At 67.6% G+C, this 56124-nt stretch carries 57 protein-coding genes and 1 pseudogene (1 of these 58 only partly in view); 26 read left to right on the top strand and 32 right to left on the bottom strand.

The window, feature by feature from the left end:
• Positions 1-79: the beginning of an SACE_7040 family transcriptional regulator gene (locus ACQR3U_RS18815; RefSeq protein ID WP_019290585.1), read on the bottom strand. 581 nt of this gene lie to the left of the window's left edge; the window shows 79 of its 660 coding nt (coding positions 1-79); its start codon is at positions 77-79; the stop codon falls past the left edge of the window.
• An 89-nt stretch (positions 80-168) separates the two neighbouring features.
• On the opposite strand from ACQR3U_RS18815, the gene ACQR3U_RS18810 reads away from it, so the two are divergent.
• The 5 genes from ACQR3U_RS18810 to ACQR3U_RS18790 are packed head-to-tail and all read left to right on the top strand — an operon-like array spanning position 169 to position 6272.
• A complete protein-coding gene (locus tag ACQR3U_RS18810) occupies positions 169-1788 on the top strand; it encodes a carboxyl transferase domain-containing protein (protein ID WP_019290586.1) in 1620 nt (539 codons plus the stop codon).
• A gap of 8 nt (positions 1789-1796) precedes the next feature.
• A complete protein-coding gene (locus ACQR3U_RS18805) occupies positions 1797-3800 on the top strand; it encodes an acetyl-CoA carboxylase biotin carboxylase subunit (protein ID WP_230811125.1) in 2004 nt (667 codons plus the stop codon).
• Entirely contained in the window at positions 3800-4963 is a 1164-nt protein-coding gene (locus ACQR3U_RS18800) for an acyl-CoA dehydrogenase family protein (RefSeq protein WP_024102433.1), read from the top strand. The genes ACQR3U_RS18805 and ACQR3U_RS18800 overlap by 1 nt, the downstream gene beginning before the upstream one ends.
• Positions 4960-5454: a MaoC family dehydratase gene (locus tag ACQR3U_RS18795; protein WP_019290589.1), complete on the top strand. Its 495-nt coding sequence runs from the start codon at positions 4960-4962 to the stop codon at positions 5452-5454. The genes ACQR3U_RS18800 and ACQR3U_RS18795 overlap by 4 nt, the downstream gene beginning before the upstream one ends.
• The gene (locus ACQR3U_RS18790; RefSeq protein WP_064060045.1) at positions 5451-6272 is read left to right on the top strand and encodes an HpcH/HpaI aldolase/citrate lyase family protein; all 822 of its coding nucleotides are present in this window, start codon (positions 5451-5453) and stop codon (positions 6270-6272) included. Before ACQR3U_RS18795 ends, ACQR3U_RS18790 begins: the two co-directional genes overlap by 4 nt.
• A 7-nt stretch (positions 6273-6279) precedes the next feature.
• Here ACQR3U_RS18790 and ACQR3U_RS18785 read toward each other — a convergent pair whose 3' ends face one another.
• Entirely contained in the window at positions 6280-7053 is a 774-nt protein-coding gene (locus ACQR3U_RS18785) for an IclR family transcriptional regulator (protein ID WP_094979712.1), read from the bottom strand.
• Positions 7054-7255: 202 nt separating this feature from the next.
• Between ACQR3U_RS18785 and ACQR3U_RS18780 the strand changes: the two genes are divergently transcribed.
• Both ACQR3U_RS18780 and ACQR3U_RS18775 read left to right on the top strand, forming a co-directional pair.
• On the top strand, positions 7256-8017 hold the full coding sequence (locus ACQR3U_RS18780) for a CoA transferase subunit A (RefSeq protein WP_071935901.1): 762 nt from the start codon (positions 7256-7258) through the stop codon (positions 8015-8017).
• Between the two features lie 3 nt (positions 8018-8020).
• Positions 8021-8674, top strand: a complete 654-nt coding sequence (locus ACQR3U_RS18775) for a CoA transferase subunit B (RefSeq protein WP_037217389.1) — start codon at positions 8021-8023, stop codon at positions 8672-8674.
• On the opposite strand, the gene ACQR3U_RS18770 is transcribed toward ACQR3U_RS18775, so the two are convergent.
• Positions 8661-9197 carry a DUF1992 domain-containing protein gene (locus ACQR3U_RS18770; RefSeq protein ID WP_024102428.1) on the bottom strand — a complete coding sequence of 179 codons (537 nt, stop codon included), beginning with the start codon at positions 9195-9197 and terminating at the stop codon, positions 8661-8663. The genes ACQR3U_RS18775 and ACQR3U_RS18770 overlap by 14 nt on opposite strands.
• Before the next feature lie 138 nt (positions 9198-9335).
• Between ACQR3U_RS18770 and ACQR3U_RS18765 the strand changes: the two genes are divergently transcribed.
• The 4 genes from ACQR3U_RS18765 to dmpG all read left to right on the top strand — a co-directional run bounded on the left by ACQR3U_RS18765 (position 9336) and on the right by dmpG (position 13009).
• Entirely contained in the window at positions 9336-10091 is a 756-nt protein-coding gene (locus ACQR3U_RS18765) for an IclR family transcriptional regulator (RefSeq protein ID WP_033097576.1), read from the top strand.
• 91 nt (positions 10092-10182) lie between these two features.
• Positions 10183-11028 (top strand): 2-keto-4-pentenoate hydratase, encoded by an 846-nt coding sequence (locus ACQR3U_RS18760; protein ID WP_230811126.1) that lies wholly within the window; start codon positions 10183-10185, stop codon positions 11026-11028.
• Entirely contained in the window at positions 11025-11957 is a 933-nt protein-coding gene (locus ACQR3U_RS18755) for an acetaldehyde dehydrogenase (acetylating) (protein WP_230811127.1), read from the top strand. The genes ACQR3U_RS18760 and ACQR3U_RS18755 overlap by 4 nt, the downstream gene beginning before the upstream one ends.
• Positions 11954-13009 carry a 4-hydroxy-2-oxovalerate aldolase gene (gene dmpG / locus ACQR3U_RS18750; protein ID WP_064060042.1) on the top strand — a complete coding sequence of 352 codons (1056 nt, stop codon included), beginning with the start codon at positions 11954-11956 and terminating at the stop codon, positions 13007-13009. Before ACQR3U_RS18755 ends, dmpG begins: the two co-directional genes overlap by 4 nt.
• Before the next feature lie 19 nt (positions 13010-13028).
• Here the strand turns inward: dmpG and ACQR3U_RS18745 are convergent, their stop codons facing one another.
• The 9 genes from ACQR3U_RS18745 to ACQR3U_RS18705 form a co-directional block, all read right to left on the bottom strand.
• On the bottom strand, positions 13029-13319 hold the full coding sequence (locus tag ACQR3U_RS18745) for a GNAT family N-acetyltransferase (RefSeq protein ID WP_024102424.1): 291 nt from the start codon (positions 13317-13319) through the stop codon (positions 13029-13031).
• Between the two features lie 111 nt (positions 13320-13430).
• Positions 13431-13907, bottom strand: coding sequence for a bacterioferritin (gene bfr, locus ACQR3U_RS18740; RefSeq protein WP_016693088.1), 477 nt, complete (start codon positions 13905-13907; stop codon positions 13431-13433).
• Between the two features lie 48 nt (positions 13908-13955).
• Positions 13956-14153 (bottom strand): (2Fe-2S)-binding protein, encoded by a 198-nt coding sequence (locus ACQR3U_RS18735; protein WP_230811128.1) that lies wholly within the window; start codon positions 14151-14153, stop codon positions 13956-13958.
• Positions 14154-14304: 151 nt separating this feature from the next.
• Positions 14305-15054, bottom strand: coding sequence for an AIM24 family protein (locus ACQR3U_RS18730; RefSeq protein WP_016693090.1), 750 nt, complete (start codon positions 15052-15054; stop codon positions 14305-14307).
• Positions 15051-15755, bottom strand: coding sequence for an AIM24 family protein (locus tag ACQR3U_RS18725; RefSeq protein WP_019290601.1), 705 nt, complete (start codon positions 15753-15755; stop codon positions 15051-15053). Before ACQR3U_RS18725 ends, ACQR3U_RS18730 begins: the two co-directional genes overlap by 4 nt.
• 6 nt (positions 15756-15761) lie before the next feature.
• Positions 15762-16382 carry an AIM24 family protein gene (locus ACQR3U_RS18720; protein WP_220666284.1) on the bottom strand — a complete coding sequence of 207 codons (621 nt, stop codon included), beginning with the start codon at positions 16380-16382 and terminating at the stop codon, positions 15762-15764.
• Between the two features lie 83 nt (positions 16383-16465).
• On the bottom strand, positions 16466-17623 hold the full coding sequence (locus tag ACQR3U_RS18715) for an acyl-CoA dehydrogenase family protein (RefSeq protein WP_230811129.1): 1158 nt from the start codon (positions 17621-17623) through the stop codon (positions 16466-16468).
• Between the two features lie 42 nt (positions 17624-17665).
• Positions 17666-18859: an acyl-CoA dehydrogenase family protein gene (locus ACQR3U_RS18710; RefSeq protein WP_230811130.1), complete on the bottom strand. Its 1194-nt coding sequence runs from the start codon at positions 18857-18859 to the stop codon at positions 17666-17668.
• On the bottom strand, positions 18856-20100 hold the full coding sequence (locus ACQR3U_RS18705; RefSeq protein ID WP_033097526.1) for a CoA transferase: 1245 nt from the start codon (positions 20098-20100) through the stop codon (positions 18856-18858). Before ACQR3U_RS18705 ends, ACQR3U_RS18710 begins: the two co-directional genes overlap by 4 nt.
• 304 nt (positions 20101-20404) lie before the next feature.
• On the opposite strand from ACQR3U_RS18705, the gene ACQR3U_RS18700 reads away from it, so the two are divergent.
• From ACQR3U_RS18700 to ACQR3U_RS18685, 4 genes are all read left to right on the top strand, one after another.
• Positions 20405-21751, top strand: a complete 1347-nt coding sequence (locus ACQR3U_RS18700; protein ID WP_230811131.1) for an MFS transporter — start codon at positions 20405-20407, stop codon at positions 21749-21751.
• 166 nt (positions 21752-21917) lie between these two features.
• Positions 21918-23048: a thiolase family protein gene (locus ACQR3U_RS18695; protein WP_006550733.1), complete on the top strand. Its 1131-nt coding sequence runs from the start codon at positions 21918-21920 to the stop codon at positions 23046-23048.
• Between the two features lie 40 nt (positions 23049-23088).
• Positions 23089-23853, top strand: coding sequence for an SDR family NAD(P)-dependent oxidoreductase (locus tag ACQR3U_RS18690; RefSeq protein WP_006550732.1), 765 nt, complete (start codon positions 23089-23091; stop codon positions 23851-23853).
• Positions 23854-23867: 14 nt separating this feature from the next.
• Positions 23868-25523 carry an AMP-binding protein gene (locus ACQR3U_RS18685; RefSeq protein WP_230811132.1) on the top strand — a complete coding sequence of 552 codons (1656 nt, stop codon included), beginning with the start codon at positions 23868-23870 and terminating at the stop codon, positions 25521-25523.
• Between the two features lie 126 nt (positions 25524-25649).
• On the opposite strand, the gene ACQR3U_RS18680 is transcribed toward ACQR3U_RS18685, so the two are convergent.
• Positions 25650-26834 carry an acyl-CoA dehydrogenase family protein gene (locus ACQR3U_RS18680; RefSeq protein WP_230811133.1) on the bottom strand — a complete coding sequence of 395 codons (1185 nt, stop codon included), beginning with the start codon at positions 26832-26834 and terminating at the stop codon, positions 25650-25652.
• Between the two features lie 166 nt (positions 26835-27000).
• On the opposite strand from ACQR3U_RS18680, the gene fabG reads away from it, so the two are divergent.
• From fabG to ACQR3U_RS18665, 3 genes are all read left to right on the top strand, one after another.
• The gene (gene fabG / locus ACQR3U_RS18675) at positions 27001-27741 is read left to right on the top strand and encodes a 3-oxoacyl-ACP reductase FabG (protein ID WP_230811134.1); all 741 of its coding nucleotides are present in this window, start codon (positions 27001-27003) and stop codon (positions 27739-27741) included.
• A 40-nt stretch (positions 27742-27781) separates the two neighbouring features.
• On the top strand, positions 27782-28993 hold the full coding sequence (locus ACQR3U_RS18670; RefSeq protein WP_006550728.1) for an acetyl-CoA C-acetyltransferase: 1212 nt from the start codon (positions 27782-27784) through the stop codon (positions 28991-28993).
• A gap of 173 nt (positions 28994-29166) precedes the next feature.
• Positions 29167-30027 (top strand): endonuclease domain-containing protein, encoded by an 861-nt coding sequence (locus ACQR3U_RS18665; RefSeq protein WP_230811135.1) that lies wholly within the window; start codon positions 29167-29169, stop codon positions 30025-30027.
• A 77-nt stretch (positions 30028-30104) separates the two neighbouring features.
• Here the strand turns inward: ACQR3U_RS18665 and ACQR3U_RS18660 are convergent, their stop codons facing one another.
• The 9 genes from ACQR3U_RS18660 to ACQR3U_RS18620 form a co-directional block, all read right to left on the bottom strand.
• Positions 30105-31205: a class I SAM-dependent methyltransferase gene (locus tag ACQR3U_RS18660; protein ID WP_230811136.1), complete on the bottom strand. Its 1101-nt coding sequence runs from the start codon at positions 31203-31205 to the stop codon at positions 30105-30107.
• A 56-nt stretch (positions 31206-31261) separates the two neighbouring features.
• Entirely contained in the window at positions 31262-32173 is a 912-nt protein-coding gene (locus ACQR3U_RS18655) for a LysR family transcriptional regulator (protein ID WP_064060036.1), read from the bottom strand.
• Between the two features lie 4 nt (positions 32174-32177).
• On the bottom strand, positions 32178-33047 hold the full coding sequence (locus tag ACQR3U_RS18650) for a LysR family transcriptional regulator (RefSeq protein WP_006550724.1): 870 nt from the start codon (positions 33045-33047) through the stop codon (positions 32178-32180).
• Between the two features lie 44 nt (positions 33048-33091).
• Positions 33092-33886 (bottom strand): enoyl-CoA hydratase/isomerase family protein, encoded by a 795-nt coding sequence (locus ACQR3U_RS18645; protein WP_019290613.1) that lies wholly within the window; start codon positions 33884-33886, stop codon positions 33092-33094.
• Positions 33887-33888: 2 nt separating this feature from the next.
• Positions 33889-34650, bottom strand: coding sequence for a crotonase/enoyl-CoA hydratase family protein (locus ACQR3U_RS18640; protein WP_230811137.1), 762 nt, complete (start codon positions 34648-34650; stop codon positions 33889-33891).
• A 1-nt stretch (position 34651) separates the two neighbouring features.
• Positions 34652-35716 (bottom strand): MBL fold metallo-hydrolase, encoded by a 1065-nt coding sequence (locus ACQR3U_RS18635; RefSeq protein WP_230811138.1) that lies wholly within the window; start codon positions 35714-35716, stop codon positions 34652-34654.
• Complete coding sequence (locus ACQR3U_RS18630; protein WP_230811139.1) at positions 35713-37278, bottom strand: long-chain-fatty-acid--CoA ligase; 1566 nt, start codon at positions 37276-37278, stop codon at positions 35713-35715. The genes ACQR3U_RS18635 and ACQR3U_RS18630 overlap by 4 nt, the downstream gene beginning before the upstream one ends.
• Before the next feature lie 198 nt (positions 37279-37476).
• Positions 37477-37800: a putative quinol monooxygenase gene (locus ACQR3U_RS18625; protein ID WP_006550720.1), complete on the bottom strand. Its 324-nt coding sequence runs from the start codon at positions 37798-37800 to the stop codon at positions 37477-37479.
• A 125-nt stretch (positions 37801-37925) separates the two neighbouring features.
• On the bottom strand, positions 37926-39053 hold the full coding sequence (locus ACQR3U_RS18620) for a DUF418 domain-containing protein (protein WP_372477701.1): 1128 nt from the start codon (positions 39051-39053) through the stop codon (positions 37926-37928).
• Positions 39054-39225: 172 nt separating this feature from the next.
• On the opposite strand from ACQR3U_RS18620, the gene ACQR3U_RS18615 reads away from it, so the two are divergent.
• Positions 39226-39750 (top strand): pyridoxamine 5'-phosphate oxidase family protein, encoded by a 525-nt coding sequence (locus ACQR3U_RS18615; RefSeq protein WP_033097520.1) that lies wholly within the window; start codon positions 39226-39228, stop codon positions 39748-39750.
• Between the two features lie 21 nt (positions 39751-39771).
• On the opposite strand, the gene ACQR3U_RS18610 is transcribed toward ACQR3U_RS18615, so the two are convergent.
• From ACQR3U_RS18610 to ACQR3U_RS18580, 7 genes are all read right to left on the bottom strand, one after another.
• Positions 39772-41259 (bottom strand): TerD family protein, encoded by a 1488-nt coding sequence (locus ACQR3U_RS18610; RefSeq protein WP_230811140.1) that lies wholly within the window; start codon positions 41257-41259, stop codon positions 39772-39774.
• Between the two features lie 3 nt (positions 41260-41262).
• Complete coding sequence (locus ACQR3U_RS18605) at positions 41263-42480, bottom strand: TerD family protein (protein ID WP_230811141.1); 1218 nt, start codon at positions 42478-42480, stop codon at positions 41263-41265.
• Positions 42481-42522: 42 nt separating this feature from the next.
• Positions 42523-43299: an HAD family hydrolase gene (locus ACQR3U_RS18600; RefSeq protein WP_230811149.1), complete on the bottom strand. Its 777-nt coding sequence runs from the start codon at positions 43297-43299 to the stop codon at positions 42523-42525.
• 65 nt (positions 43300-43364) lie between these two features.
• Positions 43365-44471, bottom strand: coding sequence for a cysteine protease StiP family protein (locus ACQR3U_RS18595; protein ID WP_006550714.1), 1107 nt, complete (start codon positions 44469-44471; stop codon positions 43365-43367).
• A complete protein-coding gene (locus ACQR3U_RS18590; protein WP_230811142.1) occupies positions 44468-45763 on the bottom strand; it encodes a phosphoribosyltransferase family protein in 1296 nt (431 codons plus the stop codon). Before ACQR3U_RS18590 ends, ACQR3U_RS18595 begins: the two co-directional genes overlap by 4 nt.
• Positions 45760-46917, bottom strand: a complete 1158-nt coding sequence (locus ACQR3U_RS18585) for an HpcH/HpaI aldolase/citrate lyase family protein (protein ID WP_006550712.1) — start codon at positions 46915-46917, stop codon at positions 45760-45762. The genes ACQR3U_RS18590 and ACQR3U_RS18585 overlap by 4 nt, the downstream gene beginning before the upstream one ends.
• Before the next feature lie 29 nt (positions 46918-46946).
• A complete protein-coding gene (locus ACQR3U_RS18580; RefSeq protein ID WP_230811150.1) occupies positions 46947-48068 on the bottom strand; it encodes a hypothetical protein in 1122 nt (373 codons plus the stop codon).
• Positions 48069-48360: 292 nt separating this feature from the next.
• Between ACQR3U_RS18580 and ACQR3U_RS18575 the strand changes: the two genes are divergently transcribed.
• The 3 genes from ACQR3U_RS18575 to ACQR3U_RS18565 all read left to right on the top strand — a co-directional run bounded on the left by ACQR3U_RS18575 (position 48361) and on the right by ACQR3U_RS18565 (position 50928).
• Positions 48361-48936, top strand: coding sequence for a TerD family protein (locus ACQR3U_RS18575; protein ID WP_006550710.1), 576 nt, complete (start codon positions 48361-48363; stop codon positions 48934-48936).
• Positions 48937-49040: 104 nt separating this feature from the next.
• Positions 49041-50147, top strand: a complete 1107-nt coding sequence (locus tag ACQR3U_RS18570; RefSeq protein ID WP_033097514.1) for a DUF475 domain-containing protein — start codon at positions 49041-49043, stop codon at positions 50145-50147.
• A gap of 121 nt (positions 50148-50268) precedes the next feature.
• Positions 50269-50928: a TerD family protein gene (locus ACQR3U_RS18565; RefSeq protein ID WP_006550708.1), complete on the top strand. Its 660-nt coding sequence runs from the start codon at positions 50269-50271 to the stop codon at positions 50926-50928.
• Positions 50929-51084: 156 nt separating this feature from the next.
• Here the strand turns inward: ACQR3U_RS18565 and ACQR3U_RS18560 are convergent.
• Together ACQR3U_RS18560 and ACQR3U_RS18555 are read right to left on the bottom strand one after the other, a co-directional pair.
• Positions 51085-51222 (bottom strand): annotated as a pseudogene (locus ACQR3U_RS18560) (nitroreductase/quinone reductase family protein); the annotation flags it as partial.
• A gap of 80 nt (positions 51223-51302) precedes the next feature.
• Positions 51303-52127, bottom strand: coding sequence for a helix-turn-helix transcriptional regulator (locus tag ACQR3U_RS18555; protein WP_230811143.1), 825 nt, complete (start codon positions 52125-52127; stop codon positions 51303-51305).
• 141 nt (positions 52128-52268) lie between these two features.
• On the opposite strand from ACQR3U_RS18555, the gene ACQR3U_RS18550 reads away from it, so the two are divergent.
• Genes ACQR3U_RS18550 through ACQR3U_RS18535 form a run of 4 tightly spaced genes read left to right on the top strand, consistent with a single transcriptional unit; the run spans position 52269 to position 54704 of the window.
• Positions 52269-53000, top strand: coding sequence for an Atu4866 domain-containing protein (locus tag ACQR3U_RS18550; RefSeq protein ID WP_230811144.1), 732 nt, complete (start codon positions 52269-52271; stop codon positions 52998-53000).
• Between the two features lie 22 nt (positions 53001-53022).
• Positions 53023-53577: an amidohydrolase family protein gene (locus ACQR3U_RS18545; protein WP_230811145.1), complete on the top strand. Its 555-nt coding sequence runs from the start codon at positions 53023-53025 to the stop codon at positions 53575-53577.
• A gap of 21 nt (positions 53578-53598) precedes the next feature.
• Positions 53599-54423 (top strand): amidohydrolase family protein, encoded by an 825-nt coding sequence (locus tag ACQR3U_RS18540; protein ID WP_230811146.1) that lies wholly within the window; start codon positions 53599-53601, stop codon positions 54421-54423.
• Between the two features lie 23 nt (positions 54424-54446).
• The gene (locus ACQR3U_RS18535) at positions 54447-54704 is read left to right on the top strand and encodes an Atu4866 domain-containing protein (protein WP_200359006.1); all 258 of its coding nucleotides are present in this window, start codon (positions 54447-54449) and stop codon (positions 54702-54704) included.
• A 21-nt stretch (positions 54705-54725) separates the two neighbouring features.
• Here ACQR3U_RS18535 and ACQR3U_RS18530 read toward each other — a convergent pair whose 3' ends face one another.
• Positions 54726-55460 carry a nucleotidyltransferase domain-containing protein gene (locus ACQR3U_RS18530; protein WP_230811147.1) on the bottom strand — a complete coding sequence of 245 codons (735 nt, stop codon included), beginning with the start codon at positions 55458-55460 and terminating at the stop codon, positions 54726-54728.
• Between the last annotated feature and the right edge of the window lie 664 nt (positions 55461-56124).

Below are 56124 nucleotides of genomic sequence, written 5' to 3'. Positions count from 1 at the left end.
GTCGGCGTTCCGCCTTGGCGAGGCTACGCCGCGTCGGGCGTCCCGATGCGGTCGAGACGTCGATCGCGGACTCGGTCATGAAAATCTCCGCTCGGTGTGGTCTGGACAACTCGGTTAATCATAACTAACCTAGATTTCAGTTAATGGCGATTAGTCGATCTACCGAGGATGGTGTCCGTGACAACCGCTGAGACGGCCTCGACAACCAGCCGCGACCAGCACGAACAGCTGGTCGGAGAGCTCCGAGACAAGCTCGCTGCCGCAGCCCTGGGTGGCAGCGAGAAAGCCCGGGAGCGGCATGTCGCCCGCGGCAAGCTGCTTCCCCGCGACCGCGTGGACGAACTGCTCGACACGGGCAGCCCGTTCCTCGAACTGTCGCCCCTCGCCGCCGACGGCATGTACGACGACGAGTGCCCCGGCGCCGGCATGATCGCCGGCATCGGCCGCGTCGCCGGCCGCGAGTGCGTGATCGTCGCGAACGACGCCACCGTCAAGGGGGGCACCTACTATCCGATCACGGTCAAGAAGCACCTGCGGGCGCAGGAAGTCGCGCTGCAGAACAACCTGCCGTGCCTGTACCTCGTCGACTCCGGTGGCGCCTTCCTGCCGCGGCAGGACGAGGTCTTCCCCGACCGCGAGCACTTCGGCCGCATCTTCTACAACCAGGCCACCATGAGCGCCAAGGGGATTCCGCAGATCGCCGCGGTCATGGGCTCGTGCACCGCCGGCGGCGCCTACGTCCCCGCGATGAGCGACGAGGCCGTCATCGTCCGCAACCAGGGCACCATCTTCCTCGGTGGCCCGCCGCTGGTGAAGGCCGCGACCGGCGAGGTCGTCACCGCCGAAGAGCTCGGCGGCGGCGACCTGCACTCGAAGGTCTCCGGCGTCACCGACCACCTGGCCGAGGACGACCGCGACGCGCTGCGCATCGTGCGAGACATCGTCTCCACCTTCGGTCCGCGCAACCCGCGTCCGTGGGACGTCGAACCCACCGTCGAACCCGAGGCCGACCCCACCGAGCTGTACGACGTGGTGCCCACCGACTCGCGCATCCCCTACGACGTGCACGAGGTCATCGACCGTGTGGTCGACGGCGCCGGCGGTGACGGCCATGGATCCAGCAGCTTCCACGAGTTCAAGGCCGAATACGGCAAGACTCTCGTCACCGGCTTCGCACGCATCCACGGCCACCCGGTCGGCATCATCGCGAACAACGGCGTTCTCTTCGGCGAATCCGCCGTCAAGGGAGCGCATTTCATCGAACTGTGCGACAAGCGCTCGATCCCGCTGGTGTTCCTGCAGAACATCTCCGGCTTCATGGTCGGCCGCGACTACGAGGCCGGCGGCATCGCCAAGCACGGCGCGAAGATGGTCACCGCGGTCGCGTGCGCGCGGGTGCCGAAGCTGACCGTCGTCATCGGCGGCTCGTACGGCGCCGGCAACTACTCGATGTGCGGTCGCGCGTATTCGCCTCGCTTCCTGTGGATGTGGCCCAACGCCCGCATCTCCGTCATGGGCGGCGAGCAGGCCGCCTCGGTGCTGGCCACGGTGCGCTCCGACCAGCTCGACGCCTCGGGCAATCCCTGGACGGCCGAGCAGGAGGAGGAGTTCAAGGCTCCGATCCGCGCCCAGTACGAGGAACAGGGCAATCCCTACTACTCGACCGCGCGCCTGTGGGACGACGGCATCATCGATCCCGCAGACACCAGAAAAGTTCTCGGACTGGCACTGTCGGTGTGCGCCAACGCCCCGCTCGAGCCGGTCTCCTACGGCGTCTTCCGGATGTGAGTGCACCCATGACTGATACGACTCGGATCGACACGGTGTTGGTCGCCAACCGCGGTGAGATCGCGGTGCGCGTCATCCGCACCCTGAAGGCGATGGGCATCCGCTCGGTCGCCGTGTTCAGCGAGGCCGACCGCGACGCCCGGCACGTGCAGGAGGCCGACACCGCGGTGCTGCTCGGACCCGCCGCGGCGCGCGAGAGCTACCTGGTGATCGACAAGGTCATCGACGCGGCGCTCGCCACCGGTGCACAGGGCATCCATCCCGGCTACGGATTCCTTTCGGAGAACTCGGCTTTCGCCGCCGCGTGCGCCACTGCCGGTATCGCCTTCCTCGGCCCGTCCGCCCACGCCATCGAGACCATGGGCGACAAGATCACCGCCAAGGCCGCGGTGTCGGAGTTCGGCGTTCCCGTCGTGCCCGGCATCTCCCGGCCCGGACTGAGCGACGACGAACTGATCGCGGGCGCCGAGGAAGTCGGCTATCCCGTGCTCGTCAAGCCGTCCGCCGGCGGTGGCGGCAAGGGCATGCGCCTCGTCGAGGACCCGAAGGATCTGCCCGCCGCGCTCGAATCCGGCCGTCGCGAAGCGGCGTCGGCGTTCGGCGACGACACCCTCTTCCTCGAGCGGTTCGTGCAGCGCCCCCGGCACATCGAGGTCCAGGTCCTCGCCGACGCGCACGGCAACGTCGTGCACCTCGGGGAGCGCGAGTGCAGCCTGCAGCGACGGCACCAGAAGGTCATCGAGGAAGCGCCCTCGCCGCTGCTCGACGAGGCCACCCGCGCCCGCATCGGTGAGGCCGCGTGCAACACCGCGCGCAGCGTCGACTACACCGGCGCCGGCACCGTCGAGTTCATCGTCTCCGCCGACAAGCCCGACGAGTTCTTCTTCATGGAGATGAACACCCGGCTGCAGGTCGAGCATCCGGTCACCGAGATGGTCACCGGCCTCGACCTCGTCGAGTGGCAGGTGCGCATCGCCGCGGGTGAGCCGCTCGGCTTCACCCAGGACGACATCACCCTCACCGGCCACGCGATCGAGGCCCGCGTCTACGCCGAGGATCCGGCCCGCGGCTTCCTCCCGACCGGCGGCGAGATCGCCGATGTCGTGGAACCTTCCGGCCCCGGCGTGCGCGTCGACTCCGGCATCCGCGCCGGCACCGTGGTCGGCAGCGACTACGACCCGATGCTCGCCAAGGTCATCGCCCACGCCGACGACCGCACCGGTGCGCTGCGTCGCCTCGATCGGGCGCTCGCACAGACCGCCGTGCTCGGCGTCGTCACCAACGTCGACTTCGTGCGGTTCCTGCTCGCCGACGACGACGTCGTGGCCGGTGCGCTCGACACCGGACTCCTCGACCGCCGGGTCGGCGACTACACCGCCCCCACGACCGCCGATTCCACGCTCGTCGCCGCGGCGATCCTGCGGTGGCTCGACCGCTGGGCGGGCGACACCACCGATCCGTGGGCGGTGCCCGACGGATGGCGCGTCGGTGCCCACCGGCCCGTCACGTCGCGGCTCACCTCCGGCGACCGCACCGCACATGTGCGCCTGACCGGAACTCCGGCGGCCGGTGTCGCCGAGGTCGAGGACGGCGAGACCTACCGGTTCAGCGCCGTGCTGCACGGCTCCGCTCTGGCGGTCGTGCTCGACGGCCGGCGTCACAGCTACCGCGTCGGCGAATCCGACGGTGCGGTCTGGCTTTCCGACGGTCACGGCAGCGTCGCCGTCCGCGAGGTGCGCGAGGCGTCGGTGCGCGGCGACGACGCCCACGCCGGCGACGCCGACATCACGAGCCCGATGCCCGGCGCCGTCATCGCGGTGTCCGTCGCCCCCGGCGACACCGTCACGGCCGGGCAGACGCTCGTCGTCGTCGAGGCCATGAAGATGGAACATTCGCTCACCGCCCCCATCGACGGCACCGTCGAACTGTTCGCGGCAGCCGGTGAGCAGGTCAAGGTCGATCAACTTCTCGTGCGAATCACCCCGCACGCCGACACGGAAGAGACAAAGTGATGACGGAATACCTGGCCACGGGCCAACTTCCCGACGAGTACGAGCAGCTTCGCAAGACGGTCGCCGACTTCGCCCGCACGGTGGTCGCGCCGGTCGCCGCCAAGCACGACGCCGAGCACTCGTTCCCCTACGAGGTCGTGCAGGGCATGGCCGAGATGGGCCTGTTCGGCCTGCCGTTCCCCGAGGAGTACGGCGGCATGGGCGGCGACTACTTCGCGCTGTGCCTCGCGCTCGAGGAACTCGGCAAGGTCGACCAGTCCGTCGCCATCACCCTCGAGGCCGGTGTCTCGCTCGGCGCGATGCCGATCTACCGCTTCGGCAACGAGAAGCAGAAGCAGGAGTGGCTGCCGCAGCTCGCGAGCGGCCGCAACCTCGCGGCCTTCGGGCTCACCGAACCGGGTGCGGGCAGCGACGCCGGAGGCACCAAGACCACCGCCAAGCTCGAGAACGGCGAGTGGATCATCAACGGCAACAAGCAGTTCATCACCAACTCCGGCACCGACATCACCTCGCTCGTGACCGTCACCGCCGTCACCGATGTGCGGGAGAACGGCAAGAAGGAGATCTCCACGATCCTCGTGCCGACCTCCACGCCGGGCTTCACCGCCGAACCCGCCTACAACAAGGTCGGCTGGAACGCCTCCGACACGCATCCGCTCACCTTCGCCGACGTGCGGGTGCCCGAGGAGAACCTCCTCGGCGAGCGGGGCCGCGGCTACGCCAACTTCCTGCGCATCCTCGACGAGGGCCGCATCGCCATCGCCGCGCTGTCGACCGGCGCCGCGCAGGGCTGCGTCGACGAATCGGTGAAGTACGCCAAGGAGCGCGAGGCGTTCGGCAGCCCGATCGGCAACAACCAGGCCATCGCCTTCAAGATCGCCCGCATGGAGGCACGTGCGCACGCCGCCCGCACCGCTTACTACGACGCCGCCGCCGCGATGCTCGCCGGTAAGCCGTTCAAGAAGCAGGCCGCGGTCGCCAAGCTCGTCGCGTCCGAGGCCGCGATGGACAACGCGCGCGACGCGACGCAGATCCACGGTGGCTACGGCTTCATGAACGAGTACGCCGTGGCGCGCCACTACCGCGACAGCAAGATCCTCGAGATCGGTGAGGGCACCACCGAGGTGCAGCTCATGCTCATCGGACGGGAGCTGGGACTGTGAGCGAGACCGACACCACCGTGGAGAAGCGGATCGTCCAGCGTGGCCTGTGGTTCGAGGAGTTCGAACTCGGCGCGATCTACGAGCACCGCCCCGGCCGGACGATCACCGAGGCCGACAACACGCTGTTCACGACGCAGACGATGAACACGCAGGCGCTACACCTCGACGCCGCATACGCTGCCGAGACGAGTTTCGGTGAGCGTCTGGTCAATTCGATGTTCACGCTCTCGACGCTCGTGGGACTGTCGGTCGCCCAGCTCACGCAGGGCACGATCGTCGCGAATCTCGGGTTCTCCGAGATCTCCTTCCCCAAGCCGTTGTTCCACGGCGACACGCTCTACGCCGAGACGAAGATCGTCGACAAGCGCGAGTCGAAGAGCCGGCCGGGGGAGGGCATCGTCACCCTCGAACACACCGGTCGCAACCAGCACGGCGATGTCGTCGCCGTCGCCGTGCGCAAGACCCTGGTCCAGAAGAGGCCCACGACATGACCTGGGAACTCCCCGGCCCCGCATGGCTTTTCTGTCCCGCCGATCGTCCGGAGCGCTACGCCAAGGCCGCCGAACGTTCCGACGTGGTGATCATCGACCTCGAGGATGCCGTCGCGCCGGCCGACAAGCCGGCGGCCCGTGAGGCGCTGATCGCCACTCCGCTCGACCCCGAACGCACCGTGGTGCGGGTCAACCCGGTGGGCACGGCCGACCACGAGGCCGATCTCGAGGCACTGCGCCGCACGTCGTACACGCGGGTCATGCTGCCCAAGTGCGAGAGCGGCGACGAGGTGCGCTCGCTCGCACCGCTCGAGGTGGTCGCGCTCATCGAGTCGCCCCTCGGGGTGCTCGCGGTGGAGGACATCGCCGTCGCCGAGAACACCCTCGGAATGATGTGGGGTGCCGAGGATCTCGTCGCCGGACTCGGTGGCAACGCGAGCCGTCACGCCGACGGGACGTACCGCGCGGTCGCGCAACACGCCCGGTCGGTGACCCTGCTCGCCGCGAAGGGGCACGCCCGCTGGGCGCTCGACTCGGTGTACCTGAACATCAAGGACACCGACGGCCTGTACGAGGAGGCGCTCGACGCCGTGGCGGTCGGATTCGACATCAAGGTGTCGATCCATCCGAGCCAGGTCGACGTCGTCCGCCGGGCGTACGCGCCCACCCCCGAGGAGGAGGCGTGGGCGCGGCGCGTTCTCGAGGCCGCCGAATCGGAACGCGGCGTCTTCGATTTCGAAGGGAAGATGGTCGACGCCCCGGTGCTGCGCCACGCCGAACGCGTGCTGCAGCGCGCGTCGGCCGCCGCCTCGGCATGACCGCGTGTCACCGGGGACGGTGACGCAACAACTGAGTGAGACGGTGGGCGCTGTCGAGCAGCGCCTCACCGAGTTCGGGCACACGATCGGGCCGGAACCGGCTCTCCACGCCGGTCAGACTCAACGCCCAGGTCGGGGCGCCGCGGTGATCGAACACCGCGGCGCCCATTCCCCAACTGCCCTCGACGATCAGCGCCGGATTGACGGCGTAGCCGGTCAGCCGTGTCGTCTCGATCCGTTTCTCCAGTGCGGGTCGCGCGTGGTCCGGTCCCCAATCCTGCGTGAGATCCACCCGCGACAGATACGCCTCGATCTCCTGATCGGGCATGTGCGCGAGGATCGCCAGCCCCGCCGACGCCACCCCGAGCGGGAACCGGATCCCGATGTGGAGCACGTGCGAACGCAGCGGGAAGCTGCCCTCCTCCATCGCCAGACAGACCGTCTCGTCGCCCCGCCGCGCGGAGAGGAAGGCGCTCTCGCCGGTCGCGCGCGCCAGATCGCGCAGCACGTCGCCCGCGAGATCGGTGATGTCGTAGCGCACGGAGGCGAGCGATCCCAGCAGGTAGAGCTCGGGTCCGAGGGCCCAGCGTCCCGACGCCGGATCCCGGTCGACGAGCCCCTCGTCGGCGAGCGAGCTGAGCAGCCGGTGCACCGTGGGCCGGGCGAGATCGGTGGTGCGGGCGACCTCCGAGGTCGTCACCCCTTCCGGTTCGTGCGACGAGACGGTGCGCAGCAGGGCGGCGATCCGCGCGACCAGTTGACCCCGTGCATCGGACGACATGCCTCGATTATACGGCCACTCAGTGAACGCATATAGCGTCTCTGTTCGATGAACGATCACTTTCAGAGAGATTCCGGCAGGTACTTGTGTTCGCCACCTGCAGACTCTTTAGTAGAAACCAAGCATGCGACTGCGTTCATCCAGTGGACGTGATTCGTCCAGCGGAGCCCGGCGGCTCCCCCGGAAACCCGAGAGGTGAGAGTTGGCAACGAAAGTGTTCGAGACGGCGGCGGAGGCCGTCGCCGACATCCGTGACGGTGCGACGCTCGCGGTGGGCGGATTCGGACTGTGCGGTATCCCCGACATCCTGATCCGGGCCATCGCCGACGCCGGGGCCACCGACCTCGAGGTGTTCTCCAACAACTGCGGTGTCGACGGCCACGGTCTCGGAATCCTGCTGGGCAGCAAGCGCATCCGCCGGGTCACCGCGTCGTATGTCGGGGAGAACAAGGAATTCGCCCGGCAGTACCTCTCGGGTGAGCTCGAGGTCGAGCTGACCCCGCAGGGCACCCTCGCCGAGAAGCTCCGCGCCGGTGGCGCAGGCATCCCCGCCTTCTTCACCCCCGCCGGCGTCGGCACGCCCATCTCGCAGGGCGGACTGCCGTGGAAGTACCACGCCGACGGTTCGGTCGCCGTGGCGTCGCCGGCGAAGGAGATCCGCGAGTTCCGCGGCAAGCGGTACGTGCTCGAGGAGTCCATCACCGCCGACTTCTCGCTCGTGCACGCCCTCAAGGGCGACACCGAGGGCAACCTGGTGTTCAACAAGGCCGCGATGAACTTCAACCCGCTCGCCGCGATGGCCGGCCGCGTGTGCATCGCCCAGGTCGAGGAACTCGTCGAGCCGGGCGAGATCGATCCGGGCGAGGTGCACCTGCCGGGAATCTTCGTGAACCGGGTCGTGCACACCGGTGTCCAGGACAAGCAGATCGAAAAGCGCACCGTCAGCGCCGCGAAGGGAGCGTAGAACATGACCACAGCTGTCGAGACACTAGGTTGGACGCGCACACAGATGGCCGCGCGCGCCGCGCAGGAACTCGCGCCGGGGGAGTACGTCAACCTCGGTATCGGCCTGCCGACCCTGATCCCCAACTACCTGCCCGAGGGTGTGCACGTCACCTTGCACAGTGAGAACGGCATCCTCGGCACCGGGCCGTACCCCACCGAGGACTCGGTCGATCCCGACCTGATCAACGCCGGCAAGGAGACCGTGACGGTCAACCCCGGCGCTGCCTTCTTCGACTCGGCGCTGAGCTTCGGCATGATCCGCGGCGGCCACATCGACACCGCCGTGCTCGGCGGCATGGAGGTCTCGGCCACCGGCGATCTGGCCAACTGGATGGTGCCCGGAAAGATGGTCAAGGGCATGGGCGGGGCGATGGACCTCGTCCACGGCGCCCGCACGGTCATCGTGCTCATGGAGCACACGGACAAGCAGGGCAACCCGAAGATCGTCTCGGAGTGCTCGCTGCCGCTCACCGGTGAGGGCGTGGTCCAGCGCATCATCACCAACCTCGCGGTGATCGACGTGACCGCCGACGGCCTCGTCCTGACCGAGTGTGCCCCCGGCGTCACCGAGGATCAGGTGCGCGCCGCGACCGGAGCACCGCTCACCCTTCCCTGACGACCGGCCGGTTCCGCCTGCGGAACCACCGGAAGATCCACCCCCTGCGCACGGCCCCGGCCTCGGACTCCGTTTCGAGCCGGGGTCGCGTCGAGTTCAGAGCCGTGCGGGCCTCCTCACGACGACGCGCCCGCTCGACGGTCCACACCTCCACCATCTCCTCGGCGTCGACCTTGTGGATCGGCACGGGCAGTCCGCTCGGGAACCGCAGGCAGTCGGCGATCCGCCGGTTGAGATCGGAGACGATCTCGCGCACCACCTTCTCGCTGGGAGCCGACCCGACCGTGCCGGGCAGCCGCTCGATCTCGCGCCGCAACTGCAATTCGGGCGGCAGCAGAGCCTCCGTTGAAAGACCTTCGCGCGCCAGATAACTCTTCACCCACCACAGCTCGTCGTCGCCGTGGTCGGGGATGGGTTTGCCGTAACCGGGCAGATCGTCGAAATCGCCCCGGTCCTGCGCCACGCGGATCTGCCGTTCGATCCACGTCTCGAACGTCAGATCCCACCGCTTGCGCTCGGTCACACATCCAGGATGCCAGGGGCGGGCACCGGGTCCGGGCGGCTGTGGGTCCCGACCGCCACACGGTGCTGGTGTCCTAACCTGAGCCACGTGGAAGGACAGCGCGAGTCGCCGGTGCATGCCCGCCCGCCGGGCGACGGGGTGGACACCAACACGGTGCTCGGCAAGGTCGTCACCGTGCTGTGGGCGTTCACCGCCGACGACCACGTCCTCACCCTCGCCGAACTGGGTCGACGCACCGGTCTGCCGAAGGGGACGCTGCACCGCGTCGTCGGCGACCTCGTCGCCGTCCGGTTGCTCGACAAGGACCCGGCCGGTTACCGCCTGAGCGGGCAGCTCTTCGAACTGGGCCTGCGCGCCTCCCTCGAGCGGGGCCTGGTCGAGGTCGCCATCCCGTTCATGGAGGACCTCTACGAGCGCACCCACGAGACCGTGCACCTCGGCGTCCCCGAGGGTGTCGAGGTCGTCTATGTCTCGAAGATCGGCGGACATCGCCCCGCGTCCACGCCGTCCCGGATCGGTGGGCGAATGCCCATGTACTGCACCGGGATCGGCAAGGCTCTTCTCGCGTTCTCCCCACCGGAGCTGCTGGCCGAGGTGGTCGAGGCCGGATTGGCGCGCAAGACTCCCCGCACCATCACGACCCCCGGGCGGCTCGGGGCGAATCTCGCGACCGTGCTCGAGCGCGGGGTGGCCTTCGAGTTCGAGGAGTCCGCGGTCGGCCTGGCCTGTGTCGCCGCCCCGATCCTCGACGCGGACGAGCGTCCCATCGCGGCGGTGAGCGTCACCGGTCCCGTCACCCGGTTCCGTCCGGAGAAGCACGAGGGAGCGGTGAAGGCCGCCGCCGCGGGTATCGCCGCCACCCACGCCCGCCGCGAGGCCATTCGCAACCTCTGAGCGCGCACGTTCCACTCACCGGAACGACCCCCTGTACGGGGGCGGACCTCGCCGCCACGATGGTCGTAATCCATCGAACGACGAGGACGTGATGACTACCAGCTCCAACACCACATCAGCGGCGGATCGCACCCGCATCGCCGGTGCGGCGGCCGACCGTCTCATCGAGGCCACACGCAGCTCCACACCGTGCGGTCCGGTCCGCGACCTGCTCGGGGAGACCGACATCGACCTGGCGTACGCGGTGCAGCAGCAGCTCACCGACCGCCGGCTCGCCGAAGGTGCCCGCATCGTCGGACGCAAGATCGGCCTGACCTCCCCGGCGGTGCAGCAGCAGCTCGGTGTCGACCGCCCCGACTTCGGTGTCCTCTTCGAGGACATGGACGTCACCGCTCTCGACGAGGTGCCCAGTGAGCGCCTGCTGCAGCCGAAGGCCGAGGCCGAGATCGCCTTCGTCCTCTCCGCCGACCTCGACTCGGACGATCTCGATCTCGCGACCGTCCGCGCCGCCGTCGGCCACGCGGTTGCCGCTCTCGAGATCGTCGACAGCCGCGTCGCCGGCTGGGACATCAAGATCACGGATACGGTCGCGGACAACGCATCCAGCGGCCTGTACGTGCTCGGTTCGCAGACGCTCACCCTCGACGAGTTCGAGCCGATCGACGCCATCATGCGGATGTACGTCGACGACGAGCTCGTCTCCGAGGGCAACGGCGCAGCCTGCCTCGGCGATCCGCTGAACGCCCTGCTGTGGCTCGCGCGCACGGCACGCGAGTTCGGGCAGCCCCTGCGCGCAGGGCAGGTCGTGCTGTCGGGGGCACTCGGCCCGATGGTTCCGGCGCCGCCCGGCGTCACGGTCCGCGCCGAGATCTCCTCGCTCGGCACCGTCACCGCGCGTTTCTCTTCCGAAAGCTCCACCGCACAGGAGAACTCATGACCACCAAGGTTGCCGTCATCGGGTCGGGCAACATCGGCACCGACCTGCTCATCAAGATCAAGCGACTGGCCGACGCCGAACTCGAAACCGTCGCCCTCGTCGGCATCGACCCCGAATCCGACGGCCTCGCACGGGCGAAGCGCCTCGGCATCGACGCCATCTCGACCGGTGTCGAAGGACTCGTCGAGCACCCGCGCTTCGACGAGATCGAGATCGTCTTCGACGCAACCTCGGCGAAGGCCCACGAGTACAACGAGAAGGTCCTGCGCCCGCACGGGAAGATGCTCATCGACCTGACGCCGGCCGCGATCGGCCCGTACACGGTGCCGCCGGTGAACCTCACCGAGCACCTCGACGCCCCGAACGTCAACATGGTCACCTGCGGTGGTCAGGCCACCATCCCGATCGTCGCGGCCATCTCGCAGGTCACCAAGGTGCACTGGGCCGAGATCGTCGCCTCGATCTCCTCGAAGTCGGCCGGCCCCGGTACCCGCGCCAACATCGACGAGTTCACCGAGACCACCTCGCAGGCCATCGAGAAGATCGGTGGCGCCACGCGTGGCAAGGCGATCATCATCCTCAATCCGGCCGAGCCGCCGATGATCATGCGCGACACCGTGCTTGCTCTCGTCGGTGAGGACCGCAAGGACGAGATCGTCGCGTCCGTCGAGGCGATGGTCGCGAAGGTCCAGGAATACGTGCCCGGTTACACCCTCAAGCAGGAGGTGCAGTTCACCGAGGTCACCGAGCCCGTGGAGACGCTCACCGACCACACCGGCCCTCTGTGGAAGGTCGCGGTGTTCCTCGAGGTCAAGGGTGCAGCGCACTACCTGCCCGAGTACGCGGGCAATCTCGACATCATGACCTCCGCGGCGCTGCAGGTCGCACGCGCCGTGGCGGCACGCACGAAGGATCAGGTGACGGCATGACCGCGGCAACGACGACGACTCGCGAATTCGCAAGCGACGGAACGGCTCTGTACATCCAGGACGTGACCCTGCGCGACGGCATGCACGCCATCCGCCACCGCATCACGCCACAGGACGTCGCGAAGATCGCCGGTGCGCTCGACCGTGCTGGTGTGGATGCCATCGAGGTCTCCCACGGCGACGGTCTCGCCGGTCACTCGCTGACCTACGGTCCCGGCAGCAACACCGACTGGGAGTGGCTCGAAGCCGCTGCCGGAGTGATCAATTCGGCCACGCTCACCACGCTGCTCCTGCCCGGTATCGGAACCGTCCACGAGCTGAAGCGTGCCTACGAGATCGGCGTGCGGTCGGTGCGCATCGCGACGCACTGCACCGAGGCCGACGTCTCCGCGCAGCACATCGCCGCGGCGAAGGAACTGGGCATGGACGTGTCCGGCTTCCTGATGATGTCGCACATGGCCCCGTCCGAGGAGCTCGCCCGCCAGGCGAAGCTCATGGAGTCCTACGGCGCCGACTGTGTCTACGTCACCGACTCCGGCGGACGCCTCACGATGGACGGTGTTCGCGAGCGTGTGCGTGCCTACCGTGAGGTCCTGAACGAGACCACGCAGATCGGCATCCACGCGCACCAGAACCTGTCGCTGTCGGTCGCCAACTCCGTGTGTGCCGTCGAGGAAGGCGTCATCCGCGTCGACGCGTCGCTGGCCGGACACGGTGCCGGTGCCGGCAACTGCCCGATCGAGCCCTTCGTCGCCGTCGCCGACCTGCTCGGCTGGAAGCACTCGTGCGATCTGTTCGGGCTGCAGGACGCCGCCGACGATCTCGTGCGCCCGCTGCAGGACCGTCCGGTGCAGGTCGACCGCGAGACCCTCACCCTCGGCTACGCCGGCGTGTACTCGAGCTTCCTGCGTCACGCCGAGACCGCCGCGAGCATCTACGGTCTCGACACCCGCGACATCCTCGTCGAGATCGGCCGTCGCGGCCTCGTCGGTGGGCAGGAGGACATGATCACCGACGTCGCACTCGACCTGCGCAACCGCGCGGGGAACTGACCAGCGCCCGCGTGCATGTCTAGTCGGTCAGATCCCGGTAGTCCGGGTGCTTCTCGATGAACTTGTCGACGTACGAGCAGATCGCGACGATGCGCTTGCCGCGTTCGCGGACGTCGTCGAGGGCGAAACCGACGAGCTTGCCTCCGAGTCCCTGACCGGAGTAACCCTTGTCGATCTCGGTGTGGTCGAAGACGAGGCGGCCGTCGTCGTCGGGGTGGTACTGGGTGTATCCGACGACGGCGTCGTCGTCCCGGACTTCGTACCTCTGTTTCTCGGCGTTGTGCACCACGGTCACGGACGAATCGCTCATGGTCTTCCTCTCACCGTCGACAAGCTGGTGTGTCCCACAGCCAAGCTGGTGTGTCCACAGCATAGAGAACGGGCCGCGGCGCAATGCCGCGGCCCGTTCTGCTGTGCCGGGTTATTCCGGCGGAGAGATGTGCTGGGCGAGGTACAGCGGTTCGCCGAGCTGCTCGATCAGATCGAGCTGGGTTTCGAGATAGTCGATGTGTTCTTCCTCGTCGGCGAGGATCTCCTCGAAGATGTTGGCCGAGGTGATGTCGCTGACCGAGCGCATGTACTCGGCTCCCTTCCGGAGCCGGTCGCGGGCCTCGATCTCCACCTGCAGGTCGGCCTCGAGCATCTCCTTGACGGTCTGACCCAGACGCAACGCCCCGAGGCGCTGGTAGTTGGGGAGTCCGTCGAGATAGAGGATCCGATCGGTGAGTCTCTCGGCGTGACGCATCTCGTCGAACGACTCGTCGCGAGTGTGCTTCGCGAGTTTCGCCCATCCGCGGTTGTCCTGCATCTTCGAATGCAGGAAGTACTGATTGATCGCGGTGAGCTCGGCGGTGAGTTGTTCGTTGAGCAACTCGATGACCTTCTTGTCGCCCTTCATGGCACCTCCCGGGGTGAACCATCAGGTTTACCGCCGGGTAGGGGCTGGCTACACGGCGGTCTCGAGTTCGATGGTCTCATTCCGCCGGCGGGCCTGCTGGATGATCGCGGAGATGTTCCGGACGCAGCTGCCACAATCGGTGCCGGCGCGGCACTTGGCGCTCACCTCGCGGGTACAGCGTGCTCCCGCAGCCACCTCTGCCTCGATGTGGTGGTGGGTAAGAGCGTGGCAACTGCAGACGATCATCAGAGCCACCTTTCTGCGACTGAGGGAACACTCACTTAGGTTGCCCAAACCTTACATCGGCTTAGGCTAGCCTAGCTTGTGATCGTCGTCACAAGAAGAGGGGGTCGGATCCGTGTTATGCCCAGGTCCATCCCAGGGTGTGATACTGCAGCTACTGCTGTTGCAGGTGTTGCGAGACCACCTGGTTGATCCGGTGCAGACCGGGCGAGGTGAGGCCTGGGATCTGATTCTCGATCGTGCGCACCAGCGACGAATCGTCGAGGACCTTCTCGCTCGACTGGATCAGGACGGTTCCGGCACCGGTGAAATCGAACTGCCGTTCCTCACCGGACTGCACACCGAAACGCCGCGCCCCGGCCGAGACGAATCCGGTGATCCACGATTCGTCGTAGTGATGGCTGGGGGACGGACAGTCGGCCCACCCGACGAGCGCCTCCGGGTCGACCCGCAGCGGCGGCTCGGCGAACATCACCGGCCCGTTCGACGACGCGAGGAAACGGCCCGTACCGATGAGGGTGAGGAAACCCGGGACGATCGACTGGTTGAGCGACAGGCCCGGTTCGAAGGCCAGCAGATTGGCCTGCCGGATCGTGAGGTTGCCGTCGTCGAGGTCGTACGAGTTGATGTCGTATCCGCGGTCGCCGATGATCAGCTTCCCGAAGCCTTCGGCCACGACGTAGTCGCCGAGATAGAGCGGAGCGGAGAATTGCTGGGCCACCATGTGCAGCAGGTGTCCTTGCAGCCCGTGGGTGAGTGCCGAGAACTGCACCTGACCGTAGTACGCGATCATCGCGCCCTTCGACAGGAACCAGGGCGTCTGCAGGTCGATGCAGTAGGCGTAGGGGTTGCCCGGCACGTTGTCGCTGCCGCCGAAGCTCGACGGGTTCAGAACGGTACTCACAGCTTCTCCTCCGATGCCTGCACGTAGACGATGCCCTGTCCGCTGCATTCGAGTTGCATGGCCTCCCCACCGGTGCGACCGACGTTCCGCCAGCTCATCGACGACTTCAGTTCGGTGCGGACCGGGCCGTAGGACGCCACGAACGCCTGCGGGTCGACGACCACGGGCGTCGGACCACCCACCTGAAGCTCGAACACGCCGCCGTGGGCGAGCAGCACCGCCGCGCCCTGGCCGATCAGCTGGGTGGTGAACATGCCGGTGCCGGTCATCGCTCCGGTGGCGGCGCCGCGCAGCGCCCCGAGCAGACCCCCGCCGCCACCGCCCCCACCGGAGGCGGCGGCCACCGAGACGACCGTGGACTGCAGACCGGTGGTGTGGGCGAGCAGGCGCGACGCTTCCGCCCGCAGCTCACCGCCCGCGGACATGTCGACGATGTGCGTCTCGAGACCGCGGAAGCCGTAGTGCACGACACCGTCGCCCTGCGCGAGCATCGTGGCCTCGTGCTCACCCTGCAGCATGCGTCCCGCCATACCGGCGAGACCACCGAGACCCGGAGCGCCCCCGACGCCACCGGGAACACCGTGGGGGGAGAACCGGACGTTGCCGGTGTAGAACAGCATCGCGCCGCGGCGGGCCACGACGGGACCGGACTGCCGCAGGTCGACGCGCACGACCTTGCCGTTGATCTTCGTGAAGCTCATCTGTTCCTACCGTTCCGCCGGCTGGATGGAGACCACGCCCACGCCGACCCACTCGAGGGAGAACGCCTCGCCGCTGCCCTGACCGATGGCCGAGCGCCACGACACGTCGGTGACGAACGACTGCGTGAGCTGCCCCTTCGCGCACACGAAGGCGTCGGGATCGACGACGAGGGGATGCTGCGGCGACACCTCGAGATGGATGAGCGGGCCCCCGGCGGAGAGCAGCGCGACCTGCCCGGTCCCCGTCACCGTCGTGGTGAACAGACCCTGGCCGCTCATGCCGCCGCGCAGACCCGCGAACGTCACGTTCGTGTTCAGATTCCCGCTCAGCGCCAGCAACTGCTCGGACTCGACCTGCAGCGTCTCGTTGTTCAGCTCCAGCACCGTGACGTCCTGCGCCTGGTGCGCGAAGTAGACGACGCCCGTGCCGCTGCACTCCATGAGCGAGAGCCCCTCACCCGTCGCGCGCTGCCGCAGCCCGGAGAGAACACCCTCGCCACCACCGAAACCGGCGGACTTGAAACCGACCTGGCCCTCGTACGCCACCATCGACCCCGACAGGGCCCGGACGGACGAATTGTTCAGGTGGGCTTCGATCACCCTCTTGGTCTTCACGACTAGCCGCATGGCGGGAAACGATAGTCGGAAACGACTTCGGTGGAGTGAACCCCCGGTAGCGGGGCCCACTCCACCGAAGAACTACAGAAGACCTACAGTCCCAGATCCTTGGCGATGATCGTCTTCATGACCTCGTTGGTGCCGCCGTAGATGCGGGTCACGCGGGTGTCGGCGTAGAGGCGGGCGATGGGGTACTCGGTGATGTAGCCGTAGCCGCCGTGCAGCTGCAGGCACTTGTCGATGATGCGGCCGGCGGCCTCCGTCGCGAACAGCTTCGCGCGGGCGGCGTCGGGCACCGTCAGTTCGTCGCGGTCGTTGAGCTCGATCGCGTTGTCGACCATGATCTGCATGGCCTGCAGTTCGGTCGAGCACTCGGCGAGCACGAACTTGGTGTTCTGGAAGGACGCGACCGGCTTGCCGAAGACCTTGCGGTCCTTGGTGTATGCGATGGCGTGCTGGATCGCCGCGGCCGCGGTGGCGGCAGCACCGAACGCGATGGTGAGACGCTCCTGCGCGAGGTTCTGCGTCAGGTACGAGAACGCCTCGCCCTCCTTGCCGAGCAGATCGGCGACCGGCACCTTCACGTCGTCGAACGACAGCTCGGCGGTGTCCGAGGTCTTGAGACCGATCTTGTGGAGCTTGCGTCCGACCGCGAAGCCCTCACTCTTGGTGTCCACCAACAGGATCGACAGGCCACCGCGACGGTCCTCGGGGTTGTACGGCGAGGTGCGGCCCACGACGAGAATGCGGTCGGCGAGAGCACCGCCGGTGATGAACGTCTTCGCGCCGTTGAGGACGTAGTGGCTGCCGTCCTCCGAGAGCTTCGCGGTGGTCGCGATGCTGGCGAGGTCGGAACCGGTGCCCGGCTCGGTCATCGCGATGGCGAACATCAGCTCACCCGAGGCGAACCCGGGGAGCCAGCGCTGCTTCTGCTCCTCGGTGGCGTTCTGCATGATGTACGGCAGGATCAGGTTCGAGTGCACCGACGACGAACCGAACGACACACCGGCCGCCGACGCCTCCTCGGCGAGGATCACGTTGAACTTCAGCGACGTCTCGCCGCCTCCGCCGTACTCCTCGGGAACCTGGATGCCGAGGAGCCCGAGTTCTCCCATGCGGCTGTAGAACTCGCGCGGAGGATGGCCGGTCTCTTCCCACTCGGGGTAGACGGGCACGACCTCCTTCGCGATGAAGTCGCGGACGGTCTGCCGGAACGCCTCGTGATCCTCGTTGTACAGCGTGCGCTTCACGCGTTGTCCTTCCAGGGATGGATGTGATTGTGGGGGAGCACCTTACAGTGCGTAGCTGCGCAGCACGCCCTTGCTGATGATCGTCTTCTGGATCTCACTGGTGCCCTCGCCGATGAGCAGGAAGGGAGCCTCGCGCATGAGGCGCTCGATCTCGTACTCCTTCGAATAGCCGTAGCCGCCGTGGATGCGAAAGCCGGCCTGGGTGACCTCGGAGCAGTACTCGCTGGTGAGGTACTTGGCCATACCGGCGGCGACGTCGTTGCGCTCACCCGAGTCCTTCAGACGCGCGGCGTTGACCATCATCAGGTGGGCGGCCTCGACCTTGGTGGCCATCTCCGCGAGGGAGAACGAGATCGCCTGGTGCTGGGCGATGGGCTTGCCGAAGGTGGTGCGCTGCTGGGCGTAGCGGGCGGCGAGCTCGAAGGCGCGGATCGCGACACCGCACGCGCGGGCCGAGACGTTGACACGGCCGACCTCGACACCGTCCATCATCTGGAAGAAGCCCTTGCCGGGCTCCCCACCGAGGATCGAATCGGCCGAGGCCTTGTAGTTGTCGAAGACGAGCTCGGTGGTGTCGATGCCCTTGTACCCCATCTTGTCGATCTTGCCGGGGATGGTGACACCCGGGACGACCTCACCGAAGCCGGCAGGCTTCTCGACCAGGAAGGTGGTCAGGTTCTTGTGGGGCTTGTCGGAGCCTTCCTCGGTCTTGACCAGCGCGGCGACGAGAGTGGAGCTACCACCGTTGGTCAGCCACATCTTCTGGCCGTTGATGACGTAGTTGCCGTCGGCGTCGCGCTTGGCCTTGGTGCGGATGGCGGCGACGTCGGAGCCGAGTGCGGGCTCGGACATCGAGAACGCGCCGCGGACCTCACCGGTGGCCATGCGGGGCAGGTAGTACTGATTCTGCTCTTCGGTGCCGTGCTGGCGGATCATGTACGCGACGATGAAGTGCGTGTTGATGACGCCGGAGACGCTCATCCAGCCGCGGGCGAGTTCCTCGACGCACAGCGCGTAGGTCAGCAGCGACTCGCCGAGCCCGCCGTACTCCTCGGGGATCATCAGCCCGAACAGGCCCATCTCGCGCATCTGGTCGACGATGGCCTGCGGGTAGGTGTCCGAGTGCTCGAGTTCCTGAGCGTTCGGGATGATCTCGCGATCGACGAAGGCGCGGACCGTGTCGAGGATCTCGGACTGGAATTCCGTCAGACCGAGGGTCTGGGCGAGGCGGGTCATGCGTGCTCTTTCTGGGAGATGCGGATGGTGCCGGATGCTGCGAGGGCGTCGATCTCGTCGTCGGTCAGCCCGAGATGTTCGGTGAGCACCTCGGCGGTGTCGTCGCCGTTGGCCGGCGCGGGGCGGACCTCGGGGTACCGGCCGTCGAAGGACATCGGGGTGCTCGGGGCGTGGTAGCTGCCGATGCGCGGCTGGTCGAGCTTGTGGAACATCGGGTTGTCGGTCACGCGCGGGTCGGCGGCGAGTTCGGCGAACGTGCGGTAGCGCTCGTGCAGGACCGAGGTGCCGCCCAGCGCCGTCTCGACCTCGTCGGCGGTGTGGCGCGAGAACCAGGCGCCGAACAGGCTGTTGAGCACGTGGCGGTGCTCGAACCGGGTGCCCTCGTCGCGGAAGTCGACGCCCAGGGCGGATTCGAGTGCGGCCACGGCCTCGGCGGTGCCGGTGAGCTCGGTGAGATCGCGGAAGTGGCGCGGCGTGAGCGCGACGAGCATGAAGCGTGCGCCGTCGCTGGTGGCGAAGTCGGCGCCGTAGGTGCCGTAGACGGAGTTGCCGACCTTCTCCCGGACGGGGCGGCCGAGCTGGGCCTCGGCGATGTAGCCGAGATTGCCGACGGTCGCGAACGCGACGTCCTCGAGCGGGAGAACGACTCTCGTTCCGGCGCCGGTGATCTCGCGACGGTAGACGGCCGAGGCAACCGACAGGGCCGCGTACAGGCCGCACGAGACGTCCCAGGCGGGCAGCACGTGGTTGACCGGAGTCGAGACGTTCTCGGCACCGGTGACCTGCGGGAAACCGGCGGCGGCGTTGACGGTGTAGTCGACGGCGCCGGTGCCGTCGGCGCGACCGAGGACCTGCACGTGGATCAGGTCGGGGCGGATCGCGGCGAGTTCGTCGTAGTCGAGCCACGAGCGACCGGCGGCGTTGGTGACCAGCACGCCGGCATCGATGATCAGGTCGCGGATCAGGTTCTGTGCCTCCGGGCTACGGAAATCCGCTGCGAGCGATCGCTTGCCCTTGTTCAGGCCGGCCCAGTAGATCGACTCGTTGCCGTCGGTGACCGGCCAGCGGCGGTAGTCGGCAGCGCCGCCGATCGGGTCGACCCGGATCACGTCGGCGCCGAGCGCGGCCAGGGTCATGCCGCACAGGGGTGCGGCCACGAAGCTGGACACCTCGACCACGCGCACTCCCGCGAGGGGTGCAGTGGACGAGGGCAGTTCGTCGGTGGAAGCGGTGGAGTTCATGCTGGGCTCGCTCGTCCTCGTCGCAGATTGTTTCGGGCACAGTCAGCATGCCCAGGTTCTGCCGCCCGGAACAGCACCGATCGGCTATCGCTCGGTTAGCGCAGACCAATACTCGATGCGGCCTGAATCCGCCGTGTGATGAGTCATAGGTTTCAGTGATCGATTCGTTCGCCTCCCGCTCTTTGCTTCAGGTGACATGGCTCACGTTCAATACATGCAGACGCCAGGCGTGACGTTCTTCCGACAGCGACATACCGATCGTTCGTAAGTCGGCCATCCCGCTCGAGTTCTGAAGGGACTCCCAGTGACCACAGGCGAAATCGCGCACGACAAGTCGGCAGCCGCCGGCGGGCCCGGTCGGCCGACGACCGGCTCGACACCTCTCGTGACCCCCGGCCGCGCATGGAGCATGACCGGCCTGGTCATCTTCCTCTACGTCGTCAACTACGCCGACAAGGCCGTCCTCGGCATCATCGCCCAGCCTCTGGCGCGTGAGCTCGGCATGAGCTCCTCCCAGATCGGCCTGGTCGGGTCGCTGTTCTTCGTCACATTCACCGTCGGCGGTTTCTTCGCCGGGCCGTTGAACAAGTACATGACCCTCCGCTGGGCCCTGCTGGCCCTCGGCCTGACCTGGTCCCTCGTCATGCTGCCGCTGGTCGTCAGTGCGAGTTTCGCGATGCTGGTCGTCACCCGCATGCTGCTCGGTCTCGCCGAAGGACCGAGCTCGGCGCTCATGCACACCGCCGCGTACTCGTGGCACCCGCCGGCCAAGCGTGGCCTGCCCGGCGCCTTCCTGGCCGGTTCCGCCTCGGTCGCCAAGATCGCCCTCGCTCCCGTCCTGACCCTCATCACCGTCGAATGGGGATGGCGTGCCGCGCTGATCTCGCTGTCGATCCTCGGTGCGATCTGGATGGGCTGCTGGCTCCTCGGCTGGAAGGAAGGCCCCTACACGACCCGGGCCGTCAAGGGCGCCGAGACCGCCGCTTCCGCCGCGCAGACCGAACCGTCCGTGCCGTGGCGCAAGATCTTCCTCACTCGCACCTTCATCAGCTGCGCGATCCTGATCATGGTCGTCTACGCGCTCACCACCGTCGTCCTGACCTGGTTGCCGTCCTACTTCGAGGTCGGTCTCGGCTACAGCGCTCTGCAGGCCGGCTCGATGTTCGCCCTGCCGTCCATCATCGGTCTGTTCCTCATGATCAGCTCGGGCACGGTCACCGACCGCCTCAGCGCCAAGGGTTACCGCTCGCGGGTCGTCCGCATCATCGTGCCCGCCGTCGGTGTGCTCATCTGCGGTGCCATCCTGGTCTTCCTCCCGTCCATCGGTACGCCGGCTCTGGCCGTCGCGGTCGTCTCCATCGGCTACGGCTTCGGCGCCATCGCGTTCCCGCTGATCAACGCCGCGATCTCCGAGTTGTGCCCGCCGCAGCAGACCGCCGGCACGATGGGTGTCTTCCTCGCGCTGATGGCGGTCGGCGGTCTCGTTGCCCCCTACGGCACGGGTGTCCTCGTCGACAACGCCGCCACCGCGGCGGAGGGCTATGCAACGGCCTTCCAGGTCATCGGTGCACTCGGTGCGCTCGCCGCGATCCTGGTGCTCTTCCTGGCCGACCCGGAGCGCGACCGCAAGATCATCCGGGCAGCCGCCTGACCTGTTCGGCATAGCTTCCGCCTAACGGAAGCTTCCGCCGAAAGACTTACCCCTACCGGCCGGGTGCATGGTCTCCTCGAATGTGAGGACCACCACCCGGCCGGTCGTCTTTTCCCACCACGGTTGCCCGGCAACCGTGTCCCGCAACAGCAAAGGACCGATTCGCATGCGCGATGCCGTGATCGTCGACGCCGTCCGTTCCCCCATCGGACGTCGCGGTGGTGCACTGTCCGAGATCCACCCCGTCAACCTGTCCGCCCACGTGCTGACCGCACTGGCGGAGCGGACCGGCCTCGATCCCGCCACGATCGACGACGTCCAGTGGGGTTGTGTGAGCCAGGTCGGCGACCAGGCCGGAATCGTCTCGCGCAGCGCCGTGTTCGCGGCCGGATGGCCGGTCACCGTACCCGCCACCACCATCAACCGGGCGTGCGGATCGAGCCAGCAGGCCGTGTCATTCGCCGCCGCGACCGTCATCTCCGGCCAGAACGACGTCGTGATCGCCGGTGGTGTCGAGTCCATGAGCCGTGTGCCGATGGGCAGCGCCGGCAAGGACGGTCAGCACTTCCCGCAGAACGTGCTCGACCGCTTCGAGGTCGGCGGCTTCAGCCAGGGCATCGGCGCCGAGATGATCGCCGAGAAGTGGGGTTTCTCCCGCACGCAGCTCGACGAATTCTCGCTGCGCTCGCACGAACTGTCCGCAGCCGCCACCGACGCGGGCGCCTTCACCGGCCAGATCGCCGTGGTCGGCGAGTTCGCCACCGACGAGGGCATCCGCCGCGGCGGCACCGTCGAGTCGCTGGCCAAGCTCGAGACCGTCTTCAAGGAGGACGGCGTGATCCACGCCGGCAACTCCTCGCAGATCTCCGACGGTGCCGGCGCCCTGCTCATCACCACCAGCGAATACGCCGCGGCGCAGGGCTGGACCCCGCTCGCACGCATCCACACCGCCGTCGTCGCCGCCGACGACCCGGTCGTCATGCTCACCGGCCCCATCCCCGCCACCGAGAAGGCCATCGAGCGTTCCGGTCTGTCCATCGACGACATCGGCGCCTTCGAGATCAACGAGGCCTTCGCACCGGTGCCGCTGGCATGGCAGGTCGAGACCGGCGCGAAGCCCGACCGCCTCAACCCGCTCGGCGGCGCGATCGGTGTCGGCCATCCCCTCGGCGGCTCCGGCGCGATTCTCATGACCCGCCTCGTGCACCACATGCGCGACAACGGCATCCGCTACGGCCTGCAGTCGATGTGCGAGGCCGGCGGCATGGCCAACGCCACCATCCTCGAACTGCTCTGATCTCACGTCACCCAGCTGCTACGAATCCGAAGGAAGCACTATGGAACTCAAGGGTCTGTCCGTTGCCGTCACCGGCGGAGCGTCCGGTCTCGGTCTCGCCACGGCACGTCGCGTCCTGGCCGCCGGCGGCAACGTCACCCTCATCGACCTCCCCGGCTCGAACGGTGAGGAGATCGCCAAGGAGCTCGGCGACGGCGCCGTCTTCGCCCCCGGCGACGTGACCGATTCGGAGCAGTTCGCTGCGGCTCTCGACGTCGCGCACGAGCGCGGCGGCCTGCGCGGTGTCGTGCACTGCGCCGGCGCCGGACGCAAGATGCGCATCCTCGACAAGGAGGGCAAGGCCGGTTCGCTCGAGGACTTCGAGTTCGTGATCCGCCTCAACCTCATCGGCTCGTTCAACGCGCTGCGCCTCGGCGCCGAGCGCATGGCCGAACTCGACCTCATCGAGGACGAGCGTGGCGCCGTCGTCATGACGGCCTCCGTCGCGGCCTTCGAGGGCCAGATCGGCCAGATCAACTACTCGGCGTCCAAGGCCGGCATCGTCGGCATGACGATCGTCGCCGCACGCGACCTCGCCAGCAAGGGCATCCGCGTCAACACCATCGCCCCCGGCATCATGGACACCCCGCTGCTCGCCCGCCTGCGCGAGGACGTCCGCACGTCGCTCGAAGCGACCGTGCCCAACCCGTCGCGTCTGGGCCGGCCCGACGAGTTCGGGCAGCTGGCCACGAACATCCTCGAGAACGGCTACATCAACGGCGAGACCATTCGCCTCGACGGCGCCATCCGTATGGCACCGCGGTGAACCGGGCGTCGACCATGACCTCGGCTTCCGACCTCGCACAGCGCAGGCTGTCGTACCCGGCGACGACGATGGCGGTGTGGGCACCGAGCCTCGCCGCCGTCTACGGCGACCGTCCCGCGGTGATCGACGGCGACCGGGTGCTCACCTACAACGACCTCGACGCACGCTCGGCGCAGTTCGCCGGCGTGCTGCACGAGGCCGGGGTGCGGGCCCGCGACGTGGTGCTCCTGGACCTCGGTAACTGCGTCGAGTTCCACATCGCCTACTACGGTGCGCTCCGCGTCGGAGCGGCGGTCACGCTCGTGAATCCGCTGCAGCCCGAACCGGGTCTGCGCCGGCAGATCGAGGAGACTTCCGCAGCCGCGGCGGTCACCGGTTCCGCACAGGCCGACACCCTGTTCCGGGCTGCGTCCGGAACGAGTATCCGGTTGATCGCGGTCGTCTCCGACGAAGCGGTCACCGCGCCGGGTGCCGTGCGCTTCGGCGATGCGCTCGAAGGACGTCCGCAGACCTTCGAACCGGTCGTCACCAGTCCGGACGATATCGCGCACATCGCGTACACCGGTGGCACGACCGGCATTTCGAAGGGCGTGCGCGTCCTGCACCGCAACGTCGTCGGCAACGTCACGCAGATGTGTGCGTGGCGCGCCGGGCACCAGCTGGTCGCCGATGTCGACGGGCGCATCTCGCTCGAACCGATCGGCGACCTGAAAATCGCCGGTGCGGTCCCGGGTCAGGGTTCGACGATCGTGGTGTCGCCGCTGTTCCACGCGCACGCGCTGATCAACACGTCGTTCCTTCTCGCGTGCGGCCTGACCCAGGTCCTCGCGGGTCGCTTCGATCCGGCCCGGATGCTCGAGCTGATCGAACGATACGAGGCCGGCTACATCACCGGCAGCCCGGCGATGTGGCACGCCCTCGCTACGCATCCCGACGTCGAGACCCGCGACCTGTCCACCGTGCGGGTCGTGTCGTCCGGTGCCGCTCCGATCGACCACGTGACCCTCGGGAACCTCGAGCGTGCGTTCCCCAACGCACGTATCGCGGAGGGTTACGGGCTCACCGAGGGCACCTGCGTCGTCACGGCGATGCCGCTCGTCGTCGACTCGGAGTACCGCCTCGGAAGCGTCGGCCTCCCGGTCTTCGACACCGAACTCGAGATCCGCTCGCAGATCGATCCGACCGTCGTCCTCCCCGACGGAGAGCTCGGCGAACTGTGGATCCGCGGACCGCAGGTCACCGACGGATATCTCGGACACCCCGAGATCACCGCGGAACAGTACGTCGACGGCTGGCTCGCCACCGGCGACATCGCCTACCGCGATGCCGACGGATTCGTGTACATCGCCGACCGGGCGAAGGACATGTTGATCTACAAGGGCTACAACGTGTATCCGCGTGAGCTCGAAGAGATCCTGGTGACCCACCCGAAGGTGTCCACTGCGGCGGTCGTCGGGCGGGAGGCAGGCGCGATCGGTCAGGAGCCGGTAGCCTTCGTCGTCCCCGTCGACGGCGAGGAGCCCGCCGCGGAGGAGCTGAAGGCGTACGTCGCCGAACAGGTCCTGCCGTACAAGAAGATCCGTGAAGTGGTGGTGGTCGACGCATTGCCGACCTCCGCCGCGGGCAAGATCCTCAAGACCGATCTGCGATCGCGACTGACGGTCTCCTGACCCCGCACACGAGAAACCCCCGGCATCCGATGCCGGGGGTTTCTTCGTATGCGGTGGAAGGTGATTCGCAAGAATCGGTTCGGGCGCGGTTCCGGACGTACCTGTTCCGGAACCGCGCCCCGAAGGTCAGGAGTTCTTCTGTTGCTCCTGCTTGACGAGTCCGCCGCCGATGATCAGACGCTGGATCTCGCTGGTGCCCTCGTACAGGCGCAGCAGACGCACGTCGCGGTAGATCCGCTCGACCGGCACCTCGCGCATGTAGCCGATGCCACCGTGGATCTGGACGGCGAGATCGGCGACCTTGCCGACCATCTCGGTGCAGAACAGCTTCGCGACCGACGGTGCGATGCGGCGGTCGGTCTCCTCGACCCACGCCTTCGCGGCGTCGCGGACGAGGGCGCGGCCGGCCATCACACCGGTCTGCTGGTCGGCGATCATCGCCTGCACGAGCTGGAAGTTTCCGATGGGGTTGCCGCCCTGCGTGGCGGTCGCGGCGTAGGCGACAGACTCGTCGAGTGCGCGCTGGGCCTGGCCGACCGACAGTGCGGCGATGTGCACGCGACCGCGGGCGAGCGAGACCATGGCGGCCTTGTAGCCGACGTCCTCGCTGCCGCCGACGAGCGCGGAGTTCGGCACACGCACGTCGTCGAAGTGCACGTCGGCGGTCCAGGCGCCCTCCTGGCCCATCTTGGCGTCCTTGTTGCCCACCGTCAGGCCGGGGGTGTCGGCGGGGACGAGGAAGACCGCGATTCCGGTGCCGTTCCCGTCTGCCGGACGGGTGCGGGCGAACACGACGAACAGGTTCGCCAGCGGCGCGTTGGTGATGAAGCGCTTCTCGCCGGTGATCACCCAGTCGTCACCGGCGCGCACGGCCTTGGTACGCAGACCCGACGGGTTCGAGCCGGCGCCCGGCTCGGTGAGGGCGAAGGATGCGACGACCTCGCCGGAGGCGATGCCCTCGAGCCACTGCTGCTTCTGCTCGTCGGTGCCGAAGTTGACGAGCACCTGGCCCGCGATGCCGTTGTTGGTGCCGAACATCGAGCGCAGCGACAGGGTCGTGTAACCCAGCTCCATCGCGAGTTCCGCGTCCTGCTGCAGATTCAGGCCGAGGCCGCCCCACTCCTGCGGGATGGCGTATCCGAACAGGCCCATGTCCTTCGCGGCCTGGCGGATGTCCTCGGGAATCGCATTGGTCTCGGCGATCTCCTGCTCGCGCGGCACGACCACGTTGCGCACGAACGCGCGGGTCTGCGCGAGGATCTCGCGGAAGTCGTCCTCGTCGACCTCGGGGGCCGGGATGGAGAGTGTCATGTCTACAACCTTCGTGCGGCCGCGGGGAGGTGTCCAATACGAATGGCGCCATTCCCGTATAGGCATTGTCGATGGATGAGAGCCGTTCTACCGGCCGGTTCGCCGTTATATTCGGAGCATCGACTTGTCTGGGGGCCGTCCCGAGTCCCGCCGAAAGGAATCATAGATGTCTCTGTTGGAGAACCGCACTGCCGTGATCACCGGTGGCGCTCAGGGAATCGGCTTCGCCATCGCACAGGAGTTCGTCGACGCCGGCGCCCGCGTCGTGATCGGCGACCTCGATCTCGATGCCGCCACCGCCGCCGCCGAGAAGCTCGGAGGGCGCGACGTGGCCCGGGCCGTGCGCGCCAACGTCGTCGAGTCCGCCGACTGGGACACCCTCCTCGCCGAGGCCGTCGACGGTTTCGGTTCGCTCGACGTGGTGGTCAACAACGCCGGTATCACCCGCGACGCGACGATGCGCACGATGACCGAAGAGGACTTCGACCTCGTCATCTCGGTGCACCTCAAGGGCACCTGGCACGGCACCCGCAAGGCCGCCGCGATCATGCGTGAGGCCAAGCGCGGCGCGATCGTCAACATCTCCTCGCTGTCCGGCAAGGTCGGCATGGTCGGCCAGACCAACTACTCCGCCGCCAAGGCGGGCATCGTCGGCCTCACCAAGGCCGCCGCCAAGGAGATGGCGTACCACGGCGTCCGCGTCAACGCGATCCAGCCCGGCCTGATCCGTTCGGCGATGACCGAGGCCATGCCGCAGAAGGCATGGGACCGGAAGATGGCCGAGATCCCCATGGGCCGCCCCGGCGAGGTCGACGAGATCGCCTCCGTCGCACTGTTCCTCGCGTCCGACATGTCCTCCTACATGACCGGCACCGTCCTCGAGGTCACCGGCGGCCGCTTCATGTGACGGTCCATCCGTCACCTCCCTCTCTTCCCGAAAGGTCATCATGCGTGAAGTTGTCATCTGCGAGCCGGTCCGTACCCCGATCGGCCGCTACGGCGGAATGTTCAAGTCCCTCACCGCAGTCGATCTCGGTGTCGCGGCCCTGAAGGGTCTACTCGAGCGCACCGGTGTTGCGCCCGAACAGGTTCAGGACGTCATCCTCGGCCACTGCAACGGCAACAGTGAGGCCCCGGCCATCGGCCGCGTCGTCGCTCTCGACGCCGGTCTGCCGATCACGGTGCCCGGCATGCACATCGACCGTCGCTGCGGTTCGGGCCTGCAGGCCGTCATCCAGGCCGCCTTCCAGGTCGGTAACGGCGACCACGATCTCGTCGTCGCCGGTGGCACCGAGTCGATGAGCAACGCGGCGTTCTACTCCACCGATATCCGCTGGGGCGGCGCCCGCACCGGTGTGCAGATGCACGACGGGCTGGTCCGAGCCCGCTCGACCGCCGGTGGCCGTTTCTACCCGGTGCCCGGCGGCATGATCGAGACCGCGGAGAACCTGCGTCGGGAGTACTCGATCTCCCGCGACGAGCAGGACGAGCTGGCCCTGAACTCGCACCTGCGTGCAGTCCACGCCCAGAAGAACGGGATCCTCGCCGAGGAGATCATCCCCGTCACGGTGAGCAGCCGTAAGGGCGACGAGGTCATCGACACCGACGAGCACCCGCGTCCCGACATCAGCCTGGAGACCCTCGCCAAGCTGAAGCCGATCATGGGCAAGCAGGACCCCGAGGCCACCGTCACCGCCGGCAACGCCAGCGGCCAGAACGACGCCGCGTCCATGGCCATCGTCACCACCCCGGAGAAGGCCGCCGAGCTGGGCCTGACCCCGCTGGTGCGGTTCGTCTCGTGGGGCGTCGCCGGTGTCCAGCCCAAGGTCATGGGCATCGGCCCCGTGCCGGCCACCGAGGTCGCCCTCGCCAAGGCGGGCATCACCCTCGCCGACGTCGACATCATCGAGCTCAACGAGGCGTTCGCCGCGCAGGCCCTTGCCGTGACCCGCGAGTGGAAGTTCGGCAAGGCCGACTTCGAGCGCACCAACGTCCACGGCTCCGGCATCTCGCTCGGCCACCCGGTCGGCGCGACCGGCGGACGCATGCTCGCCACCCTCGCCCGCGAGCTGCACCGTCGCGAGGCCCGCTACGGCCTCGAGACCATGTGCATCGGCGGCGGCCAGGGCTTGGCAGCGATCTTCGAGCGCGTCGCGTAAGCAGACAGCTCCCGGTTCGGGGAGGTTGTGTTCGGTTTTTCTCGAAAAGCCCGGACACAACCTCCCCGAACTTCTTTCGTGGCAGGTGACCGGGCTGGGGATGACGCCGGGTTGTCCACAACCGGGCCTCGACGCGGCGTCAGGAGGCGCGTCGCGCCCGGCATGCTCGGCGCGTGATCGACTTCGACGAACCGTTCTCGGGACGCGCGGCACTCGCTGCCGGCGTCGTCACGCGGCATCGGCTCGCACGCGACTTCGTCCACCTCCACCGCGACGTCTACATCCGACGAGGGATCCCGGCCACCCCGCTGCTGCGTGCGAAGGCGGCATGGTTGTGGTCGCAGGGCCGCGGCGTCCTCGCGGGAGTGTCCGCCGCTGCCGTGCACGGCACTCGATGGCTCGACCCGGATGCGGCGGCCGAACTCGTCCGCTCCGATCACGTCCGGTCGGCGCCGGGCATCTCGGTCCGACGCGCCCCGAAGCTCGACACCTGCGTGGTCGACGGGATGTTCGCGACCACACCGGCGCAGACGGCCTTCGATCTCGCCCGACGAATGCCGTTCGATCGGGCCGTCGAAACGATCGACGCGCTCTGCAACGCGACCGGCCTGACGGTGCCTGAGATCGAGGAACTCGCGACGAGGAGCAAAGGCGCACACGGTATCGGTGCCGTGCCGCGGGTGCTCGCCCTCGTCGACGGTGGGGCTGCGTCACCGCCCGAGACCCACACGCGTCTGCTCCTCGTCCGTGCCGGTCTCCCACCGCCGGAGACCCAGATCGAGATCTTCGACGGCGACGTGTTCGTGGCGCGAGCCGACATGGGATGGAAGCAGTGGCGGGTGCTCGTGGAGTACGACGGCGTGCAGCACTGGACCGACCCCACTCAGCGCACCCGCGACATCGATCGGTACGCGGTGCTGCCCGAACTGGGGTGGACGGTCATCCGGGTCGGCGCCGACCTCCTCTACCGGCGGCCCGAAGTCTTCGTCGAACGGGTGCGGCGTGCTCTGGGAGCGGCCGGTGCGCCCGTCTGAGCAGAACTTCGGGGAGGTTGTGTGCGTGTTTTTCGAGAAACGCGAACACAACCTCCCCGAACTTTCGACGGGCCACGCTATTCGGTGCGGAGGAGGTAGAAGCGGAAGAAGCCGAAGTCCTCGATGGGGAGCACGTCGACCTCGGTGAAACCGGCATCGAGGGCATAGCGGCGCAGGGTCGCGGGACGCATGACGGTGCCCGTCGCGGCGCTCGGTGTGTGGCTCATACCGTCAGGGAGGCAGATGGTGAGGCTGTAGCCGTACATGAGCCGTTCGACGTCGTCGCCGGGCGCGGTGAAGGTGTCGGCGACCGCTTCGTCCATGACGATCATGAACCCGCCGGGTGCGAGCGACCGCCGTACGGCAGCCAACACTTCGACCGGTCGGGGCATGTCGTGGACGCACTCGAATGCGAAGGCCGCCTGGAAGTTTCCATCAGGTAGTTCGGACGCGTCGCACTGCGTGAACGTGACGCGTTGCGCCACATCGGCATTCTCCGCGAGGTTCGACCGGGCCATCTCCACCGACGGGGCGTCGATGTCGAAGCCGTGAACCTTCGCATCCGGATAGGTGCGCGCGATCGTGATCGTCGACCATCCCCCGCCGCAGCCGATGTCGGCGATCTGCGCGCCCGGCTGCCCGAGCACCCGGTCGACCTCCGGTACCGACCGCAGAGCATCGGGCAGCGCCTTCTCGAACAGCGGCCTGTTCGCGTCGGCCTGCGACTCGCACACGTCGCGGCCGAACTGGCTCCAACTCACGCCGCCACCGTTGCGGTACGCCTCGAGCAGACCGGGAAGCTGCATCGTCGCGCCGACGATCATCCGGGCGAGCGGCGCCATGTACGCCAGGCTGTGCGGATCGGTGAGTACCTCGCGACCGACCGCAGACAGCGTGAAGCGTGGGGGATCGCCGTCGTCGACGTCGAGCAGACCGGTCAGAGCCTGCTGCTCGAGCCACTCGCGGGTGTACCGCGGGTGGGTTCCGGTGCGTTCGGCCAGTTCGCCGGCCGTCGCAGGTCCGTCGTCGGCGAGGCTTCGGTACCAGCCGAGACGGTCGCCGATCAGGATCGTGAGGGTGTCCATGGTGCCGAGGACGGAATCGAGGACGCGCTGCGCGTACGCGTCGACGGAATCGAGGTGGACGGAGGAAGGCGTCGAGGTGGACATACGGATCATCTCCCGAGGAGAAGTGGATGTCGTCCCCACCATCGTCGCCCCCGGATCCCCGGATGTCACCGTTCCGTCGGGAGTTGCTCCTCCGCGCCGGACTCCTCGGACGACCGCACGAAGTCGACGAAGGCGCGACCGGCCTTCGACAGCGAGGCCGGGTCGAACACCAGTCCGTACGACTGCGCGAAGGTCGGCTCGCACGGACGGACCACCGCGACGTCCTGCGCCGACTCGGCGAGCGACCGTTCGACGAACGACCCACCCAGACCGGCGAGCACCATCGGCAGGCGGGCCTCGCGATGATCGGTGAGCACGGAGATGGGACGGCGCACCTCGGCCTGCCGCATTGCGTAGTCGATCGCGTCGCTCACGGAGCCACCACCGCGCGGCACGAACACCATCGGGATGTCGGGGAGCTCGGCCAAGGACAGCGGCCCGGGTGGCAGGTCGGTGCCGGGGGGATAGGCGAGCCAGTACTCGGTCTGTCCGAGCTCGATGATCTCGAGACCCACCTCGTCCTCGACGGGCAGATGGGTGACGACGAACTCGCAGTAGCCGTCGTGGATGACCGACGCGGTGAACTCCTCCGCACGCAGATCACCGAGGCGCGCGGTGACTTTGGGATGGAGACGGCGGAACTCGGAGACCAGGTCGACGATCGGGCCGGTTGCGAGAGCGGGGAAGACCATCAGATCCAGTCGGCCCGTCACCTCGGTCGTCGACACGGTGAGCAGCTCCTCGACCGCGTTCACATCGCGGAGGATCTGCCGGCTCGGGCCGATCAGTGCCTTGCCCGCCGCGGTGAGCACCATGCCGCGCCCGATGCGGTGGAACAGCTGCACCCCCAGCTCGCGCTCGAGGCTGCGCAGTGCCTGGGAGACGGTGGGCTGGGCGACGCCGAGCTCGGCGGCCGCGCCGTTGATGCCGTCGTTCTCCACGACGGCGAGGAAGTATTCGACCTGACGGAACTCCATGTCGTCACGCTTCCCAGGGGGTGCCGGTGGTGGTCGCCACGAATGCGGCGGCAGCGGGGGACAGATCGCCGGGTCGCATCACCAATCCGACGGGACGCCGGAACGGTGGATCCAGGGGCCGGACGACCGCACCGGGGATCTGCTTCTCGGCGACGCGACGCGGCACGATCGTCCCGGCGGTGCCACGCTCGACGAACTGCCACAGGGCTGCCTGGTTGGCGCAGTCGACGACGACGTTCTGATCGCCGAGCAGTTCACCGGTGCGTGCGGCGCTCGCGCGGGAGCCGAGGTCGAGGACCAGCGGGAAGTCGCGGACCTGGGCCCGGGTGACGGGGTCGGGCACGTCGGCGGCGAGGTCGGGGTGCACGGCGAGCACCATCTCCTGCTCGAGGACCGGAACGGTGATCATGCCGGCGTGATCGACGGACAGGTCGGTGATGCCGATCTCCGCCTCGCCGCGGCGCAGCGCCGCGTGGACTCCGGGAGGGCCTTCGGCGTCGTTCACCCGCACGGTCAGGTTGGGGTAGCGCCGACGGAAGCGCTGGACGAACTCGATGACGGGGTGGATCGAGAACGTCGCGAAGGTGACGATCTCGACACGACCGGCCTGGAGATCGCGCACCGCCGCGACCTTCTGTTTCGCCCGCTCGACGTCGGCCAGGATGCGGCGTGCGGCGCCCTCGAGGACACGACCGTCCTCGGTGAGGGTGAGCCGTCGGCCGGTGCGGTCGAACAGGGTCGTGTCGAGGCGGCGTTCGAGGGTGCGGATGGCCTGCGACAACGACGGCTGCGAAATGTAAAGTGCCTGAGCAGCTTTCGTGATCCCGCCGTGGTCGACGACCGCCACGAAATAGGTCACGAGGTGCAAGTCCACTCGATTATCGTAGGTGACGCTCAGAACCGTCCCGGACGCAACCGTCAGGAAGGGGTGTCTACCGGGCGCGGTACCCGCCATCCGCCGGTGAACGACGGCTCGCGTTTGTCGACGAATGCACGCATCGCATCGGGGGCGTCGGTGGCGTGGTTGATCGCCTGCGAGCGGGCCTCGTTCTCGAGTGCTTCGCGGAGCGTGAGCGACGAACCCTGCTCGAGCATCCGCGCCGACATGCTCACCGCGACCGGCGGGGCGGCGGCCAGCCGCGCGGCCAGTTCGGCGGCGCGACCGGCGAGGGCGTCGGGCTCGACGAGCTCGGTCACCAGGCCCAGGTCGTATGCTTCCTCGGCGCACACGATGTCGGCGAGCATGACCAGACGCTTCGCCTGGTGCAGTCCCACGAGGCGCGGCAGGATCCACGACCCGCCGAAGTCGATCGACAGTCCGCGCCGCGCGAAGATCTGACCGAACTTCGCGGTGCGGGAGGCGACGACCACGTCGCACAGCAACGCCATGTTCCATCCCGCGCCCACCGCATACCCCTCGACCTGCGCGATCAACGGCTTCGAGAACTCCGCGACGGCGAGCGCCGTCTCGTTGATCTCCCGCATACGGTCGAGGGGATGGGTGGAGTCGCGCCGCTCCATGTCGGCACCGGTGCAGAAGTCACCACCGGCGCCGGTGAGGATCACGGCGCGGACGGAATCGTCGTGCTGGAGCGCACCGAACGTCTCACGCAACGACCGCCACGCCTCGACCGTCATCGCGTTCTTGCGCTCCGGTCGACTCAGCGTGATCGTGGCGACCGAGCCGTCCTGCGCGACCAGAACATCCGACATTCCTACTCGCCCTTCCAGACCGGTGCGCGCTTCTCGGCGAACGCCCGGGCGCCTTCCTTGGCGTCGGCCGACGCGAAGACCGGGTCGATGAACTTGCGCTGCGCGACGAAGGCGTCGGGGTCCGTGTAGTTGGCGGCCATCGCGACGACCTGCTTGGTGGCCTTGACGGCGAGGGGGCCGTTCGCCGCGACGCGGGCGGCGAGTTCCTTTGCCACGGTGAGTGCTTCACCGGGCTCGGTGACGCGGTTGACCAGGCCGTGCTGGTGGGCGACCTCGGCGGTGAGTGGGTCACCGGTGATGGCCAGTTCCATCGCGAGCGGGTAGGGGAGGATCTTCGGCAGGCGCAGCAGGCCGCCGGCCGCCGCCGCGAGTCCGCGCTTGACCTCGGGGATACCGAACTTCGCTTCGCGCGACGCGACGATCAGGTCGGCGGACAGGGCGAGCTCGCATCCACCGGCCAGGGCCCAGCCCTCGACTGCGGCGATGAGCGGCTTGCTCGGCGGTGCCTCGGTGAGGCCACCGAAACCGCGGCCGGGGATCGACGGGCGCTCCCCGCGTGCGAACGCCTTCAGATCCATTCCGGAGCAGAACGTTCCGCCGGCACCGGTGAGGATGCCGATGGTCAGGTCGGGGCGTGCCTCGAACTCGTCGATGGCCGCGGCCAACGCCTCCGAGACCTCCAGGTTCACGGCGTTCTTGGCCTCGGGGCGGTTGAGGGTGAACACCGCGACGCCGTCGGCGAATTCGGTGAGGACAACGCTCATGTCAGTTTTCCTTCGTATGGGTCGGAGTGGAGAGAGTCCAGTGGGCGGGAGTTCCACCGTCGGAACGGATGTCGCCTCTATCGGCGAGAACGAGCAGATGGGCCTGGGTTTCGCGGACGGCGAGTCGCTGCAGCCGGGGATCCATCACATCGATAGGACGCGACCACGTGACGCGGGTCGTGATCTCCCACGCCGTCGACTCGGGCCTGGACGCGACGGCATCGCGGATCTCGTCGAGACGGACCTCGTGGTGGTCCATGAGTTGGCGTGCGCGTTCGGTGACTCCGCGGAACCGGTACTCGTGGGCGGGCAGCACCTCGCAGTCCGGCAGAGCCGTCGTCGCATGCAGCGACAGCAGGTAGCGGTGCAACGGGTCGCCCAGTTCGCCGGGGCCGGAGGAGATGTTGGGGCTGATGCGCGGGAGCATGTGGTCGCCGCTGAACAGCAAGTCGCGGTCGCGGTCGACGAAGGCGAGGTGACCGGGCGTGTGGCCGGGCGTCCACACCGCTTCGATGTTCCACCCGGGCAGATCGAGTCGATCACCATGAGCGAGAACGACATCCGCGCTCTCGCCTCGGGGGAAGCGGACGAGTTCGAAGCGGGCGGCCTCGACGACCTCGGGCGGTGCGCCGAGTCCGGTGAGGTCTACGCGCCATGCTTCCTTGTCGGCGGCGGCGTCCTCCGGGGTGAAGTGCCCGAGGGCGGCGGCGTCGGCGGCGTGCATCGCGATCACAGCGCCGGTCGTTTCCTTCAACCGGGGTGCCAGACCGAAATGGTCGGGATGCAGGTGAGTGATCGCCGCGTAGCGCACCTCGGTGATGTGATGGCCGGTCGCGGCGACACCGGCCACGAGAGTGTCCCACGACTCCTCGGTGTCCATACCGAGGTCGATCAGGGCGAGGCCGTCGTCGAAGGCGAGCGCATAGGACAGCACGTACCGCAGCGGGTTCTTCGGCATCGGAACCGGAATCGACCACAGTCCTGGCCGCACCTCTTCGACCGGTGGCAGTACGCCGGCCGCCCACGCTTCACGCTGGGCGGTACCGAGATCCTCGGTGACGATCATGACGTCGTTCCTTCCCGTGCAGGAGCGAACTCGTCGCGCAGTGTGCGCTTCAGGATCTTGCCGCTGGCGTTGCGAGGCAACTCGTCGACGAAGTGGATGTGCCGGGGCTTCTTGTAGGAAGCCAGACGTTCGACGGTGAACTCGAGGAGTTCGGCCTCGGTCGGTGTCTCGGCTCCGGGTGCGACCCGCACGACGGCGGTCACGGCCTCGCCCCACCGGTCGTCCGGAACTCCCACCACTGCGACCTCGGCGACGGAAGGATGTTCGGAGATGACCGATTCGACCTCGATCGGGTAGACGTTCTCACCCCCGGAGATGATCATGTCCTTCACGCGGTCGGTGACGAACAGGTAGCCGTCCTCGTCGATGTGCCCGGCATCGCCGGTGCGCAGAAAACCGTCCTCGGTGAACAGGGCGGCGTTCTCGGCCTCGCGTCGCCAGTAACCCTGTGTGTTGTTGCGCGACCGGCTCACGATCTCACCGGTTTCGCCGCGGGGGAGCGGTTCGCCGGTGGCGAGGTCACGGATCTGGACCTCGATTCCCGGCAGCCCGGTGCCGGCCGAACGTAGGAGGTAGGAGCGCGGACCGTGCGGGTCGTGGTCCTCGGCACGTAGCGCTGTGAGGGAGCCCATCGTCTCGGTCATCCCGTAACGCTGCACGAAGCGGCAGCCGAGGGTGTCCATGGCGCGGGCGAGTTGCGTGGGCGTGATGGGAGAGGCGCCGTAGGCGACCAGACGCAGCGCCGACAGGTCGTAGTCCGACAGGTCGGGCATCTCCACGAGCATGTTGATCACCGACGGCACGAGGAATGCGTGGGTGATGCCGTGCTCGGAGATGGTGGCCGCCACCAGGTTCGGGCGCATCTCACCGAGCAACACCAGGTGCAATCCCGCCGACAGGGTCGTGCTCATCCAGCCGGCGCCGGCGATGTGGAACAGGGGCAGCGCGTCGAGGGACACCGAGTCCTCGGTGAACTCGTACAGCGCGAAGTTCTGCGGTTCGTTGAACAGGTTGTGATGCGTCGCCACAACACCTTTGGGTCGACCTGTGGTGCCCGAGGTGTAGAGCTGCAGCACCTCGGTCCGCGGGTCGTCGCCGAAGCCGGGGTCGATGTCGTCACCGGAGGCGACGAAGTCGTCCCACGACCGTGCACCGGGAACGGTGGAGGCGTCGCCGACCACGACGATCTGTACGGCGGGCAGGACTGTGGCGGCAGCGCGGGCCGATGCGGCGAACTCGTCCTCGACGATCAGGACGTCGAGCTGCGCGTCGTCGGCGATGTCGGCGATCTCGCCCGGGTTCAGGCGCCAGTTGAGCGGGGTGAAGACCAGTCCGGCCTTGGCGCAGCCGACGAACGAGGACGCGCCGGGTAGGCCCATGCGCAGCAGTGCGCCGATGCGCTCGGACGTCGCCGGAACGGTCGCGAGCGCCGAGGCGACCCGGTTGGTGAGCGCGTCGAACTCGGAGTAGGTGAGTGTGGTTCCGCCGGAGCTGACCGCCGCACGATCCGGATGTTCGACTGCCAGCTGCCGGATTCGGTTGGGAAGGTGCAACTCGCTCACATCACGCTCCTGATCGACACGGCCGACGCGCGGACATGCCGTCCACGCCGTTCCAGTCGATCACGATCGTGACTGCTGCCACAAAGACCTGCAGCCGTACGCAACGTTAGGGCAAACCTATGGGCGCGTATCGAGACCGACGTCGTGTGCGAAATCCCCGACGGGTCTCGCACACGACGTCGGCCTCGAGGCGATCGATCAGTCGATCTGCAGTTCACCCATCCGGCCCCACTCGGTGCCCGGAATCTCCGTGTTGAGGATGCGCGGGGTCTCGACCAGCGCCGGCCGCATTGCGTCGAGCCCCCTGCGGAAGTGATCGGACTTCACGTGCTCGGATCCGGCGTCCCCGTCGCGGAACGCCTCGACGAGAACGAACTCGGACGGATCGTCCACGCTGCGGGACCAGTCGAACCACAGGTTCCCGGGTTCGCTGCGAGTCGCCTCGGTGAACTCCGCGGTGGTCTCGAGCCAGCTGTCCTGGTACTCGGGCTTCACCTTGAAACGGACCACGATGAAGATCATCTTGCCTCCGGTCGGTAGATGTTGGAGGGACGGATCGTCCCTTCGTCGAACATATCGCCGTACTCACCGGTGAGGGCGTCGAATCCGTGACCGAGCGGCAGACCCCCACGAGGCAACCCGACACGTCAGCGACGTTCCGTCAGCCGCTCGTAGGACACCCGCCACACCCATTCGACCGGTCCCTGGCGGAATCGGCCGAGCCACCAACGGGATCCGACGGCCATCACCGCTCCCACCGCGATGTACACCGCGATCGTGAACGGGACCCGCATGGCGGGGTCCACGGTCTTCGCCAGACCGAATCCCCAGTCGTAACAGAGCACCGACGCGACGATGTTCTGCAGGATGTAGCAACTCAGCGCGGTCCGCCCGATGCGTTCACAGGCGGTGCCGACCGTGCCGGTGGTGGACCTGCCGATGTAGAAGTGGGCGATCCACGCCAGCAGGCCGAGCGCGACGAACGGGGCGATGCCGTAGCGCGCTGCGAATACACCTGCGGCACCGCCGAACAGACCCACGGCGAGGTCGAGCGGTGCTGCGATCGCCCCGACCACCATCAGCCGCCGGCGCAGCACCGCACCTCTGCTGTCGAACAGCCCGGAGGAATACAGTGCGGCGCCGGTCAGGAACAGCGCGACCGTCATCGGGATCACGAAGATCACCTCGGCGCGGAACGCAGCGGCGTTGTCCACGCGGAAGACGATCATGTCCCACCAGGTGGCGGTGGTCAGCTCGGGGGTCTCCGCATTCGGCGGTGAACTGGCGAGCGCCACGACGAGCGCGGTCACGGCCAGCGCGTGAACAGCGACGGCCGTACCCGCGACCCACAGCCGCACACGACGGGAGGAGATCACGAGCCCGCACACGAGCATGGACGTCAGCGCATACCCCATGAGGATGTCGAACTCGGCGACGAGCAGGTAGTGCACGACCCCGTCGACGAAGAGCAGGGCGGCGCGTACCCGGTAACCGCCGGGCCACGGCCGCCCCGCTCGCTGAGCGGACGCCGCTTGCACGGCCAGGCCGATCCCGAACATCAGGGTGAGCAACCCGAGGAACTTTCCCTGCGCGAGTTGCATGAGGATGCGCTGCGGCCACGGATCGGTGCCGATCGAGGCGAGATATCCGACGATCCCGGCGGGGTCGGTGAAGATCCAGACATTGGCGGCGAAGGTGCCGAGGATGGCGATCCCCCGGGCCACGTCGAGGGCGAGGATACGTTGCTGTCGCGTCGTCGAACCGGTGACCGTCATGATCCTCACCATGCGATGCGGCGGGGTCGGCGCGCGTCGGCCGACCGGGGGATGACGGGTCCTCCATGCGGGTGACCCGCGTTCGGTGATCTCCCCGAGAGCAGACATCGGCGAGGAGAACAGAGCAGGAACTGTCGGGTCCCGTGAGCCTCGGTGATGTGAACATGGAGCCATGCACGAAACCCCCACCGAGCTCGCCGACCTCCAGGTGCTCCTCGACACGTCGCTGTCCCGGTCCACATCCCACCTGAGGTCGATCGTCGACGCGTCGCGGACCCTCACGGCCGAGCAGCTCGTCGAGGTGCTCACGGGCATGTGCGTCCTCTCGCTGGCGACGGTCACCGCCGGCGGGGAACCGCGCATCAGTGCTGTGGACGGACATTTCCTGCACGGCAAGTGGTACTTCGGCACCGCCCCCACTGCAGCCAAGGCCCGGCATCTCGCCGCGCGTCCCGCGGCCAGCGCGGCGCACATGCGCGGGGAGGACCTCGGCGTGTTCACACACGGCCACGTGGAGATTCTCAACCCGCGCGGCGGTGAGCCGGCCGACGACTGGCCCGAACTGCTCGCCTACCTTCAGTCGTTCTACGGCGGGGACGCGTTCGACTGGAGCGAGGAGGTGGTCTACTACCGCCTGAACCCGCACTGGATGACCGTGTACGCGCCCGATGTCACGACACTCGTCGATCGGCGCTGATCCCTCTGTGCGAGGGGACGATCAGTCCGGAAGTGAACTACCACCCAGCGCGCCGCGCAGATGCTCGGTCTCGGTGGGCAGGCTGTCGGGGACGAACGTCCATCGGCCTCCCGTCCACGGATCGGCCAGCTCCCCGTCGACGGGAAGCTTCTGCGCCTCGTCCCACAGGATCTCCGCGACCCGATCGTCCGGGGGATCACCCGCGAGGACGACCGAGACCCGGCCGGCACTGCTGGTACGCGCGATCCGGACGATCTCGAGCAGGTCGTCGTGGTCGTAGCCGTAGGGGAACCCGGCGAGGACCAGCAACACGGGTGAGGCGGTCTCCGCGTCGACCTGCCGGGCGAGCGCGTCGAGGTCCGCCGCGTCGGCCAGCCCCCGGAGTCTGGCGGGGACCCGCGACCGGTCGTGGACGGGCGGTCCGGCAAGTCGGGCTGCGGTGAGGGGTTCGAGTGCGGGCAGCGTCCGCCCGGGATCGACGAGGTGCAGCAGGGTGTCGGGCCGGGCCGTGAGCAGCCGCACGACCACGGACGACACGACGGGACCGAGGTCGGCGGGGTCGCCGTCGATCCACAACGGTCGCGTGAGCGGTGCCGGCAGGCACAGGGGGATGCGCAGCGGACCCAGATCGGGCGCCGTCACCTCACCCACCCGCACGCCGTCGCTCGGCAGGTGCACGTGCATCCAGGCCGGGGAGATCCAGGATGCGAGTGCGGGCGGCAACGTCGCGTCGACGGTGAGCAGTTCGGCGGCGAGCACCGCGCTGTCGTCGCGGTAGCGGGCCTCGGCGACACCGACGAGCTCGTCGTAGCGCTGCTGCGCACGCGCCCGGGCACGGTCGGCCTCGGGCTCCATGCGCCGGGCGGGATCGACCACCGCTGTCGAGAGTTCGTCGTCGAAACGGTGCTGGGCGAACTCCGCGCTCGACGTGTACGCGGCGGCCGATCGGGCGGCGTCCTCGAAGATCTGCCACAGCACCTCGAGAGGTGAGAGGCCGATGACCGGGCCGGGCCCGGGAGCGGCCACCTTCTCCGCGTCGGAGGGTGACTCGACCTCCACCCCGTGCGCGGTGAACATCTTGGCGAGTCCACCGGCGTATCCCTGGCCGAGGGCGCGGATCTTCCATTCGTCGTGACGACGGTAGATCTCCCAGCACAGCAGCGCCGTCTCGGTACCGACCGCCGGTTCCACGTGAAACGACGCGAGGACGGTGCCCGCCGCGTCGCACAGCGAGGTCGACACCGCTGCGGGTCGCTCGCAGCCGACCGCACACAGCACGCGTGCGCCGGGACGGACCGCGTCGACGTCGACGACGATCACCTTGCCCTCGAGCCGAACGCCCGCCGTCGTCGGTTGGTTGTAGAACACGACGTCGTCGGAGGACGCCACCTGCAGGCCGTCGTCCACGACGAACGCGCACACGTCCAGAGGGACGGATGCGGTCGCCGTGAAACGGGCCGTGCGGGTCGGCAGCGGGGCGTTGCGCCCCGCTGTGAAGAGTTCGCCCACCGGTCAGACGGCCAGGAACCGGCCCAGTTGCGGCGCGGCCTCACCGGGATGCTTCGCCTGCATGCCCTCGCCGATGGCCTGCAGCTTCCATTCGCTGCCCTGGCGGTAGACCTTCGCCATGACCATGCCCGTGAACGGCATGCCGCCCTGCAGCGTGTAGCGGGCCAGCTCGGTGTCGATCGTGCCGTCGACGAGACGGCAGAACGCGTTCTGCACCTGCTCGAAGGTGTGGCCCTTGTAGGAGGTCACGATGAACATCACCGTCGTGACATGGGCGGGGACCCGCGTGAGGTCGACGAGCATCACCTCGTCGTCGCCCTCACCGGCACCGGTGAGGTTGTCGCCCTGGTGCTGGACCGAGCCGTCCTTCGACTGCAGCTGGCCGTAGTACACGACGTCGGCGATCTGGTTGTCGGCGAACATCACGGCCGAGGCGTCGAGGTCGATGTCGGCGGAACGGTTGCCGAACAGGCCACGCTTCTCCACTGGATCCCAGCCGAGCCCCATGCGCACGAAGGTCAGCGCGACGCCGCCGTCCTTGCGGAGGGTGACCTTCTGGCCCTTCACCAGGCTTACCGGGCGGTTCTTCGTGAGGCTGACCTCCGCAGGCTGTGCCGGAGGTGTCTGCTGTGCCGGAGGCGGTGTCTGCTGCACGGGCGGGGCCGGAGCGGGCGTGGGAGCGACGGGCTGAGGCGCGGCAGCAGGCTGGGCGGGTGCGTCGTCGACGCTGACCCCGTGATCGGTCACCAACGCCGCGAAACCGCCCGCATATCCCTGGCCCACGGCGCGGACCTTCCACGCGCCCTGGCGCCGGTACAACTCCAGCGCGATCACGATGGACTCGGTGCTCAGTCCGTCGATCCGATACTCGTACAACACCGTTCCCGCACTGTCGGACACGCGCGCGGTGGGCGGTGCGAACCGGCCGAAGCTACTCGACGCGTCGTCGAGGGTGATCACGGCGCGCACCTGATCGATGTCGGCGGGAACCTGCGCGAGCGACACGGCGAGCGAGGCCGCCTGCCCGGGCGCGCCGGATACGAGACGCACACCCGGCCCGGTGGGCTGGTTGAAGAACACGAAGTCGGCGTCGGAGCGCACCTTGCCGTCGGCCTTGACGAGCAGTGCGGACAGATCGGCGGGCGTGGTCAGCTCGAGCGAGACGACGACGTCGGACGCGGTGAGCGGTCCGTTCTGACCCTTGGAGAGCGGAGTCGGCAAGAGATGTGTCCTCACTGTGTCGGTGACCGGGCACCTTCTACTCTACGAAGTGACCGGAAGACGAGCGGATCGGGCGAACCAGGCGAGGATCTCCTCCCCGGCAGTGACGCCCGTGGCGTCGGTCACCGAGACGGTCGGGTGGCGCCAGTCCATCAGTTCGAGTTCGCCGTGGCGAGGCCGGATCGCGGCGTCGGCGGCCTTCAGCATCTCCGCATCGAGCGCACCGTCACCCGCGGCGAAGACCGGGGCGTCGTAGGTAAGCACCCCGCGGTCTCGGAGCCGGCGGTGCACCTCTGCCACCGCGCGGCTCTTGCACACGCTGTTCGGCATCGTGTAGATCTTCCGGCCCTGCTGCGACGCGTTCCAGCCGCGCGTCGAACACCACTCGTGCCAGTCGTCGAGAAATCCCGCCGGTTGCGCTGCGACGTCGACGACGAGGTAGCAGAACAACTCGTCGGCGATGCGGAACTTCGACACCCAGTCCTCGGAGATTCGGCGGCGCAGTTCGGTCGTCATCTCGTCGAGGCTCGCACCCCCCGCGCGTACCGCTGCTTCCACGGTCCTGCGCCAGTGCGGGTCGAGATGCCCGTCCTCGAGGATCGACCCACCGTTGCTCGCGATTGCATAACGCCACGGACCGCCGGGGAGGTCGATGCGGCGGAACTGTTCGGGTGTGCGCGTGGTCGTCGGCACCATCGCGACCTCGCCGGCGAGCGTCCGAAGCTGTTGCGCAGCAATGTCGGTGACGTACGACAGCGGCGCGCTCTCGTAGTGCTCGACACAGAGTAGATCTTGCGTGTCGAACTGGTCGCCGGTCATCGCGGCGCGCGAATAGATGAGGGTGCGGTCGAGATCGGTGGCGACCAGTGCGGTCGCAGTGCTGGTCACGGCAGGTCCTTGATCAGTCCCATGCAGGAGTAGGCCAGGTCGGGAACCTCCTCGACGGGAACGTCGCGAGCGGCCGCGAGCATCCGGATATGGGCGTGCTCGTCGGCGGTGATGTCGCGCACCAGAACCTTCCAGGGAACGCGGCGCAACAGCACGCGGGTGGTCTCTCCGACACCGGGTTTGACGAAGTTGACGCTCGAGATGCCGTACTGCGCCCGTACCCGCTCGACGGACTCCCAGCCGGCCCAGGTGGGGGTGCGGTCGGATTCGAGCACTGCCTGCGCGGCCGATGCGACGTCGCCGCACGTGTCGAACTCCGCGGCGACGGCGTCCAGCAGATGATTCGACACGTCGTCCGCGGCCAACTCGGCGTAGAACTTGGCGCCGTGGAACTCCCCGGGGCCGATCAGGCTGTCGTTGAGGACCGTTCGTGAGACCAGTCCGGAGACGGTGGAGTTCAGGCAGGCGGAGGCGATGAGAAAGTCGTCGCGCGTGCCGTAGGTGCGGACGCAGTGGCCGGGGTCGGCGAGTACCGCGAGATCGTCGGACAGGACGGGACCGCCTCGCGCGGTGTATTCGGCGAGCGCAGCGGACAGTTCACGCGCGATCGCGCCTTTGCCCGTCCAGCCGTCGACGAAGACGACCGACGCGGGAGCGTGCCGCGCGGTGATGTGGTCGAGAGCGGCGGAGTCGATGCCGCGACCCCGGACGATCGACACGGCGTAGTGCGGCAGCGTCAGACCGTGGTGGTGCAGCGCCCATCGACGGATCAGGATGCCGATCGGGGTGCCCGCCCGCGCGAGCGACACGAGGGTCAGGTCGGTTCCGCGTTCGGAGAGAAGCAGTTCGGTGACCGTGCCCACCGCGTGCGCCAACCGGCCCGCAGTGCCGGCCAGTGCCTTGTCGAACAGTTCGCGGTAGGCGGCGTCGGGTTGGTACTCGATCGGCAGGGACTCCGCGTAGTGCGCGAGACCCGCCTGGATCCGCGCCTCCCGTTCGGCGATGTCGCCCTCGAGGTCGGCGTGGGAGAGATCCTTGAGCAGCCACGTCACCTCGTCGGGCGCGTAGGAGCCGAACTCGGGTCCGGTCAGTGGCACGGTCATACGGTCTCCCTGTGGGTGCGCAGCACCGTCGGATCGGTGGCGGGCACGATCACGACGAGGACGTCCTCACCGGCAGCAGTGAGCACGTCGAGAACACCTCCCGGTGCGCGCAGGCGGTCGGTGTCGGCGGGCGAATCGATGACGAGGATCAGCTCGGCGCGGACTTCGGTGGACGTAGGCCACTGCGCGTTGTAGAGGAAGCGCGGCACCTCGTTCTCGAACTCGCTGTCGATGTGTTCGGGTGCGGTGAAACGGAATCCGCGGCGCAGCGGATATCCGTCGACGTCCATCACGTGGACGGGGGAGCGGGTCGTGGTCTGGAACAGTGCGGGAGTGCCGCGGTCGACGAGTGCCTCGGCGAGTCGCAGCGGCAGATACATCAATTCCTCGTGTCCGACGACGACGGCGGGTCGCCGGGCGTCGCGTACGTCCGCGATCGTGTCGGCGAGCGTCGACAGAGCCGCGTCGAAGGCCGCCGCGTCGGTGCGCAACATCCCGTGCCGCCCGCCGTCGGGCACATGGGACGGCCACGCCGCGTGGAGGAACCGGACGTCGCCGCGTTGCTCCCCCACCGGATTGAGGAGAGGGTCGGGTAACGCCGCGACCCGCGCGACGAGATCGTCGGGGACGACGGATCGTCCGGCGGCCAGGCTCACGTGCTCGATGCTCGTGCCGAGTTCCGCGGCGACCTCTGCCGTCCGGCGGCGATCCTGTTCCGACCGCATGTCGACGAGGGAGGCGAGGACGTAACGATTACGCGGATGATCGCGGTGCAGCGCGCGGATGGCGTCGAGGGCCGTTGCTCCCGTGGAGATCTCGTCGTCGACGAGCACGAGCGGCGCGGCGTTGGCGAACAGTGCGCCGGAGGTCGGCTGCAGCAGGTGGAAGGTCGCGTGCGAGTGCCCCTCCTCGAATCCGGTGAGCACCTCCGCTCCGGGAACCTGGCGTCGCGTCGAATGCAGACAGCATGCGGCGTCGAGGGCGTCGGCCACGCAGTGACCGAGACCCGTTGCGGTCTCGGCGAATCCCATGACGACGGCGTCGGATGCCGCATCGCCGAGGAGGTCGGTGACGAGCCGGCCGAGCCGGTCACCGGCGCCGCGCACCGCGGCCGGTTCGGTGGGGATGTGCTTGCCGAGAACCGTGGAGACGAGCAGGTGCGCACGTCGTGGATTGCGTCGCAGCCCGGGCCTGACGAGCTCGGGAACCGTGAAGCCACATGACGACTCCGCATGTTCGAGAGCGAAACCGAGCTCTGCGGTGGCCCAGGGGATGTCGAGAGTATCGGTCATCGGTCCACCAACGCCGTCAGCAGGTCGACGAAGGTGATCCCCTTGCGGGTGACACCGAACACCGACGCGCGCAACAGGGTCTGCTCGGCCCACGTACGGTGGGGTCGTCGTTCGTTCATCTTGTTCCCGTATCCCGAGGCCTGCACACCACCGGTGTCGCGATCGAGGATGTCGGTCGCATCGTGGAACTCCTCGTGGGTCACGGCCGACAGGGCATGCACCGCAGCGACATGCGACGGATGGATGACGGTCTTGCCCTGGATGCCGTTGGCGCGGTCGAGGGCGATCTCGCGCAGCAGACCGTCGAGGTCGCGGCTGACGAGCTGCTGACGGAACAGCACGGCATCCTGTTCCTCGAAGGGTGTCGAGCGCAGCATCGGTCGGAACATGCGTTCGTGGTCGGCAAAGTACTCCCAGACGGGCCCGGTGATGACGAAACCCGTTCCGTCGGTTCGCCCGAGGTGGTTGACGATGTCGGCGATCACGTCGACGACGACCCGGACGTCGTAGATCGTCAGGTCGCGGTCGCGCCGGATACCGAAGGTCGCGCACATGTCGGTCGCGCCGATCCGGACGGCGAGGATGCGGTGGCGATGTTCGGCGAGGATGCTCGAGATCGCACGCAATTCGCCGTCGCGGGTCTCGCGGTGGACGACCTCGGCCGACTCGATGACGGGCATCGCGTAGAGGTGACGGCCGAGGAGGTCCGACGCCGCGGCCACCGCCTCGAGGAAGACGGGGCCGGTGTGTGCGGTGAACTTGGGCACCACGAATCCGGTCAGCACGGCCTTGCCGGCGCCGAGCATAGACGCGATCCGCCCGACACCGTCGGCGGTGCGGACACGGACGAACAACATCATCGGCGTCGGTCCGCGTTCGGCGAGCGCATCGAGTGTCGCGACGGCGTTCTGCAGGCCCTGCTCGACCTCGTCGTCGGCGACGGCGTCCTCGAGGTCGAGCACCATCGACGTCACACCCTCGGCCGCACGTTTCGAGATGGTCGTGACGAGATCTCCGCGCGTCGCGGGTACGTAGAGCGTGGCGCCGAGAGCGGTCGCCAGGCGGTCGCGATCGTCGCTGTGCCCGAACGGCTCGGGACGGTGCAGGAACAACTCCTCCATCGTCGCGCCGTCGAGATGCCGAAAGTGCTGCATGGCGCGCACTTCGGTAAGCGTGGCCCCCCTCATGCGTTCTCGGTCCGTCCTCTCATCCGATCGACCACTCCTGCGATGAAGGTAGACACCGCATCCAAATCTCTGACGTAGGCCCAGTAGTCGGGGTGCACACCGGTGAGTGCGTCGACGGCCCTGTCGATCCGGCTCAACTGCGAGTCGAGAACGGAACCCCATTCTGCGGTGAGACCGCGTTGCACGGCCAGGTGTTGTGCGTCACGGAGGTGGAACCGTACCTCGTCGACCTTGGCCCCCGGATTCTGCCGGACGGAGCGCAGCGTGGCGAGTCGTGCGGTCACGGCGTCGACGAGTTCCTCGGCGCGTGACAGCTCGGCGCGGATCGCCGCGACCAGCTCGAGCGCTTCCTCGGGGCGGCCGTCCTTCGCCGCCGCCCGTGCGCGTCCGAGCTGGTCCTCGGCGCGAGCGAGCAGTTCTGCGGCCTGTTTCTCGTTCCCGGACAGGTCGGCGGAGCTGGCCGCATTGAACTCGCGCAACAGCGCGGAGAAGGCCGGGGCGAGACCTTCCGCACGGGTCCGGACCGCTCCGATCCTGGTGGTGACCGAGGCGAGGGTGCGAACGGCTTCGTCGCGGCGCCCCGGTGCTGCGGCGAGGGCGTCGAGCAGAGCAGTGGTCGCCTCTTCGACTCGGAGGGCCGCTGTGCGGGTCGCGCCCACGCTGTGCGTTGCATCGAGGCTGTTCAGGGCCTTCTCGAGCGTTTCGGTGGCGGATCGGACCGACGGATAGTTCGCAAAGGAAGCAAAATCCGGGGTCTGCGTCGCGGCGAGGGTGTTGCGCGCTTCGGTACGCATCCGGTGTGCCAGCTCGGGCACCGTGTTCGCCACGGTCGTCATGTGCTCGAGGTGTCCCCGGTTGTTTCCGAAGAATTCATCAAGTGTTCGTGTTGCTTCGGTTATCTGCCGCAGTGCCTGCTCGTAGGCCGGAGCAGGTGCGAGCGGTTGTTCCGGATCCGTCACTGCCAGTTGAAGATACGTCTCACCGGCGCGATAACACGCCTGACGGATGGGATCCCACTGACGGAGCAGGTGCCGTTCGGGTTCGAGCTCGTAGGACGCGGCCACACCGGCCTCGATGACGGACTGGCGCTTGTCCATGTCGAGGAACGCCGCGACCATCGCATCGTGTGCACGACGAGCCGCGGGATCTTCCGTGTTTCCCCCGCCGAACAGGCGGCGCGTCCATCGGCTCGCCACAGAACCGAATGGTACTGGGCGCACGTCCACCGGGCCGATCTGTCACCTTTCCGCCGGTCGGAACTGTGGTTCGTGCGGGTCACGAAGTGAGGCGCGGGACCGGGCATAGTGGATATGGGCGTACCCCACGGCAACAACTAGTGTGGGGAGAAACGCACACCGGGCGTGCCCTATACCGGTACGTCGACCGTTGGAACGATCGAAAGGACCCCGCATGGGCGTCAGCTTGACCAAGGGCGGAAACGTCTCCCTCACCAAGGAAGCTCCGAACCTGACGGCAGTGGCCGTCGGCCTGGGCTGGGACGTTCGCACCACCACCGGCACCGACTTCGACCTCGATGCCAGTGCCATCGCTACCGGGGCCGACAAGAAGGTCGTCTCCGACCAGCACTTCGTCTTCTTCAACAACCTCAAGTCGCCCGACGGTGCCATCGAGCACGCCGGTGACAACCGCACGGGTGAGGGCGAAGGCGACGACGAGGTCATCAACGTCGACCTCGCCGCTACCCCGGCGAACATCGAGAGCATCTTCTTCCCGGTCTCGATCTACGATGCCGATTCCCGCAGCCAGTCGTTCGGCCAGGTCCGCAACGCTTACATCCGCGTCGTCGACCGCGCGAACGGCAACGAACTCGCTCGTTACGACCTGTCCGAGGACGCCTCGACCGAGACCGCCATGGTCTTCGGCGAGCTGTACCGCAACGGTGCGGAGTGGAAGTTCCGCGCCATCGGCCAGGGCTACGCGTCCGGTCTCGCGGGTATCGCCCGCGACTACGGCGTCAACGTCTAGTTCGTTTCTTCCGGGTTCCGGCTTCGGTCGCAGTACCGAAGCCGGAGCCGACGTGCAGTAACCACCCTGCAACGCCCTGATTCCGATTAGAAAGGCCACGCTTCGTGGTTCTGCGAATATTCGGTGCATCCTTCGCGGTCACCGTCGTCTCCCTCGTGGTCGCCTTCCTCTACGGCGGCCCGCAGGCTCTGTTCCTCTGCGTGATCCTCGGCATCCTCGAGGTCTCGCTGTCGTTCGACAACGCGGTCATCAACGCGACCGTGCTGCGGCGGATGAGCGAGTTCTGGCAGAAGATCTTCCTCACCGTCGGCATCCTCATCGCCGTCTTCGGTATGCGTCTGGTGTTCCCCCTCGCGATCGTGTGGGTGGCGTCCGGACTCGGCCCCATCGCGGCACTCGACCTCGCGTTGAATCCGCCGCCGGACGGAGCCGCCTACTTCCCGGACGGCAGCCCCAGCTACGAGACCCTGATCACCGATGCGCATCCGCAGATCGCGGCGTTCGGCGGCATGTTCCTGCTGATGCTCTTCCTGCACTTCATCCTCGAAGATCGCGAGATCAAGTGGCTCGAATGGCTCGAGCGTCCCCTCGCGAAGGCCGGCAAGCTCGAGCAGCTCGAGGTCGTCGTCGCCACCGCGCTGCTGCTCATCACGGCCACCGTGATCGCACCCGAGGACAAGGTCTCGACCGTCATGATCGCCGGCGCGCTCGGCATGATCACCTACATCGCGGTCAACGGACTCGGCGAGATGTTCCACATCCCCGAGGAAGGCGAAGAGCCCAGCGGCGGACCGAGCGGCCTCGCGAAGGCCACCGGTAAGGCCGGCTTCTTCCTGTTCCTCTACCTCGAGGTGCTCGACGCGTCGTTCTCGTTCGACGGTGTCATCGGAGCCTTCGCCATCACGTCCGACCCGATCATCATCGCCCTGGGCCTCGGCTTCATCGGCGCGATGTTCGTCCGCTCGATCACCATCTTCCTGGTGCGCAAGGGCACGCTGTCCGACTACGTGTACCTCGAGCACGGTGCTCACTGGGCCATCGGTGCGCTGGCACTGATCCTGCTGTACTCGATCGGCACCCACGTGCCGGAGGTCATCACCGGCCTCGTCGGTGTCGCCCTGATCGGTGCGGCATTCGCCTCGAGCATCTACCGCAACCGCAAGATCGCGGCGAGAGAAGGCGAAGATGCTGTGAAGACCAGCATCCCCTGATCCTCGACAGTTCGAACCACATGCCGATGGGAGCCCTCGATCCGACATCTCGGATCGGGGGCTCCCATCGCTTTTCCGTACCCCGTGCGCATCCGCGCAGCACTCCGACGAAAGGCTCGACATGGCCATCGACTACAACAAGAAGCCCGAACAGAACGCAGGCGGCGTCAACCTGAGCAAGATCAACCTCACCAAGGAATCCCCGACCGTGAGCCTGTCGAAGGCCGGGTCCGGGCAGGGCGTCACGCGGGTGAACCTCAACTGGTCGCGCGGTGAGCAGAAGAAGGGCTTCCTCGCGAAGCTCACGGGCGCGAGCGGCGGCGTGGACCTCGACCTCGGCTGCCTGTTCGAACTCGCCGATGGTTCCAAGGGAGTCATTCAGGCGCTCGGGAACAGCTTCGGCGCGCTGAACACCCCGCCGTACATCCACCTCGACGGCGACGACCGCACCGGCTCGAACACCGGCGGCGAGAACATGCACGTCAACCTCGAGCGCCCCGAACTGTTCAAGCGTGTGCTGATCTTCGCGATGATCTACGAAGGAGCGCCGAACTGGGCTGCCGTGGACGGCGTCGTGACGCTGACCCCGCCGTCGGGTCCGCAGATCGAGGTGCGCCTGGACTCGCCGAACAACGGCGCGCGCATCTGCGCGATCGCGATGCTGCAGAACACCGGGCAGGGCATCACCGTCGAGCGTCTCGTGCAGTACATCGACGGCAGCCAGTCCGACCTCGACCGCGCGTTCGGGTGGGGCATGCAGTGGCAGGCGGGGCGTAAGTAGCCCCTAGTGCGAAATTCTTTCCGGCCTGGTGGGCCGGTCACGGGAGATCCCGCCGGCGCATGTCGGCGGGATCTCGGTGGTTCCAGGGGTGCAAGCAGGTCAGCGTCGTCGGAGAGCGAGGACCGGAATGGTGCGTTTCCCGCGCGTCTTCTCCTCGACCTCTGCTCGACCGGTCTTGCGGCCACGATGATGCACGAGCGCCATGGGCGCACCCTCGAAGTTGCCGCCGACCCGGCCTCCGTTGGCCCGGAACTCGGCGATCACCTGCGCATTCCAGTCGTCGGACGAACTCATGGGAGAAATCCTCCTGGCTACTGCAGTCGGCTACGAACCACCGTAATCATGTAGAGGACCACGGGGTCCGGAACGAGGAATCACGAGCGGTCGGTGGTCGCCGCCAAGGATCCCAATAGCCGAAGTTTGTCGTCACTGGGCGAGCCGGCAGAGGCCCGGTACACGATCAACTGATGTCCAGGTGCGCTGCGAACGTCGAATGCGTTGTATTCGAGGACGAGATCGCCGACGGCAGGATGCCGGAACTCCTTGGCCTCGTGCTTTTTGCCCCGCACATCGTGCCGATTCCACAGTTCGCGGAACTCCGCGCTCGCATCGTGCACCTCGAGAACGAGGGCACGAACGTCGTCGACCGAGCCGGTGTGGCCCAGAGCGAGCCGGAGATTCGCGACGCACGACGTCGTGGCGCGCTCCCAATCGGTGAAGAAGCGGCGCCCGAAGGGATCGAGGAAGGTCATGCGCACGAGATTGTCGATGCGCTCGAAGCCGCTGTAGAGCGCACCGGCGAGCTCGTTGTACGCGAGAACATCCAACCGGCGGTCGATGATGAGCGCGGGTGTGTGCGACCAGGATGAGAGAAGCTCCCGCAGTGAATCGTCCACGGTCTTCCGCACCGGAGTGGGCGGTGTCGGAGCCAGTCCGGCGAGACGGAACAGGTGCTCGCGCAGGTCGGTGTCGAGAGCCAGTGCGCCGGCGAGGGCGTTGAGAACCGCCGGAGACGGGTTCCGTTCGCGACCCTGTTCGAGTCGCGTGTAGTAGTCGACGCTGACACCGGCGAGCATGGCAACTTCCTCGCGACGCAGACCGGAGACCCGCCGCCCCGACTGCGCCGTGATACCGACATCCCACGGCTGCACGTGTCCGCGTCGCGCCTTGAGGAAGGTTCCGAGTTCGGTGGAGACCATGAGACGACGCTAGCTCCCCGGATGCGGTACAGACAGGCCCTGGTGCACCCAGGCACACACCGGCCTGTTCCGGCCGCCCATCCGCCCCGACAGTGGAACTCGCCGGATCTCCCGGCACCCCGATCCTCATCTGGAGTACACATGACCATCCCCTTCACTCCCGAATTGTTCGAACTCATCCGCGAGAACGCCGGCGGGCATCGTCCGCTCCTGTTCGGCAATGCCCGGATCATCACCGGCGACGCCCTGATCGGCGATTTCGACCGCGGCGACGTCCTGCTCGGTGGCGCTCGTGTGGTCGGTATCGGCCCCGGCCTGTTGACCGCTGCCGACGACGACGGTGCCATCGTCATCGATTGCGCCGGGTGCGTCATCGTGCCCGCAATCGTCGACGTCATCCGGCTCCGTGGATTGCGTCCGACTTCCTTCCGGTCACCATCCGCGCTTGCACCCGGCAATCCGGCAACCTTCGCAATCCTGCCCGTTTCTCGCGACGACTCGGAAACAGATGTGCTGCAACGATTCATCGATGATGCCGACGCCGCGCACACGGTCGTCGTCGACGGTGAGATAACCCTCTGGGGCGGTCGATCGGTCCACGCCGACGACCCGACGGAGACCCCGACCGCCACGGACATGGCATCGGACCGTCATCTCGGAACTTGGATCGACGAAACGGATTTCGTGCACCAGCACCTGACCGCGGACGGTCGCTACGACGAGACCCGCGGTGGACGCCCGCATGCATATCAGGGCTCCTATCGGATCACCGGCGACCGCATCGACTACCGCGACGACCTCGGATTCTGGGCCTTCGGCGAATTCGTCGACGGCACCCTGCAGCACGCCGGTTACACCTTCCGCCGCGCCTGACACTCATCGGAAAGCCACCACAATGAAGACAACTCTCGCCGATTTCACCGCGGCCCACGACAGCGACCGTCCGATCCTGCTGACCGGTGGCGCCGTCGTCACCATGGACCCCTCGATCCCGGACCTCGACGCCGGCGACGTCCTGCTCGTCGGCCCGCAGATCATCGCGATCGGCGCCGACCTACGCTCCGATCCCGGGCGCGGTGCCGCAGCAGCCTCGGCACTCGTGGTCGACACCCGCGGTGCGATCGTCGGCCCCGGTTTCGTCGACACCCACCGTCACGCCTGGGAAGCGCAACTGCGCCGGAGCATTCCCGACGTTTCCGACCTCGGCGAATATGTCATGTCGACCCTGGCCGGCGTCGCCCCGAACTACGCACCGGAGGACATGTACATCGGTACCCGTCTCGCCGCGCTGACCGCGCTCGACTCGGGCATCACCACCATGCTCGACTTCTCGCACAACTCCCGCACTTCCGCGCACTCCGATGCTGCACTGAATGCGCTCATCGACACCGGAATTCGGGGCATGCATGCCTCGATGGGTCCTCACTTCGGTGAGTGGGATCGTCAATGACCCAAGGATATGAACCGGTTGGTGAGCGACTTCCACGGCGCCGCAGACGGTCTCGTCACGGTGCGGCTGGCCGCCCTGGCGACCGACGAGATCGCCGGACCTGCGATCGCCTACGGGCCCGAACTCGCTGCTTTCGCACGTGATCTCGGTGTGTGGACGAGCATCGACGCGGTTTTCGGGATACCGTCGTCGGAGGCGATCCTGCGCTGGGCACGGATGGGGATCCTCGATCCGACCCGCACCTTGATCCACGCGACCGGCCTGACCCCCGAGGCGTGGACGGCGATGGGGGATGCCGGTGTCACGGTTTCCCTCGCCCCGACCTCCGACGCCCAGATCGGCCTCGAATCGGCGGTGCCCGCTGTGGACGAGGCTCTCGCCGTCGGGATCCGGCCGGGTCTGAGCATCGACGTGGAGGTCGCGCTCGCGAGCGACATGTTCACCCAGATGCGGACCCTGCCTGCCATCCAACGCATGCGCGCCACCAATGCTGCATACGGAACGGAGGAGACCCGCAACCGGATCACCACCCGCGACGTCCTCGACTTCGCCACCCTGCGAGGCGCGCAGGCCAACGCGCTCGGGCACGTCACCGGTTCGCTGACACCGGGCAAGGAGGCCGACCTGCTCATCGTCCGCGCCGACGACATCAACAACATGCCGCTCAACGACGCCGTCGGCACCCTCGTGCTCGGCTCCGACGCACGCAACATCGACACCGTCCTCGTCGCCGGCAACCCGCGCAAGTGGGCGGGTTCGCTGGTCGACGAGGACATCGACGCCCTACGCGAGGCCGTGATCCGTTCCCGCAACGCCATCATCGGGCGGGTGGCGGCGACACTGTGACGACCTCCAGGGAAGTGAAGGACATGAAACAAGCCGAGCACCCGTTCGTCGGACTGTGGGCGACCGCCGACGGTAACATCCGCCAGCGTCTCCTGCCGGAGGGGCGATACGTCGAGGCCCGCGGCAGCCGGGAAGCTGCCTACACCGGTGACTACCGGATCGAAGGAACGATGATCTACTACCGTGACGACGCCGGCTTTTCCGCCGACGGTGAGTTCCGCGACGACGTGCTGTACCACGCGGGAATGGTCATGTATCGGCACCTGAGAGCGCGGCAATAGGAGTGCCGATCCGGACGATGGTCATGCGGGCCGTTCGGTCGCAGTCAGGAGCTCGTGCAGCACGCCTTCCTGAAAAGTCCGTGCTTGCCGACCTGAAGGCGGAAGCTCACCGGAGCGTGCTGCGATGGACTGTTCGATCGCCTCGACCGGCTGGTAGCCGGTCCCGAGTAACCGTCGGCCGGCATCGATTTTGGACAGCCACTTCCCGTAGCGATGTCGAACCAGCGCGCGACAGGCTCCGAGGACCGCGTCGTCGGCTCCGGGTGCGGGCCGGTCATCGGCTGGGCCGGGCAGCGCCATCCACCAGCGCAGCGAGTCGACCAATAGGCTCTGTAGTTCCTCCGGTGCCAGCGCGGCGAATGTCTCCGGGGCCGGCGGTCCCGCCAACACCGGGCCGCTCTGGTGCAGGATGCTGCGGTCCAGTCCGTACCAGAACGTCCCGTCGGCTGCCGGGCGGTCTGTGGGCTGAAGTGTCTGCCGGAAGGCCATGTCCGGCCCGTCGTTCAACTCGAGCTCGAAGCCCGGTTCTCCGGTGCCCGACTGCGCCGTAGCCATGGTGTAGACCACCAGTTCCAGGCCACGGGCCGGACATGGCAGGGCGCTGTGCTGCAGCCGAGCGATCAACTCCCGCTTCATCGTTTCGCTCAGGGGGTCGCGGCAGAGCAGGGCGATGTCGATGTCGCTGCGGCCGGGATGGAAGGCGTTCAGGGCGAGCGACCCGGCCGCGTACGCCCCGACGAACTCCGCACCGAGCACCTCCCGGGCAGTGTCCACGACGGCTTCGAGGTATGGCTCTACATCGATATTCGGCACCACCCCATCATGCGCGGCACACCGTGCCGTGCACACGATGCATGCCTCTACGTAGTGAGGCGCACGATGCAGGCCACCCAAGTATGGTCACTGAGCTTTCCGGTCTCCTCCGTGATGGCCCACGTCCGCAGACCTGTGCAGGCCAGGTCGGAAGCGATGTGATCGATCCACGGCCCGTGCTCGACCTCACCACCGGTATGCAGACTCCATCGGCTCATTACCGCCATGGATCGTGGATTACCCCGGTAACCGTGGTTCGTGTCGACAGGCCGCGCGAGCATGCCACCGAAGCGCCTCGATCCGCAACCGAGAGGCGACCAAATTACTGGTTGACACAACAAGTTCTTGGTATCTGGCACAGTACATCGACAGTCTGATCTCGGTCGCACGCTTTGGTAAGGAATGACAGGGCACGTGTGCCGAAAACTATTGTGGGAAAATCGGTTTAATCATAAGGCTATGACTTGGTGTATCTGATGTGGCCCGATCGGTTCGGATGGGGCTGAAGGGGACTGCTGCACGGATAGGTGACATCTGAACTGTGGTGCCGTGAGGCACTGCTGGAAGGATGGACCCCGTGCCCAAGCCCTATCCGAAAGAGTTCCGC

The sequence above is a fragment of the Rhodococcus sp. IEGM1339 genome (genome assembly GCF_050321925.1).
In the GTDB taxonomy this organism is placed as follows: domain Bacteria; phylum Actinomycetota; class Actinomycetes; order Mycobacteriales; family Mycobacteriaceae; genus Rhodococcus; species Rhodococcus pyridinivorans.
The sequence above is the reverse complement of the archived record's forward strand: the minus strand, read 5'-3'. Positions and strand labels throughout refer to the sequence as shown.

Coding starts and splice junctions, on each gene's coding strand:
- ACQR3U_RS18745 (WP_024102424.1), bottom strand. CDS start 13,319: ATGAGCGATTCGTCCGTGACCGTGGTGCACAACGCCGAGAAACAGAGG.
- ACQR3U_RS18635 (WP_230811138.1), bottom strand. CDS start 35,716: ATGATCGTCACCGAGGATCTCGGTACCGCCCAGCGTGAAGCGTGGGCG.
- ACQR3U_RS18550 (WP_230811144.1), top strand. CDS start 52,269: ATGACCATCCCCTTCACTCCCGAATTGTTCGAACTCATCCGCGAGAAC.
- ACQR3U_RS18800 (WP_024102433.1), top strand. CDS start 3,800: ATGACGGAATACCTGGCCACGGGCCAACTTCCCGACGAGTACGAGCAG.
- ACQR3U_RS18655 (WP_064060036.1), bottom strand. CDS start 32,173: ATGGAGTTCCGTCAGGTCGAATACTTCCTCGCCGTCGTGGAGAACGAC.
- ACQR3U_RS18670 (WP_006550728.1), top strand. CDS start 27,782: ATGCGTGAAGTTGTCATCTGCGAGCCGGTCCGTACCCCGATCGGCCGC.
- ACQR3U_RS18710 (WP_230811130.1), bottom strand. CDS start 18,859: ATGACCCGCCTCGCCCAGACCCTCGGTCTGACGGAATTCCAGTCCGAG.
- ACQR3U_RS18620 (WP_372477701.1), bottom strand. CDS start 39,053: ATGACGGTCACCGGTTCGACGACGCGACAGCAACGTATCCTCGCCCTC.
- ACQR3U_RS18720 (WP_220666284.1), bottom strand. CDS start 16,382: ATGCGGCTAGTCGTGAAGACCAAGAGGGTGATCGAAGCCCACCTGAAC.
- dmpG (WP_064060042.1), top strand. CDS start 11,954: ATGACCGCGGCAACGACGACGACTCGCGAATTCGCAAGCGACGGAACG.
- ACQR3U_RS18580 (WP_230811150.1), bottom strand. CDS start 48,068: ATGGTCGCGGCGTTCCTCGACATGGACAAGCGCCAGTCCGTCATCGAG.
- ACQR3U_RS18545 (WP_230811145.1), top strand. CDS start 53,023: ATGAAGACAACTCTCGCCGATTTCACCGCGGCCCACGACAGCGACCGT.
- ACQR3U_RS18535 (WP_200359006.1), top strand. CDS start 54,447: ATGAAACAAGCCGAGCACCCGTTCGTCGGACTGTGGGCGACCGCCGAC.
- ACQR3U_RS18625 (WP_006550720.1), bottom strand. CDS start 37,800: ATGATCTTCATCGTGGTCCGTTTCAAGGTGAAGCCCGAGTACCAGGAC.
- ACQR3U_RS18755 (WP_230811127.1), top strand. CDS start 11,025: ATGACCACCAAGGTTGCCGTCATCGGGTCGGGCAACATCGGCACCGAC.
- ACQR3U_RS18685 (WP_230811132.1), top strand. CDS start 23,868: ATGACCTCGGCTTCCGACCTCGCACAGCGCAGGCTGTCGTACCCGGCG.
- ACQR3U_RS18595 (WP_006550714.1), bottom strand. CDS start 44,471: ATGACCGTGCCACTGACCGGACCCGAGTTCGGCTCCTACGCGCCCGAC.
- ACQR3U_RS18705 (WP_033097526.1), bottom strand. CDS start 20,100: ATGAACTCCACCGCTTCCACCGACGAACTGCCCTCGTCCACTGCACCC.
- ACQR3U_RS18725 (WP_019290601.1), bottom strand. CDS start 15,755: ATGAGCTTCACGAAGATCAACGGCAAGGTCGTGCGCGTCGACCTGCGG.
- bfr (WP_016693088.1), bottom strand. CDS start 13,907: ATGAAGGGCGACAAGAAGGTCATCGAGTTGCTCAACGAACAACTCACC.
- ACQR3U_RS18805 (WP_230811125.1), top strand. CDS start 1,797: ATGACTGATACGACTCGGATCGACACGGTGTTGGTCGCCAACCGCGGT.
- ACQR3U_RS18555 (WP_230811143.1), bottom strand. CDS start 52,127: ATGGTCTCCACCGAACTCGGAACCTTCCTCAAGGCGCGACGCGGACAC.
- ACQR3U_RS18645 (WP_019290613.1), bottom strand. CDS start 33,886: ATGTCGGATGTTCTGGTCGCGCAGGACGGCTCGGTCGCCACGATCACG.
- ACQR3U_RS18785 (WP_094979712.1), bottom strand. CDS start 7,053: ATGTCGTCCGATGCACGGGGTCAACTGGTCGCGCGGATCGCCGCCCTG.
- ACQR3U_RS18590 (WP_230811142.1), bottom strand. CDS start 45,763: ATGACCGATACTCTCGACATCCCCTGGGCCACCGCAGAGCTCGGTTTC.
- ACQR3U_RS18615 (WP_033097520.1), top strand. CDS start 39,226: ATGCACGAAACCCCCACCGAGCTCGCCGACCTCCAGGTGCTCCTCGAC.
- ACQR3U_RS18640 (WP_230811137.1), bottom strand. CDS start 34,650: ATGAGCGTTGTCCTCACCGAATTCGCCGACGGCGTCGCGGTGTTCACC.
- ACQR3U_RS18810 (WP_019290586.1), top strand. CDS start 169: ATGGTGTCCGTGACAACCGCTGAGACGGCCTCGACAACCAGCCGCGAC.
- ACQR3U_RS18760 (WP_230811126.1), top strand. CDS start 10,183: ATGACTACCAGCTCCAACACCACATCAGCGGCGGATCGCACCCGCATC.
- ACQR3U_RS18600 (WP_230811149.1), bottom strand. CDS start 43,299: ATGACCGGCGACCAGTTCGACACGCAAGATCTACTCTGTGTCGAGCAC.
- ACQR3U_RS18790 (WP_064060045.1), top strand. CDS start 5,451: ATGACCTGGGAACTCCCCGGCCCCGCATGGCTTTTCTGTCCCGCCGAT.
- ACQR3U_RS18690 (WP_006550732.1), top strand. CDS start 23,089: ATGGAACTCAAGGGTCTGTCCGTTGCCGTCACCGGCGGAGCGTCCGGT.
- ACQR3U_RS18575 (WP_006550710.1), top strand. CDS start 48,361: ATGGGCGTCAGCTTGACCAAGGGCGGAAACGTCTCCCTCACCAAGGAA.
- ACQR3U_RS18660 (WP_230811136.1), bottom strand. CDS start 31,205: ATGATCCGTATGTCCACCTCGACGCCTTCCTCCGTCCACCTCGATTCC.
- ACQR3U_RS18585 (WP_006550712.1), bottom strand. CDS start 46,917: ATGCAGCACTTTCGGCATCTCGACGGCGCGACGATGGAGGAGTTGTTC.
- ACQR3U_RS18695 (WP_006550733.1), top strand. CDS start 21,918: ATGCGCGATGCCGTGATCGTCGACGCCGTCCGTTCCCCCATCGGACGT.
- fabG (WP_230811134.1), top strand. CDS start 27,001: ATGTCTCTGTTGGAGAACCGCACTGCCGTGATCACCGGTGGCGCTCAG.
- ACQR3U_RS18775 (WP_037217389.1), top strand. CDS start 8,021: ATGACCACAGCTGTCGAGACACTAGGTTGGACGCGCACACAGATGGCC.
- ACQR3U_RS18735 (WP_230811128.1), bottom strand. CDS start 14,153: ATGATCGTCTGCAGTTGCCACGCTCTTACCCACCACCACATCGAGGCA.
- ACQR3U_RS18565 (WP_006550708.1), top strand. CDS start 50,269: ATGGCCATCGACTACAACAAGAAGCCCGAACAGAACGCAGGCGGCGTC.
- ACQR3U_RS18680 (WP_230811133.1), bottom strand. CDS start 26,834: ATGACACTCTCCATCCCGGCCCCCGAGGTCGACGAGGACGACTTCCGC.